The organism is Synechococcus sp. OH30 (genome assembly GCF_047462175.1).
In the GTDB taxonomy this organism is placed as follows: Bacteria; Cyanobacteriota; Cyanobacteriia; order Thermostichales; family Thermostichaceae; genus Thermostichus.
Genome location: NZ_JANSIP010000001.1, coordinates 109,768 through 164,658, shown reverse-complemented (window position 1 = coordinate 164,658; position 54,891 = coordinate 109,768). Strand labels below are relative to the sequence as shown.

The following is a 54,891-nucleotide window of genomic DNA, read 5'->3' as shown; positions in this document are numbered from 1 at the left end:
TCTGAGGGAACTATGGCTATCAAACCTTTGGAGCTGCTGCAAGTCTTAATCTCGCGTACCCAATTTACAGACGAAGACAGAAAGGTTTTGCAGCAAAATGCCGACTGGGGCAGCAGCATTGCCGCAGAAATGTCGGATACCTTTTACAGCTATTTGGATCGCGATGCCGAGATGGCGGCCATCATTGCCAAGCATAACCGGCAGCGGCTGGGTCAGACTTTTGCCGACTGGTTTAAGGAAATGTTCACAGGCATGGACAACTGGGGTCCCCAGTATGCCGATCGCCGCTGGAAAATTGGCCTAGTTCATGTGCGCGTTGGCATTGGCCCTCAACACGTGGTGCCGGCCATGGCGACGGTTGTCCAGGAGGTGAGTCGTCGGCTGGTCAAAGAGGGCAAGCCCGAACAACTGCGGATGAGCCTAAGCAAAGTTTGTATGATCGACCTTTCCTTTATTGAGCAGGCCTATCTTGAGGTGGCCTATAATGCTGTACAGCAAGAAACAGGCATGAGCGAGGCTTTGTTTAAGCGCTTGATCGCTACCGGGGCTAACAGCTTAGCTTCCTCTTGATTAATCTTGATTAATTGGGTTGGGATAGGTGGGCCTGCGCTGGGGGCTTGGAGCTGAGAGCTATGGACAATATTCTCCGCATTGTTGTAACCGGGCCGGTGGGAGCTGGAAAGTCCACTTTTATTCGCACTATTAGCGAGATCGAAGTGGTCGATACGGATCGCAAGGCCACCGATGAGGTGGCAGAACTTAAGAAGAGCACAACGGTCAGCATGGACTTTGGCCGCCTGAGAATTGGCGAAGAGGAAGAAGAGATGTGGCTACATCTCTACGGCACCCCCGGCCAGGCCCGTTTTAGCTTTATGTGGGATATTTTGATTAGGCGTGCCCACGGATATATTCTTTTGGTACCCGCCCACCTGCCCGGCCAGTTTCGCAATGCCCAGGCCATTCAAGCCTTTATGAGAGCTAGGACAAGTGCTCCCTCAGTTATCGGGATCACCCATGTCGATCACCCCAATGCCTGGGATCCGGAAGACATTCTGCTGATCTTGAACAACCAAGATGGCTCGATTCCCCACACGACCTTAAATGCCCAAGAGCCGGCCTCTGTGGCCAATACGCTGCTCCTATTGGTTGAGCAACTGATGCCCCAAGTGGTCGCCTAAGAGAAGGTGGCCGCGATGGCTCGGCCCCTTCCGGCTTCTTGTAGGTACTGCCTCGGAAGCAGAAGATGCTAAGGAATGTTAAGCTAGGGGAGACTTGGATCAAGTAAGCCTCATGGAGTCCCTCTACGTCAGCAGCGAGTTTTCCCGTAGCTTTGTCAACCCCCCTATCTACTCGGCCATTGCCCTGTTTAGCTTCTTTGCTGTTATTTTCGGCCTCATCTTTAAAGACAAGTTGGAGTACCAGGTAGCCCTCTGGCAGCGGAACCGAGAGCGCCAAGGCCAGATTCCCTACCGCACAGCAGGGGTGATCCTTACCTATATCCTCTGCTGTGGGTTTACTTTTGGCTTTGTGGCTGCCTGTTTGCACGTGTTTGGCTTATCCCTGGCTTTGGCTGCCTTGGTCGGCGGGATCCTTGTCTTCAGTACGGCAGGATTGATCTGGTGGCGGCTGGGATCCCTGATGGATCTGTTGGCGACGGGGGGATCCCAAGCCATTGATCTCGACTTTTACGGGGCAGGGGCTGTTTTGGATCCTGAGGCAGCGGCGCCCACGGAAGGAGAATAGCGTACTGATGCAGCATTTTTGGCAGGCTATTGCCCAGCACCTTTCTGAAATTACAGGGGATCCCTTACGTCCCCTCCACTTCCGTCCTGTGGGTGGGGGCAGCATCAACGCCGCCTATCGGTTTTCCTGTGCGCTCCAGACTCCTTCTGCCCAGGCAACAAGGGACTACTTTGTTAAAGTGGCGCGCGGGGGAGGGGGGGCACTGGAGATGTTTGCAGCCGAGGCGGCGGGCCTGCAAGCCTTGGCAGCAGCCAACGCCGTGCGGGTGCCGCAGCCGATTGCCTGGGGATCCCTAGATGGGCAGGCTTACCTGGTGCTGGAATACCTGGAGCTGACCTCGCCCCGCCCTCAAACGGGAAGTCTGCTGGGATCCCAGTTGGCCCAGTTGCACCGCACGCTCTCCCCCAACGGCAGCTACGGCTGGGATCGCGACAACACCATCGGCTCGACGCCGCAGATCAACAGTTGGCGGCAGAACTGGCTGGACTTCTACCGGGAACAGCGACTGCTCTACCAGGTCAAGCTGGCCTGCCAGCGGGGTTACCGCGGCGCGTGGGTAGCCCAAGCCGAGCGGGTCATGGCAGAGCTGGAGACTTTCTTTCGGGACTACCGGCCCGTCCCGTCTCTGCTCCATGGGGATCTCTGGGGCGGCAACTACGGCGCCTTGCCCGATGGCTCACCGGTGATTTTCGACCCGGCCACCTACTACGGGGATCGGGAGACGGATCTGGCGATGACCGAGCTTTTTGGCGGCTTTCCACCGGAGTTCTACCAGGCCTATCAAGAAGCCTATCCGCTGGATGAGGGGTATTCCCGGCGCAAGCCTCTTTACCAGCTCTACCACTGGCTTAACCATCTCAACCTGTTCGGAGAGGGCTACCTGAGCTCGGTGCAGCGGGCCTTGCAGCAATGCTTGCGCTTTCTTGGATAATCCCTCTCCCGCAAAGGGAAGAGCCAGCCGGCAGCTAGCGGCTCTTTTCTGGCGCAGCTTCCCCTGTCATGACTACAGCCCCCATATCTCCCAGCAGGCGGGACTGGTTGCGCAATATCCCCAATAGGTTTAGCCGGTTGGTCCGCAGGCTGGGATTCGGATCCATGACCAAAACCGCCTCGAAAAAGCGATCCACTGCAGGGGCTGCTGCCTGCAGACCCTCCACCAGCGGGGTAAAGTCTCCCTGTAAGGCTGGCTCCACCCCCAGCCGGTAAACCCTTTGACAGGCCTCGTACAGCTCCCGTTCTGCCCCCTCCTGAAACAGGCTGGGATCCACGACAGCCGCCGGATCCAGCACGGCGTAGTCCAAGTCCCCTTGGGCGGCCAGGCGGGCGCAGCGGTTGAGGGTGGGGTAGAGATCCACCAATTCTTCAGTAGCTCGCAGATGTTGCAGGTACTCGGCCCGCAGCAGGGTGAGGGGCAGGTTGCTCAAAGCCCGCAAGGTCAGTTCCGCTTTCTGGGGATCCTCGCTGTGGACAGACTCTGGATCCCCGACCACCGCTCTGACCAAGTCGTAGTCGATTTGCTTTTCCTCCTGCAGAAGGATTTGCAGCCGCTGGGCAAGAAACTCCTGCAAGGCCTTTAAGGTCTTTTCATTTCCCGCCGCATACTCCTGCACCAGCTGGCGCAGGAGCTGATTGACATCCAACCTCCAGCCGGCCTCCCAGGCAATCAACACCAGGCTGTTGGCAGCCCGCCGCAGGGCAAAGCGATCCGAAGAACCCGTGGGGATCTGCCCCAGGTGGAACATGCCCACCAAGGTGTCCAGGCGATCTGCCCAGCCCACCACCCGCCCGGTCAAAGAGGTGGGCAGAGCCTCCCCTGCCCCCAGGGGCCAGTAGTGCTGCTCGATCCCCTCTGCCACGGCTTCCGGCTCGCCGTCATGGCGGGCGTACTCGGCGCCCATGATCCCCTGCAGCTCCGGGAACTCGTACACCATTTGGGTAACCAGATCCGCCTTGCACAGGTAAGCCGTGCGATCTACTAAGGCTTGTTCTTGGGGATCCAGATTTAAGGCAGTGGCAATGAGGCGGCTGATGCGGCGGATGCGCTCCACTTTATTGCGCATGGATCCCAGCCCTTCGGCAAAGGTAACCGCCTGCAGCCGCTCCACCCGCTGGGCCAAGGGGATGCGGCGATCCTCCTCGTAGAAAAAGCGGGCATCGGCTAGGCGCGCCCGCACCACGCGGCTGTTGCCTGCTGCAATCCGCTCCGCTTGCCGGGGGTCGCCGTTGGAGATGGTGATGAAGTAGGGTAGCAATTTCTCGGGATCCCGGCCATCCCGCACCGGGAAGTAGCGCTGGTGGGTGATCATCACCGTCTCGATGACCGCAGGGGGCAATTGCAAAAACTCCGGCTCAAAGCGCCCCAGAACGGCTGTTGGCCACTCCACCAACTGCACCACCTCCTGTAGCAGAACAGGGGGGATCTGGGCTCGCCCGTTCACCTGCTTGGCCAGCTTGGTCACCTCCGCCTGGATCTGCGCCGCTCGTGCCGCCGGGTCGGGGTTGACGCCAGCTGCTTGCATTTGCTGAACATAGCTCTCGGCCCGCTCCAGGACAACCTGCTGGGATCCCAAAACGCGGTGGCCACGGCTAACTCGACCCGCCACCACGCCCGGCAGAGGATTGCCCTCAGGGGTGGGCCAGAGCAAAGGCAGCACTTGATCGTCCCAGAGGGAGACCAGCCAGCGGATGGGGCGGGGAAACTTGAACCCTCCATGGCCCCAGCGCATTAGCCGCTTGCCGCTCAAGGTGGTGATCCAGGTGGGCACCAATTCCTGGAGCACCGCTGCCGTCGGCCGCCCCCGCACCCGCTGCACGGCAAAGACAAAGGATCCCTTGCCCACCTGTCGGATTTCTAGGCTGGCGGGATCCACCCCCTGCTTCTGGGCAAATTTTTCCCCGGCAGGGGTGAGCCGGCCATCTTGGTAGGCCACCTGAGCCGGTGGCCCCTTCACCTCCAGGGTGCGATCCGGCTGCTGGGTGGGCAGGCCCCGCAACAGAACTGCCAAGCGGCGCGGTGTGCCGAAAAGCTGCATCTCCTCGGCCTGCAGATGGGCTTCTGCCAAAGAGGCCGGGATCCCCTTCCTCCACTGCTCTAGGGCCGAATCGACAAAACTGGCCGGCAGCTCTTCACAGCCGACTTCCAGCAAATAGGCAACCATACCCCTCTGCTCTTAGCGACATCCCCCCTGGGAATCCCAGTTTATCAGGGGAGCCGGGGCGGCGTTCACACAAGGTCAGGACCAAGGGGGATCCCCTACTGCCAGAACGCCCTCCTGCGGCCGTGCCAGGGAGGCAGCAGGCAAATGCACCACAAGGATGGGAAGGTTAGGCCGGTTACGGGCGATGATCTCCGGCTCGCGGCCCAGACGGGAGCGGCTGCGGGTTTACCAATGCATCCCCCGGCTGCAGCGCCTTCAACACCTCGGCCACCAGCCCTCCTTGCACCCGTTGGAGCGGCAGATGGGCGTAGCTTGCCGCCACCAGGGCTGGAGAGCGCTCCCGTGGCGGTCGGGTTTGCACCAGGAGAATCTGCAGCGCCGCCTTCAATTCCTCGGCCAGCGTCTGCGCCAGCCCAATCGTCTGCTGCAGGGATCCGGGAGACACTTCCAACTCTGGGGCTGCCAAAAGGATGCGCTGTGTTGTCTCGATGGGGACGGGGAAGCGCGTAATCAGCACCGGGATCCCCACCTGCCGCACCACTGCGTCGATGATGCTGCCAAAGAAATTTTCCGCGTAGGTGGAGTAGCCCTTCCAGCCCAGGATCACCAAGGTTGCCTGCCGTTCCGTTGCCGAGCGAATGATCATCATCCACCCGCCGAATGGCTTCCACTCGAGCAGCGGCGCTGTGGGCCAGTGCCTCTGCAAAGGTCAACAACTGCTCCTGTCGGGCCAGAGCCGCCGGCGAGATCCCAGCGCAGTCAGACAAAACGTGCAGCGGCAGCAGCGTCCCCCCTTCTTTCTTGGCCAGAATCAAAGCCAACCGCAGCAGGTTGCTCTCGGTGTCAGGGTTGGCCACCGGCACCAGGACGCGGGATCCCCAGGCTGGCTGGGGTAGGTTACCAGCTTCTGCCGCCACCTCTGCAGGCTGGAGTCGCTCACCCCAGCGGGCCACGATCCAAGGCGAGGCAATGCAGGTAACCAGGATCATGGCGATGGTGCCGTTCACCGTCAGCTCATCCACCAATTTCACGTTGAAAGCCACCGTGATTGCCGCCAAAGTAGCCGCCGCCTGCGCTACCGACAGGCCGAACATGACCATAGCGCTGGCCAAGCGCCAGCCAAACAGTTGGGCCGGGATCCAAGCCGCCAAAAACTTGCTCACCACCTCCGCGGCAATCGTCACTCCGCCCACCAGCAGCGTGCGTGGCTCGCCCAAGAGAATGCTGGGGTTGATCAGCATCCCCACCGAGATCAAGAAAAACGGTATAAACAACGTGTTGCCGATGAACTGAATCCGGTTCATGAGGGGGCTGAGCTGGGGAATGAGGGGGGTGATGGCCGTCCCAGCCAAAAAGGCGCCCACCACTGGCTCAATGCCAATCAACCCCGCCCCGTAGGCCACCACGAACAAGGTGGCAATCACAAAAGTAAACTCCGCCCCCTCATCGTGGCCAAAGCGCTGGAAAAACCAACCGCCCAGCTGGGGCACCCCCCAGAGGGTGGCAAACGCGTAGAGGGCAATCGAGGGGATGAGCGTCAGCCAGAATTGCAGTGTCAGCTCCCCTTGATGGGCGCGCACCACCACCGCCAGCACCAGCAGCGCCAAGACATTGGTAATCAACGTCGCCCCCAGGGTGGCTGTTACCGCCTGCAGGCGCATCAGGCCCAACTTGGAGACAATCGGCAGGGCAATGAGGGTGTGGGAGGCAAAACACGAGGCCACCAGCACTGCCGCCAGAAAGCCATACCCCAGGGCCAGCATGGCCGCCGTGCCGATCACCATTGGCAACAGAAAGGTGAGCACCCCGAAGACACTGGCCTTGCCGGCGTTGAGCTTCAAATCCTCCAGGCTGGTCTCCAAGCCGGCCATGAACATGAGAAACAACAGCCCCACCGTGCCCAACAAGACGATGGTTCCGTCCCGCTGCAAGATGCCCAAGCCGTAGGGCCCCACCACCAACCCGGCCAGGATCAGGCCGATGATCCCCGGCAGGTGCAGCCGCTCAAACAGCAGCGGGGCCACCAGCATGATCGTCAGGAGGATCAGAAACACCAGCACTGGGTCTTTCACCGGGCCGAGCAGGGCCAGAGGGATCCCTGAAATTGGCAGCCAGTTAGCCATCGTCACTACCCAACAGACAGCAACCCTCCCACTCGGCCAAGCGCCCGCCTGAGTCTATCAGATTCCTCCAGCTTCGAGGTACCTCGAAAACTAGGCCCCATTGTCCAAACAGCAGAGAGAGCTGGAGTCCTAGGAAAAAGACCGAAGGGATCCCCAACAACTAGGGATCCCTCAAATCCGTTTAAAAGAGTCCTACTGGCTTGCTTAGCTGGCCAAGGTGGAGCTAGTCTTCCAGGGGATCCCCTGTCAAGGGATCCCAGAACAGGTAGAGTCAGGCCGCCGCCAGCCGGGCGTTGGCAGCATCCCAGTTCACCAGATGCTCGAGGTAGGCACTGATGTAGTCAGGCCGCCGGTTTTGGTAGTCCAGGTAGTAGGCGTGCTCCCACACATCCAGGGTGAGCAAGGGCACTTGGCCGTGCACCAGGGGATTTTCAGCATTGGGGGTTTTGGTGACCTTGAGAGTGCCGTTGTCCAGCACCAGCCAAGCCCAGCCGCTGCCAAACTGGGTGGCCGCCGCCGTTTTGAAGGCCTCGACAAACTTGTCGTAGCCGCCCAGATCAGCGTTGATCTTGTCGGCAATGGGCCCTGTCGGTGCGCCGCCCCCACCTGGCTTCATGGATTCCCAGAAAAAGGTGTGGTTCCAGACCTGGGCGGCATTGTTGAAGATGCCCACTTTGTCGGGATCCCCAAACGTGGTCTTGATAATTTCTTCTAGGGACTTATTGGCCAGCTCAGTGCCTTCGATCAGCTTGTTTAGGTTGGCCACGTAGGCAGCGTGATGCTTGCCGTGGTGGTAGGAGAAGGTTTCTGCCGACATGTAGGGCTGAAGCGCGTCGGCAGGGTAGGGCAGAGGTGGGAGTTCAAAAGCCATAATCGTCTGTCCTCTGTGTCTTGGGCAAAAAATGCAAGAAAGGACGCCAGGAAGGCCGCGCTACACCCGACAAAGGCGTTACCTTTCTTTGCAGTCTTAGTGTAACTCAGAATCACTACGCTTTGATCCTGCGCCCCAGCGCGGGAGGGGCCCAATAGTCCCTTCCCCCGGCAAGAGCTATGGAACTAACGGGATCCCTGCTGCAGCAGTTCAATCAGCAGGGGGGCGACATCCCGCAGCAGCGGGATTAAAACCGCTGTGATGGCGGCAATGGTAACCACATTGCGGGTGAAGTTGAGGGTGTCACGGCTGAGCTGGAAAAACCGCTCGTCCCAGCGTTTGACCTCAGCTTCCAGACGTTCTTCTGCCCTGGCAATGCGCTCCTCGGCGTTGGCGATGCGCTCCTCAGCTCTGGCAATGCGCTCTTCGGTGCCGGCAATGGTCTGCAGCACCTCTTGGTTTTGCCGAGCCAGCTGGGCAATGGCCTGGGCATTGGCCTCAACGGTGCGCTCGATGCGCGCCAGCCGCTCCTCGCTATTGCTCATGGCTGGGGAGGGGGAAATTGGTCGGGGCTGGGAAAGTCTTCGGGGGGGATCCCTTGCAGGGCCTCGGTCATAAAGCGCTTCCAGGTGGGGGCGACAAAAGCCCCCCCTGCTGTGCCGGGCAGCATGGGAGAGTTGTCATCGTTGCCCATCCAAATGGCAGTGGACAGTTGCGGCACATAGCCAATGAACCAAGCATCGCGGAAATCCGAGGTGGTGCCGGTTTTGCCCGCTACCGGCCTTCCGTCATCCAAGCGAGCTGCTGTCCCAGTGCCCCGGGTCACCACCCCTTTGAGGATCTGGTTGAGAGTGGCCACTGCCCAGGGATCCAACACCCGCTTTGGTTTCGGTCGGGCCTCGAAGAGGATTTGGCCGTTGCGATCCACCACCTGGGCCAAGAGAGTTGGCTCCACCCGGTAGCCGCCATTGGCAAACACCGCATAGCTGGCCGCCATCTCCAGGGGGCTGACGCTGGCCGAGCCCAGGGCCGTGGCCAGGTTGGGGAACATCTCGGCGCTGATGCCCGTGGCCTGGGCCGCTGCAATGACGTTGCGGATCCCAACGTCATCCGCCAGCTTGACGGTGGGCACGTTGCGGGAAAGCTCCAAGGCGCGGGCAAAGGTGAGGGGGCCGTAAAAGGTGTTGTCGTAGTTTTTGGGGCTGTAGGGGGGTGAGCCGGGATAGGTGACGGGAGTGTCGTAGAGGATGCTGTAGGGTGTGTAGCGGCCGGTAGCCAGGGCCGCGTAGTACACGTAGGGCTTGAAGGTGGATCCCGTTTGGCGGAAGGCTTGGGTGGCGCGGTTAAATTGGCCCCGCTGGGCGTTGATGCCGCCCACCAGGGCTTTGACATAGCCGGTACGGGGATCCACCGCCGCTAGGGCCATCTGATTGGCACGGCGAGCGGCGGCAATGCGGGGCCCATCTTCGTTGACAATGCGCTCTGCCAGGCGTTGCAGCCGCAGGTCAATGGTGGCCTGCACCCGCAGTCCTCCCTGGAAAATTGCCTGCTCGCCGTAGCGACGCCGCAGCTCGGCCTCGATGGCGTCGGTGACGGCCGGGGCGTTGCCCTGAAAGGAGGTGATGCGGCCCAAGGTCAGTTTCTGCTCGCGGGCTGCCTGGGCTTCTTCTGGGGTAATCCACTTTAGCTCCACCAGGCGATCCAGCACTAGCCGCTGCCTTCGCTTGGCTCCTTCCAGGTTGCGAAAGGGGCTGAGGATTTCCGGGGCCGGCAGGATCCCGGCCAACATTGCCGCTTCCGCCAAGTTCAGTTCCGCCGCATCTTTGTTGAAGTAGCTGCGGGCTGCCGCCTGGATGCCGTAGAGGTTGTGCCCCCAGTACACCTGGTTGAGGTACATCTCTAGGATCTCGTCTTTGGTGAAGACTTGCTCCAGCCGCACCGCCAGCACAATCTCCGCCACCTTGCGGCTAAGAGTGCGCTCCGGCCTCAAAAACAGGTTCTTCACCAGTTGCATCGTCAGGGTGGACCCGCCCCCGGCAGAACCCAAGCCCCCCTCAACACTGCCCAGAAGGGCCCGACCCAAGCTGACCGGGTTGACGCCGGGGTGGGTGTAGAAGTGGCTATCTTCAATGGCCAGCAGCGCCTTCTTCATCTCCGGCGAGACCTCCTCCAGCGAGATCACCTCCCGGTTGGCTTCCCCGTGCAGGCTGGCTATCGGCTCGCCGTGAATATCAACAATGTGGGTGGTGGCCGCCGGCACGTAGTCCCGCAGTTGGCGCACATCGGGCAAGTTGCGGAAGCTGATGGCCAACCCCACCAAACCGGCAGCTGTTGCCGTAGAGCCCAAAAGCAGGGATCCCAGCAACAGGTTGCCCACCGTGCCGGCGACCTGGGCCATCCAAGAGAGGTGGGTGGGCGGGACCTCGTCAGTGTACTCGTCGTAGTCCAGGCGGGGAAAGCGGCGCCTAGGAAGGTGCCGCGGCGCCCGCAGGGGTCTGCGACTGTAGGTCACGTCAAAAACTCCGTTACTTCAGGGCTGCGGGGAACCCTAAGCCTGACCCATTATAGGGCGGCGCTTCTTGGGCCAGCAGGGGATCCCTTCCACCTCTAGGCAAGGCAGAGCCGACGGGGCGGATGGGATTAAAATGGCTCATGTTGCCTCTCAATCCAGGAATGGAGCCTACTCCTATCTCTTCGGCGCTAGAGGATCCCTGTATTGCCGGGATTGTCCAGCGGGGGGTGGCCGAGATCTTTCCGGGGGGAGCGGCAGCCCTGGCGGAGCGCTTGGCCAAAACGGATCGCCCTTTGCGGGTAAAGCTGGGCATCGATCCCACGCGGCCAGATCTGCACCTGGGCCATGCGGTGGTCTTGCGCAAGTTGCGCCAATTCCAGGATGCCGGCCATGTGGCCATCTTGCTGATTGGGGATTTTACGGCGCTGGTGGGAGATCCCACTGGCCAGTCGGAGACGCGTCCCCGCCTGAGCCCAGAAGAAGTGGAGGAAAATGCCCGCACCTATTTGGAGCAAGCTGCCAAGATTTTGGACTTTGAGACCCCTGGCCGGCTGGAGGTGCGCCGCAACAGCGAGTGGCTGGCCCGCCTCACCCTGAGCGAGCTAATCGAGCTGCAGGCCCAGATGACAGTGGGGCAGATGTTGGCCAAAGAAGACTTTGCCCAGCGCTATCGCTCGGGAACACCCATCTACCTGCACGAATTCCTCTACCCCCTCCTCCAGGGCTATGACTCGGTAGCTCTCAAAGCTGACGTGGAGCTGGGGGGAACCGACCAGCGCTTTAACCTCCTGGTTGGCCGGGAGCTGCAGCTTTGGAAGGGCCAAACACCGCAGCTTTGCCTGACGGTGCCGCTTTTGGAGGGCTTGGATGGCTATCAGAAAATGTCCAAGTCCAAAAACAACTACGTCGGCCTGACCGAGGATCCCCTCACCATGTACTCCAAGCTGGAGAAGGTGCCGGATCACCTGGTGGAGCGGTATTTTGAGTTGCTCACCGCGGTGCCCCTCTCAGAGCTGCCGGCGGATCCCCGCCAGCGCCAGATCCTCTTGGCCAAGACCTTGGTGGCCCAGTTGCACTCTCCTGAAGCGGCAGAAGCGGCGCAGCGCACCGCCCAAGCGCTGGTGTTGCAAGGCAATCTTGTCGAGGCAGGATCCATCCCCACCTTTGCCCTCGAGGGATTGTCCTATCCGGTGAAGCTCAGCTACCTCCTGCGCGAGTCCGGCCTGTGCAAGAGCGCCGCCGAGGCCCGTCGGCAAATTCAAGGAGGCGCCGTGCGGCTGGATGGGCAAAAAGTGGAAGATCCCGACCTGGAGTTTACCAGCGCTTCTGAACTGGCCGGGCGAGTTCTCCAGGTGGGCAAGAAGGCCTTCCGCCGCCTGGTGGTGGGCCCAGAGTAGTCAGCTTCCAACCCCTCTCCCTTGATGGGACCGGGAAGGGGGGATCAACCATTAACGGGTGGGGGTGGGCTTGAAGCCGAGCCCCCCTTTTTTCTGCTTGGTCTTGGCTGGGGGATTGGACGGGGGGAAAGCCAACACAGTTTGCGGGAAAACGGGCTCCGCCTTGGGCCGGATCGATCTCGCCTCCGCCACAACCTCAGCGAGCTTCTGCCGCACCAGCTCTTGGGTCTCCAAGATATTGGGATCCGCCGCCCATTCCGGGGCTTCCCTGACCGGATCGTCTTCGGAAGTAAATTCCAAGTCGTAAACCTCGTTGCGGTAATCGGGGCTGAAGCACTCCCAGGCGCGCAAACTGTAGAAGTAGGGGAATAACCGCACTATGCGCTCGATATCTAGGTGGGCTGCAAAGCAACAAAAGGCCTCTTCTTCAGAGACCGGAAACGGCGCGTAGTGCTCGGAAACAAACCACTGCAAAAACTTGCGCGCCTCCGGAACAACCTGCTCTGGGGCCATGGATCCCAGCACCGCTACGTTGAAGCAGTTGACCAAAAGGTGCTCCAGGAGCACGGCGTTGTACTCGGCAAAGCAGGTTTGCTCGCGGCTTTCTACCGGCTGCCAGGGCATGTTGCCGTTGGCGGCAATAAACAGATGCACCAAGTCATGCGAGGGATTGGTTTGAATGGCGCCGTGCCCCTCCAGCTTGGCCCCGTCACAACTAAAGATTTGGTACTGCGGGCTCCAGTAGAACTTCAGTTGCTTGGCCGCCATGTCCGACCGTCCTCCTCACCCAGAGGGATCCCTCTAGAGCTTACACCCCCAGGCGGGCTACAGGCACCTCTGTAGGGACAATCCTCGTCACCCCTGCCCTGCCCCAAATTTCCTAGCCAAGGTTAAAGGAGAGCAATTAGCTTGCAGAAACGTCGTCGATAGAAGCAATCGACCCGAAAACAAGCTTATAGTGTACTTTCTTGTACACTTGGGTTCCTTTCTCCGCGATGCTCCTGAGTTCTTCTCATGGTAGGTTTACGCTGCTGTCCTCAAGCTTGTCTGTGTTATCGGCTATATTCTTCAGGTTTCAACAATGCAGCTTAGCAGACCCCAAAACCGAGAAACTGGCTGGGCAATTGTCTTGATCCTGCTGGGGATCTCCATAACCGGCTGTGGCTCTTCCAGTAGCACAGGGATCGACCCTGCTTCTTTGGGATCCCAAACGCGCTTGACCTTCAACGGGGCTCTGACGCGCAGTTTCAGCACCACCCAGGGGGAGATGGAGTTCAACATTGCCCTCTTGCAAGCAGGGGATCCGCCTCAGCCGGTCACCCAGCTTTCTCCTGCCCAGGTCAGCTTGCAAGTTAACCGCGTAACCGATCTGCAAGGGATCCCGCAGTCAGCCACAGTAACTCTAAGCCCCACCCGCATCGAGAACCCTCGAGCTGAGCTGGCCCGTCAGCCTTTGCTCATGGCCATCCTCATGGACAGCTCCGGCATGGATCCCCAGTCCCGTCGCTTCTTAGCTGTTTTTGGGCTTTTGGATCAATTTCGCACCACACCCTTGGATCTGTGAGGCCGTCGTTCCCAGGTAGGAGGGGGACGCAGCCGGTCCCTGGCCGTTTGACCTTTGCATTCTTCTTGCAGCAACGCTTGCCGCCAGCAACGGTAGAATGCCAGGCTGAGAGCAAAAGCAGTGTCGGCAACAGGTGAGGATATGGCGCAGCGTGCCCAGCAGGGATCCCCAGTTGGAGGCAAGACCGATCGGTGGGAGTGGGGGAGAAAATCGCTCCGGCTTGTCTTAGCTGCGGTGTTGCTGTGGGTGGTTTGGCTGGGTGGGATCCCGGCCCTGGCGCTGCCGCAAGGGGATGCTATTAGGGATCCGCGTACTCTCTTGCGGCGGGCGCTGCCCATCCAAGACAGCCGGATCTGGGAAATCGATGAGGCCATCACCAAAATTGAGAGCGACTTGAAGTACAACCGCTGGTCGGCGGTGCGGGGAGATGTGCGCCAGGTGGAGCGGCTCCTGGATCGCTATGCGGAGCCGCTACTGGCCAGCTTGCCCCCTGAGCGAGTAAACAGTGCCTCTGAACAACTGGCTGCTCTGCGGCAGGAGTTGCAACTCATTAGCCAGGCCACGGAGCGCAAATCCAAGGGCAAGGAAGAGGCCCGCGCCGCCTACGACCGCCTCACAGACGAGCTGGGATCCCTGGAAAACCACTGGGTGGGGGCTTTTCCCTACGCGATCCCTGCCGAATACGCTGACAAGCCGCAGCTCCTGGGCCGGGCAGAAGTGGAGCTGAACACCACCGCTGGGCGGATGGTGATCACCCTCGATGGCTACAGTGCTCCAATAACTGCCGGCAACTTCGCCGACTTGGTGCAGCGGGGCTTCTACGACGGCCTGACCTTTGACCGGGTGGAGAAATTCTTCCTTGTGCAAGCGGGGGATCCCCCTGGCCCTGCCGACGGCTATGTGGATCCGGCCACTGGCAAAGTTCGCACCATCCCCATGGAGATTCGGGCCAAAGGCGAGGTCATGCCCCGCTACGGTCAAACTTTTGATCAACTGGGCCTGTGGGATGTGGAGCCGGCCCTGCCCTTTTCTGCTGAAGGAACGGTGGCCATGGCCCGCTATCCTGATGATCCCAACAGCGCTTCTTCTCAGTTCTTCATTTTCATGGCCGAGCCAGATCTTACCCCCGCTGGCCTTAACCTCATGGATGGCCGCTACGCCGTGTTTGGGTATGTTACCGAGGGCATCGAAGTGCTGCGCAAAATTAGGCTGGGGGATCGGATCTTAAGCGCCCGCCTCATCTCAGGTCAAGAAAACCTTAAAAATAGTCCTTCCCTAAGTTCTTGATTTGCCAGAAACTGAGACTTTTTCTCCTTGCCAAGAGCTACGACCTTGGAAATAGATAGTAGAGTGTAAATTGTCAGCATCTTAGTTACTCTATCAAAAGTACAGCCTGTTAAGGAATCAAGGGGTACAGTAGCAACACTTAGCAAACCAACTTCGGAAGCAGGATGGATTGATCAGGAGTAAAGAAGTCTGCACTCTCCGATCCATGCTCTACTTCCCAGCTCTGGAAAACTGCCGAATAAAGTGCTTCAACGCCGATCCCATCATCTCAATAGGATTCACTTCCGGTGCATACACAGGCAAGTGTAGGATTCGCTCTCCTGTTCCCCTAATCAGTTCCTCAACTTCCCGACTCCTATGAATAGTGAAGTTGTCCATAATCCCAACCTTCCTAGCGTCTAACTTCGGACATAACTCGCTTCTCAAAAACTCCAAAAAATCCCCTTTCTTCATCCCAACCTTGATGACGCGACAGCCAACTACCCCTCTCACGGAAATAGCTCCAATAACAGGATGCTTCTCCCCCTTGTATCTCTGAGACCGCTTAAACTCCGAGCTACTCCCCGTTCTATTCTCTCCCACTGTCTGGTCAAGAGCAATCAAATCCTCCGCTGGAATATCTCTGACTTCTTGACTATAAGCTAGTCGTTCTCTTTGCCCCTCCTCGCTTTTTCAAGAAGTTGTGTATCGTGAAAGTACTTACATCAATCCCTAAGCGCTCCCGCAAAAGTTCTTGATATTTCCACAGGTAGAAGTCGGGGTGTTCTGCAATGATTGCCATAACTTCCTGTCGATGCCGTTCCAAAATACCCACTCGCTTGGTGCCTACTTTCTTGGGGGTTAAGTCCTGAGTTTGTTGGTACTGTCATACCCAGCGGTGTGCTGTTCTCTTGGTTACCATAAACCGTTCGGCTACCTGGCGGATAGAGGTCTTACCTGCCTGATAAGCTGCTACAACTCTTTGCCGTAGATCCTAAAGAACGGGTTGGCATCTCTTTCTCTCCTTCCTCTTGAAACCTGTACCCCATTTAAATTAACAGGCTGTAGCTGTTTTTCCCCTCCCTCTCCCCCTCTCCCTGAGCAGCGTGCCATTGCCCAGGTGCTGCAGAGGCTGTAGCGGGCGAAGGAGGTGAAGGATGGCGTCATCGCCGCGCTCAAGGAGCTGAAGAAAAGCCTGATGTAGCACCTCTTCACCTATGGCGCCGTCCCCGTTGGAGCGAAAAATTTTTTGCCCCAACGGGAAACTGAAATCGGTCCGATCCCTGCACGCTGGCGGGTGGTGAGGCTGGGGGAGGTGGTGAAGAAGACCAGACAAATTGATCTTCACAAAAAGCCGGATTGGTCATTCAGGTATGTAGATGTTTCAAGCATTGATAACGAATCACTTCGCATTACATCGCATCAAAACTTCACGGGGAAAGAAGCACCGAGCCGAGCGCGCAAACAAATCAGTGCTGGAGATGTGCTATTTGCCACTGTCAGGCCATATCTCAGACGGATTGCTATAGTTCCGTCTGAGTTAGACGGCCATATTTGCTCTACTGCATTTTGTGTACTTCGGTGGCTGAGCATCAAAGAGGGTCAAGTTACCCCGCCGTCACTGACTAGGATGTGCTACGAGAAGTTATCTCCCTTCCCCCACTCGCCGAGCAGCGCGAGATCGCCCGCATCCTGCAGGCTGTGGATGCCAAGATCACCGCTGAGCAGGCGCGCTGGGCGGCGCTGGAGGAGCTGTTCAAGACCTTGCTGCATCAATTGATGACCGGCAAAATCTGCGTCCGTAGGGTCATCCCCACAACCGTTGGTTCCGCTGAATCTGCCGCAACGGAGGATTGACTCATGCCATATGACCCCAACCGCCATCATCGCCGATCCATCCGCCTGAAGGGGTACGATTACACCCAACCCGGTGCGTATTTCATCACCATCGTCACCTATGAACGTATGCCGTTGTTTGGTGACATCGTGAATGGCGAAATGCAGTTGAATGCGATCGGCCGCGTTGCTGAACGATGCTGGCTGGACATTCCCTCCCATTTTCCTCATGTTGCATTGGATGCATTCGTCATCATGCCCAATCACGTTCATGGGATTTTGTGGATTGTCGAATCGCCGCCAGAAACGCCGGAAATGGTAGGGTAGGGGCGAAAAATTTTTTGCCCCTACCCCCACCATCGTCGCCACCATCGTCCACCGAAGGCCCCCGTGGCACATCCAAAACGATAGGGTCCGTCATCCGCGGATTCAAAATCGGCGTCACCAAATGGGTGCGGCAAAACACGGACATCTACATCGTCTGGCAACGCAATTATTACGAACACATCATCCGCCACGAACGCGCCTTGAACGCCATCCGCCAATACATCATCGAAAACCCCCGACGCTGGCAAATGGATCGGGAAAATCAGGCCCGCACCGCTCCTGATCCGCTGGCGCAGGCTATCTGGAACATGCTCAAACAGGAAGAGGCGGATCATCCCCCTGGAGGTGAACGATGACTCTGGCATCCGAACGTCATACCGTACAAAACCCGCTCATCCGCTACGCCAAAGAGGCCGGCTGGATCTATCTACCGCCTGATGAGGCCCTGCGCCTGCGTCACGGGCCTGAGCAGCCGTTCTTGCGGGATGTGCTGATCGCCCAGTTACAGCGCCTCAACCCCGGCGTGGTCACCACCGTGGAACAGGCCAACGAGGTCATTGCCCGCCTGATGCGCCTCCGCCCGGACATCGAGGGCAATCGCGAAGCCTGGGAATACCTCAAAGGGCTGAAGACGGTCTTCGTCCAGGCCGAGCGCCGCGAGCGCAACCTGCGCCTGCTCGATCCCGAGCACCTGGAAGCCAACACCTTTCACGTCACCGATGAGTTTCGCTTCCACAGCGGCCCGCACAAAATCCGCGCCGATGTGGTGTTTCTCGTCAACGGTATTCCGGTCATCCTGGTCGAGACCAAGGCCGCCACCCGCATCGAGGGCATCGCCGAAGCCTTCGATCAGGTGGGCCGCTACCACGCCGAGGCGCCCGACCTGCTGGTGCAAACGCAACTTTTCGCCCTCACCCACCTGGTGAATTTCTTCTATGGCGCGACGTGGAAGTTGGGGCAAAAGATTTTTTGCCCCGACAACTGGACTTTGAAACGCTGGTCAAATCCTTCGTCGCCCTGCGCCGCGTCCTGCGCGTGCTGACCGATTACATCCTCTTTTCCCGAAAGGATGGGGAACTTTCCAAGGTCGTCCTGCGCCCGCATCAGATGCGCGCCGTAGAGCGCTGCCTGTCGCGTGCCCGCGATCCGCTGAAACGCCGCGGCTTGATCTGGCACACACAAGGCTCCGGCAAGACCTACACCATGCTCACCTTGGCTCGCCTGCTGCTAGAAACGCCCGCCTTTCAGAATCCCACCGTGCTGCTGATCATAGACCGCAACGAACTGCAAAGCCAGCTCTTCCAGAACCTGGAAGCAGTAGGCTTTGGCAAGGTACACCTGGCGCTTTCTAAACGGCACCTGCGCGATCTGCTCCAAGCCGACACGCGCGGCCTCATCGTCTCGATGATCCACAAATTCGACGAGATGCCGGCAGACCTGAATACTCGCACCAACATTTTCGTGCTGGTGGATGAGGCTCATCGCACCACCGGCGGGGATCTCGGCAATTACCTGATGGGCGCATTGCCCAATGCCACCTTCATCGGGTTTACCGGCACGCTCATTGACCGTACTGCCCACGGACGTGGCACCTTCAAGACCTTCGGCGCCGATGACCCGCAGGGGTACCTCGATAAATACTCTATCCGGGAATCGATTGAAGATGGCACCACCGTCCCCCTGCACTACCAACTGGCGCCCAGCGACCTGATCGCCGATCGCGAGGCGATGGAAAAGGACTTCTGGGCGGCGGCGGAGCTGGAGGGCGTGGCTGACGTGGAAGAACTCAACCGCGTGCTGGACCGCGCCGTCACCCTGACCAATATGCTCAAGAATCGCGAGCGGGTGGATAAAATCGCCCGCTTCGTCGCCGAGCATTTCCAGAAATACGTCAAACCGATGGGCTACAAGGCCTTCCTCGTGGCGGTGGACCGCGAGGCCTGTTGCTTCTACAAAGAGGCCCTCGACCGCTACCTACCATCCGAAGCCAGCGCCGTGGTCATCAGTGCCGCGCACAACGATCCGCCGCATCTCAAGCGCTACCACCTGAGTGATGAGGAAGAGGCACGCATCCGCAAAGCCTTCCGCAAGCTGGGTGAGAACCCACAGATCCTCATCGTCACCGAAAAACTGCTCACCGGCTACGATGCGCCCATCCTCTACTGCATGTATCTGGATAAGCCGATGCGCGACCACGTGCTGCTGCAGGCGATTGCCCGCGTCAACCGTCCCTACGAGAGCGAGGAGGGGCAACGCAAGACGACCGGCCTGATCGTGGACTTCGTCGGCGTCTTTGAGAACCTGGAGCGGGCGCTGGCCTTCGACTCACAGGATGTCAGCGGCGTGGTCGAGGGGTTGGAGGTCCTACAGGCGCGCTTCGCTCAATTGATGGCGCAGGGTCGAGCCGAGTACCTGCCGCTCACGGCTGAAAAAGCTGAAGACAAGGCTGCCGAGGCTGCGCTGGAGCATTTCCGCGACAAGCAACGCCGTCAAGCCTTCTATTCCTTCTTTCGCGAAGTGCAGGAGATCTACGAAATTCTCTCTCCTGATCCCTTCCTGCGCCCCTTCCTCGAGGATTATGGGCGGTTGGTGGAGATGTACCGCCTGGTGCGCAGCGCCTACGAGCCGCACGTGCCGGTGGACAAATCCTTCCTGCGCAAGACGGCCGAGATCGTCCAGCAACATACGCTGACCTCCCAGATTCGCGAGCCGCAGACCCCCTACGAAATCGGACCGGCGGCGCTGCTGGCCTTGCTCCACGAGGACAAGCCCGATACGGTCAAGGTCTTCAACCTGCTCAAGGAACTCCACCGCATCGTCGCCGAACAGGGGAAGACGGCCCCTCATCTCATCCCCATCGGCGAACGGGCTGAAGGGATCCGCCGCCGCTTCGAGGAGCGCCTGATCTCCGCCCAGGAAGCGCTGCAAGACCTGGACGAGATCGTGCGTCAACTGCAAACTGCCCAAGAGGAGCGTCGCTCTAGCCGGCTTTCACCCCAAGCCTTTGCCGTGGAGTGGTGGCTACGCACTCAGGGTATTGAACCGGAAAGGGCCGCCCAAACCGCCGCCTCGCTGGAAGAAGCCTTTGCCGGTTTCCCGAACTGGGCCATCAGCATAGACGATGAGCGCGAACTGCGCACTCGGCTTTACAAAGCCCTGCTTGCTCTGGACGTCAAAGAGGTCGTTGCCTGGGCGGATCGCATCCTGGACCTGTTGCGGAGGGCTGCCGAATGAAAAAGACAACGACTTCAGACTGGATGCCGCTAGAAGAGTCTGTGCCGGTTGACCTGTTCAAAGCCGAGGTCCAGGCCTGGGCACAACGGTTGGAAGTAACCCCACGCGAAATCCACCTGCGCCCGATGAAGCGCAAATGGGCCAGTTGCTCCTCCCGCGGCCGTCTCACCTTCGACATCGAGCTGCTACGTCAACCGGCTGCCTTCCGTCGGGAGGTCATCGTTCATGAGCTGCTGCACCTCAAGGTTCCTAACCACGGGCCGCTCTTCAAAGCTTTGCTCAAGGCTTATCTCGAATCTCCCAGCGAGCTTTAGCCGCACCTTTCCCGGCCGCAACCCCTGTTTTGTCTGGACTAGCATTGGATCGGGGCTTGATTTGGCAAATCATGAGGTCCTTAGGAATCTACCAGGAGTGGCGGGCAGAAGCTCTGCGGGAGGGGTTGGAAGCAGGGCGCAAAGAAGGCCTGCAACTGGGCTTACAGCAGGGTTTGCAACACGGGGAAGCAACCCTGGTTTTGCAGCTTTTGCGGCGGAAGCTGGGATCCCTTGACCCGGCCTTGGAAAACAAGATTTGGGCCTTGCCGCCGTCGCAGCTGGAGGCGCTGGGGGAAGCTTTGTTGGATTTCCACAGCGTGGAGGACTTGACCGCCTGGCTGGCCCGTCGCTAGGGAAGGAGTAGCGATGCTGCAAGTTGAGGCCTTGGCCGAACAGGCGCAAAGCTGTGCCAAACGTTTGGGGATCCCCCAGTTTGATCTCTACGGAGCCGAAGTGGACGAGACCAGCGTGCAGGTGGAGCAGGGGGAGCCCCGTCAGGTAAAAGCCTCTCACCGCTGCAGTGTGACGGTGCGGGCCTGGAACGACCAGGGCCAGGTGGGGGTGACTTCCACCACTGCTGTGGACGAGGCAGGGCTGGAACTGGCTCTGCAGACGGCCTTGGAAGCCAGCCACTTCGGCGTGCGGGAACACGCACCCCAATTGAGTCCAGAAGCGAAGCTGCCCATTCTCCAGCCCTGTAACGACAAAAGGCCGCTGGCGCTGGCCAGCGAGCTTCTAGAGCAACTGCTGGCCGCCGAGAAGGCTTTACTGGGATCCCATCCCGCCATCCAGGGGGTACCCTACAACGGCCTGGCCCAGCGGCAGATCGACCGCTTTTACCTCAACAGCGACCAAGCCCTGCGGCAGGAGGGCCACACCCTGGCCTCGGTCTTTCTCTACGGCAAGGCAGAACAAGAGGGTCGCAAACCCCGCAGCGCCGGCGCTGTGCGGGTGGCCCGCAGTCTAGAGGAGTTGGATATCCAGGGCTGCGTCAAGGAAGCGGCCGAGAAACTCATCAGCCACCTGGAGTACGAGCGGATCCCTTCGGGGAAATACACAGTGGTTTTTTCTGGGGAAGCTTTTTTAAGCCTCTTGGGCGCTTTCTCCAATCTCTTCAACGCCCAGAACATCCTGGACAACCAAAGCCTGTCCACTCCTGACTCACTGGGCAAGCAGATTGCCTCGCCGCTGCTCTCGGTGTGTGATGACGCCTTGCACCCTACCAACGTGAGCGCAATTAGCTTTGACGGCGAAGGCACCCCCACCCGCCGCGTTCCCCTCATCACCAATGGAGTTCTGACCCACTTTTTGCACAGCGCTGGCACCGCCAAACGCCTGGGGGCTCAGCCCACGGGACATGCCAATATCGGCGCCAAGGTGACGGTGGCGGCCCACTACTACCACGTCTTTGCCGGGGCTCCGCCAGAGAGCACCTACGACCTGGCCACGGCTGAGAATGTGGTCTGGATTGACGAGCTGCAGGCTCTCCATGCCGGAGTCAAGCCTCTGCAGGGATCCTTTTCCCTGCCCTTTCAGGGCTGGTGGGTGCGCCAGGGAGAGCGCATCAGTATTGAGGCGGCAACGGTAGCGGGGGATTTTCTAGAACTCTTGCAGTCGATTTTCTACGTCGAGCCGGAGCCCCAAATCACCCCTGCTGGTCTGTGTCCCCGCATTTGGGTAGCCGATCTCTCCATCACCGGGCAGTAGCACCATGAAACTCACCCGCATCGACCTCAACAGTTGGCTAATCCATACCCAGACCCAGACTTTTCTGCTGGATCCGTGGCTGGTGGATCCCTTGGTGTTCTTTGGCCTGCCCTGGTTCATCCGCCTGGAGCACCGCCAGGTGCCGCCCTTCACACCGGAAACCCTGCCCAAACTCGACGCCATCCTCCTCAGCCAGGGCCAGCCGGATCACTGCCACCCCCCCACCCTGCAGCGGCTGAACCGGCAGATCCCGGTTTTCGCTTCTCCAACAGCCGCCGGCGTGGCAAGGAGCCTTGGCTTTAAGAGGGTGCAGGCCCTAGATCCCTGGCAGTCAGTGCAGTGGGGAGATCTGCGCATCACAGCGGTTCCGGGAGCACCCCTAGGGCCGGTGCGGGAGCTGGGCTTTTTGCTGGAAGAGCTGCCGACCCAGACGCGGCTTTACTACGAGCCCCACCTCTCCCAAGCGGATATCCGCCCGCGGCTGCAGCAGGAGTTTGCCCCCATCCACACCCTGCTGATCCCGGTGGTGGGGCAGATCTTTCCCCTCTTGGGCGAGGTGATCATGGGGCCGGAGCGGGCCCTGCAGGTGGTGGCCGCCCTGCGCCCACAGCAGGTGATTCCCACCGCTATGGGAGAGGTAGATTACCACGGCTGGTTTGCCGCCCAGATCCGCCCTCTGGGGAGCCTAGAGGAGTTCCGGGAAAAGCTGGGATCCCTGAACGCCGCCACCGGCCAATCCATCCGGCTGTGCTGTCCTGCCCCGGGGGAAACGGTATCCCTTCCTGCTGAGGTCAGAGCATGAGCCACCCTTCTCAGTCCAGCCTTGACCTGGTGGCCATCCTGCGGGCCGATTACGCCCGCTTTCCTCGGGATCAAACCTACTCCCTCTACGATCCCCAGGTCTATTTCCGGGATCCCCTCAACGAGTTTCGCGGCCTGGATCGCTACCGGGCCATGATTGCTAGCCTAGAGCGCTGGCTGCAGGATATCCATCTTGAGCTGCACGACATTCAACAGGTCGGCAGCCACATCCGCAGCGAGTGGACGCTGAGGGGATCCCTGTCCTTTTTGCCCTGGCGCCCCCGCCTGTGCATCCCCGGCTGGACAGAGATGCGGCTTAACCCCGCAGGTCTTATCGAATCCCACATTGACTACTGGCGCTGCTCCCGCTGGCAGGTGCTGCTGCAGGCTTTGGGAGTAGCCTAGCTCTTTCCTTTGCTAGAATTAAAAAGCTCGCTTTTCGGCGCTGCTGAAAAGTGGCTGCGTAGGTGCGCTGGAGAGATGGCCGAGTGGTCGAAGGCGCAGCACTGGAAATGCTGTGTGGGGCAACTCACCGTGGGTTCGAATCCCACTCTCTCCGTCCTAGAACCTTTCGCCAGCTGCTGAAGTTTGCGGAAGCTCTGGTTCTATGACTTTGCAGCTTGCTAGCTCCGCTTTTGCCCCCTCAGAACCCATCCCCTCCCGCTACACGTGTGAAGGAGAAGACCTTTCTCCCCCCTTGACTTGGTCGGGGGCACCTGTAGGAACCCAAAGCTTTGCCCTAATCATGGATGATCCTGACGCGCCCAGAGGCACCTTTGTCCACTGGGTGGTCTACAACTTGCCCGCCAGTGTCACGAGTCTGCCAGAAGGGATCCGCTCCGACAGCGACCTGCCCCAGGGGGCCGTCCACGGGCAAAACAGTTGGGGACGCAATAGCTATGGCGGCCCTTGCCCTCCCAGCGGTACCCACCGCTACTTCTTCACCCTCTACGCCCTGGACAGTCAACTGGCCTTAGCACCAGGGGCCACCAAAGAGGCCCTGCTACAGGCCATGGAAGGCCACATCCTCGCCCAGGCGCAACTGATGGGCACCTATCAGAAAAAGGGAAGCTCTCCTGCGCAGGTTAAGTAGGTAGCCTCCCCAGCCTAAGGCCAGGTTCTACAGCGAGGAGATCCCACAGCTCTTCCCTCCACACCCCAGGGCCAGCCACTGCTTTCCTACCCAAGACGGGGATCCCCAGCTGGGCCTGCAACTGCCAGACCAAGGGGGGTTCTTCTAGGGAGGAGCCGGATGCGGATTCCAGCAACACCCATCCCAGACAGTGAGTCTTGGCTTGGTGAAGCAAGGCCGCAAAAGCAGCTCCCTGGCTAAGGGCCGCTTCCTCAGGCAGCGTCAGAAGTACCTTGAACCCCCAGGCAGCAGCTAGGTCGGCCCAGGTTTGGCTGGGCCCTATCGGATCGGCTAGGGTGCCAGGTACTACCAGCAGGGGATCCCTTTCCCCTTCCCAGGCAGCAATCTGTTGCCAGAGGGCCTTGAGCTGTGCTTCAGAAGGGCTGGGATCCACGCGGAGCAGCCCCCAGGGACGGGGGACCGCCTCTTGCCAGGCTTCTGCCACTGCCGCTGCTGCTGGGATTCCAGGCCAGGTGTCGGCTACCATCACTCTCATGGTTCTCCGGTCTCGGCTTCCCAGAGGTTCAGAAACTCGGGTTGCACCTCGAAGCCAAACACTAAGGCCATGTCCCGCAGCATCGAGACAGATCCCAGTTTCTGCTGCTTAAACCAGCGCATTAGCACGAAAATCTTCTGATAGACGAAGATCTCCAGTGCTTCGGGGTTATAGACGATCCCTTCGCGGGGGTTGAATTGGTGGGGTACCAGCATGGCAGCGTAGCGAGCCAGCTCACCGCTGCGCCAGTCAAGAAAGTAGGGCATCCAGGGGTAAACCGTATCCCAGCGGATAAACCACAGGCGCACTTCCGGGATCTCCGAGAGCTCGCGCGGATCGTCGGGGCTGCGCGGCCAATCAATGGAACATTGCACCTGCTGAGCGGAGCGAACGGGATCCGCCATCAAGGTTTTCACCAACTCATGGCCCGGCGTTAAATCCAGGGTTTGAATGGCTTTGGCGGGCAGGTAGAAGGTAATCGGCACGACGACAAGCAATCGCTTTAACCCAGTCTCGATCTAGGCGAGGGCTTCCGCAAGGGAGAAACCCTATCCGCGGATACCATCAACCCATTGCAGCTTATCTCAGCTCTGGGCTATTCACCCCTGCCAGCGGGATCCCCAGCTGGGTGAGATCAAGAACAAAGCCAGCCGTAACCAAAAGCACTTGCTCCGCCAGCGGGGCCAGCTTCTGGGTGAGCTCCCCCATCCGATCCCGAAACCGCCGCCCCAGCGGATAGGCAGGCACCACCCCCCAGCCCACTTCTTCGGAGACCAAGATGACCTTCCCCGCACAGGTCTGCAAGGCAGTTAGGAACGCTTGCACCAAGGGATCCCACTCCTCAGGGGAACACTCCAGGCCCTGCGCCACCCAGCCCCCCAGCGAATCCACCAGGGCACAACAGGGCTGGGGCAGCTTCTGCAGTTCGGAGCCCAGGTCTGGCTTGGTTTCCCAGGTTTGCCAGGTGGGAGGACGCCGTTGCCGGTGCTGCTGAACCCGCTCCGCCCACTCCGGGTCGGCCTCAGGGTCGGGCTTGGGCCCGGTGGCCAGGTAGATGACCGGCAGGGCAGAAGCCGCGGCTAGGTTCTCCGCCAGCCGACTCTTGCCACAGCGGGCAGGACCACAGATAAGTACAATCGACATTAGGCATTGGGATGGAAGTCAATCGTTAGATTAGCTCAGTATTGGGTAGCCTCTACTGCCTCCAGCTTCGTTCAAAGTGTAAGACTTGAAGACTCCTGCGCGGAGTTGGGGCACACTCTACTTAGGCTTACGTTTGACCTTAGCAAGCCCCGATCCAGGGAACTGAGGTTCTATGCCTATCCGCATTCAACACAGCCCACAACTAGAGGAGAAAACATACTTTGCCTATAGAGGCTTAGAGCCGTTTCCCTTGGTTAATATTGGCTCTCTCAGCTATGGATGTGAGTTCTTCGTTCATTGGATTAGGAGAACCTTCGCAGGTAAAGATTGGCCGCTGTAGCTCAATTGCACAAGGGGTACATTTTTTGCAGGCTACGAGCACCACACTGACTGGGCTACTACCTATCCTTTCACTCACCTACCCGAGTGCTGGAGTGAGCTGCGCGTCTTGGAAGGTCACCCTTTGACTCGCGGAGATATTCTGGTTGGACACGATGTTTGGATCGGCCATGGCGCCATAATTCGCTCAGGAGTGACGATTGGAAACGGAGCGGTTGTTGGAATGGCTGCAGTGGTGACAAGGGATCTCCCGCCCTAGGCAATTGTTGCCGGTGTGCCCGCCAAAGTAGTTCGCTACCGCTTCTCACCCGAGGTAATCGAACAGCTCAGCCAGCTTGCCTGGTGGGATTGGCCTCTTGCAGCAATACGTCAAGCAGCACCTCTTCTTTGTCGCCCCCTGGATCAAGAAACTCTGGCGGCACTAACTGAGTTTAAGCAAAAGCTTCTAGATCCGTAAGTTTGGAGTTAGGATGAGGTTCAATTCAATTAGGGGTAGGTTTACAAGTCCCGATTCAGAACGCAGACATGATGGATCTTAAACCGGCATCTTCCCCTGCCCAAAATACTTCCTCAGCCGCCTCGCAAACCTTTCCTCCCCTTTGGCTAAGCCTGGCGCTGGGGATCTCCACTGCTCCTGTTTTGTTGGGATTGGTCTTGGCAGATCGCGCCGCCAAGTGGCTGGGATCCCTGAGCTGGGAGGATCCAAGCTGGTGGTTAGGAGAACGGCTGCCCAACCTTGATAGCACCGCTCTCCGCGGCCAGCTGCAGGAGCACCCAGATTCTGGGCCAGGGGCGTAGCTTGCCGATGGCTTGCGTACCATAGTAGAACAAGTCCCTAGCAGGAGCGAGCATTCTTTGCGCAGGTTGCTCAGGCGGGTGCGAGAGTTCACCTCCAGCTTCTTGGGAGAGGTGGGGTGGGTGGGGGCCCTTTTCTTTACGGCAGTGGTGAGCGGCTGCTTGGGTTATCTCTTCGGCCAACGCGCTCTCTCGGGGGTCTCCTCTCCTGTTACCAAAACCAGCCAGGTTTCCTCCGCCGGGATCGTTCGCGATCCCCGTACCGTGCCCCTTCTCAGTGAGGCCGAGGTAATTGCGGCAGCGAAAGCCTTTCTTCAGCCACCCCCCACTCCCACTCCGCTTTCCACACCCCCACCCGCAGTCGTTGTCTTTCCCACCCCCACTCCTCTCCGTCCCCTGTCTCCCGAATTGGCATTGGCCCCCTCTCCCTCCCCTACCCTGCAGCCTGCCTCCCCCTCTCCGCCACCAGCGCGCCCCTCGCCACCCCCTAGGTCTACACCCTCTCCCCCACCCCCACAGGTGGCCCCTAGTGGGCAGGTTGCCATGCAGGTGCTCTCTGTGCGACGCGAGGGAGGGCAGGTGGTTTTGAACGTTGCCGTGCAAAACAATTCGCCGGAAGCAGTGCGCTTTCTCTACAGCTTCCTGAACGTTACTGACGACAACGGCCGGTCGATCAACGCTCTCACCCAGGGCTTGCCCGGGGAGCTGCCTCCCAACAGCCCCGTTTTCCAGGGAACCATCCGCATCCCCGCCTCCAGCTTAGCCGGCTCCCGCTCCTTGTCCCTAAGCCTGGCGGATTATCCCAGCCGCCGTTACCAAGTTGGGGTTAGCGGAATCCCGGTGCCGCCGTAGCCCTGCCTAGAGATTGTTGCCACAACAACGCCAAGCGGAGTTGACAAGCAGTGCCTAGCCCAGCCTTTGAGCGCCCTGAGCAGATTCGCGAGCTCTTCGACCGCATTGCCCCCCACTACGATGCCCTCAACCAAACCCTGAGCCTGGGCCTCCATCGGGTTTGGAAGCGCATGGCCGTGCGCTGGTCGGGCGCCGGTCCGGGCGGGCACGTGTTGGATCTCTGCTGTGGCACTGGCGATCTGGCCCTGCAACTGGCCCGGAGGGTGGGACGAAGCGGACAAGTAGTGGGACTGGATTTCTCCCCCGCCATGCTGGCCATTGCCCAGCGCCGTGCCCAGCAATTGCTCCCCGGCTACTCCCTAGAGTGGGTCTTGGGCAATGCGCTGGCCTTGCCTTTTGCCAACCACCGCTTTGATGCCATTACGATGGGCTATGGCCTGCGCAACGTAACCGATATCCCTCAGGCTCTGCGGGAGATTTACCGGGTGCTCAAACCTGGCTGTCGCGCCGCCATTTTGGATTTCCATCGCCCCGCTGGGATTCCTTTCCTTGAGAGCTTTCAGCGCTGGTACCTCACCACCCACGTTGTTGCCCAGGCCAAAGCCTTTGGATTGGCATCCGAATATGCCTATATCGCTCCCAGCTTGGATCGCTTTCCCGGCGGAGAACAACAGCGGCAAATGGCCTTGCAGCTGGGCTTTTCTGCTGCCAAGTTCTACCCCCTAGCCGGTGGCATGATGGGAGTGCTCCTGGTTGTTCGCTAGGGACTCACCTTTCTCCCAACACCCTAGCGCTAAGGAGAACCTTGCCGCCAAGGTCTGGGGGGACGGCGGCAGCCGTAATCAGCACTTCTTGGACAGGAGCATCCTTGGAAGGCGTTTGTAGCGGGCGCAACGCAACAATGGCGGTGCCCTGGCCATCTACCTGAAAGCTGCCGCCATAGAGCATCTCCTCGGTGTCCAGCTTGAGCCAAAGGTGGTAGCGCTCCCCTGCAGGCAAGGGAGGCAGATCCCTTGCCGCCAAAACCACCTCCTGCCACTCCCCCGGGCGAAACAGCAAGTTAGCCGACCCTGCCTCCCCCTGCAAGGTAATCAGGCGGGATCCCGGCTGTTGGAACAACTGGGCCAGCGCCTGCACCGCTTCTAGGGGAGCTGGCTGCAGGGTCTGCCGCAGCCGCCAGTTATCGAAAACCAGCAACAACAAAGTTACCGCCGCTAAGCCCCTCAGCCACCGCCCCTCAAGCTGGAGGCGACCAAGGCCCAGAGAGGGCAAGGCTGGGGGTGGGGGGATGGGTGGGGTGCCTGTCTCTGCCATGACCTGGCTGCGCAAACTGGCTGAAGGGATCACCCCCGGCAGCCCATAGGGCAACAAATGCAGAGCTTCCTGGAGGGCTTGTAATTCTGCCAATAGCTGCGGCTCTTGAGCTAAGCGCACCTCCAGGGCACTTGCCTGCTCAGGGGGCAAGAGCCCCAGCAGGTAATCGGCCAGGACTGCCTCTTCCAGCTCAGCGGGAAGAGGAAAAAGGGGGGAGGAGGCAGAAGACATGGCTATCCCAACAACCCTGCGGCAGGGCTCAAAACTTTACTGGCCAAGCAGGGGGCGCAGGGATCGTCGCAACTTGCAAAGGGCTTGGCGAGAGCGAGCTTGGACTGTGGCCAGCGGGATCCCCAGCTCTTGAGCGATATCCTCTGCGCTTAACCCTCGATAGTAGAGTAACTCCAGTAGCTGGCGCTGGCTTTCCGAAAGCTGACTGAGAGCCTCCTGAACTGGCTGCCGCCGCTCCTCCACAGAAAGCTGCTCAAAGGGGGCTGGAGATCTGCTGCTGGCAATGAGCAGGGGCTGCCAGGGCTTCCAGGGGCGCCGCTGGCTGCCTTGAGAGCGCAGCCGCTCAAGAGCCTGCGCTCGGGTCAACCTACACAAAAGACTGTTGATGGATCCCTGCTTGGGATCGTGGCTGGGCTTTCGCCAGAGGGTGGCGAACACTTCTTGCGTCAGATCCTCGGCCTCAGTTACACAGCCTAGGATCTGGAGGGCCAAACCATAGACCAAGCTGGCATAGCGATCATAGAGGGCGGCCAGAGCAGCAGGCTGCCCTGCTTTGAGGGCTTCCATCAGCTCCAAATCAGTGCAGGCTGGCCAATTCCTCACCTGCTTGCACCAAGGGGATAGGGCTCTCCGCTGCTTAACCATGCTGGACCCTACCCAGAACGCCAGAGGAGACAGATCCATAGTAGCTGCCCCACCGTCCCCCTCCCCCGCAAGAGCGCCAGCCTGCCGCCGAAGTCCAGCGGAACGTTACCTCCTCTCCCCCCTCTTGGTTGTAGCAACCAGCTGGCTTGAACAGCAGTTGCTTAGCTGCGCTTTGGCGTCGGGAAAGAGCCGGTGACCGCCTGGATCTTTTGCCGCCGCCCCCCTCGCTCAATCTCCAGCTCTAGCTTGCTGCCCACCTCAGTGCGCTCCACCTCTTGCTGCACTTGGTCGGCAGTGGTTACAGGGCGGCCATTGACGGAGAGGATGATATCTCCAGCCCGCAGGCCCGCCCGCTCTGCTGGGGATCCCTGAATGACCTCGCCGATGAGCACCCCCTGATCCACGGTTACGAAAATGCGACTGTTGGGATCCTGGTTAAGGCGCTCCTTCAGCTCAGGAGTAAGGGTGAGCATGCGGATACCCAAATAGGGGTGATCCACCCTGCCCCGGGTAATCAACTGGTTGGCCACCCGCTGCGCTGTCTCAATGGGAATGGCAAAGCCCAACCCCTGCGCTCCCTGGATGATGGCGGTATTGACCCCAATCACTTCCCCTTGGGCATTCAGCAGCGGACCGCCGGAGTTGCCGGGATTAATGGCCGCATCCGTCTGGATGAAAGACACCCGCTTGTCGGGCACGCGGATCTCGCTGCTGGAACGGCCCAAGGCACTGATGATCCCGGCAGTTACCGTGTTGTCTAGCCCCAGGGGGTTGCCAATGGCAATGGCCCACTGACCCGGCTCCAGAAGCTCGGAGCGGCCCAGCTTCACCGTTGGCAAGTTCTGGGCGTCAATCTTGACCACTGCAATGTCCGTAACTGGGTCCGTGCCAATAACCTTGCCCTCAAAGCTACGGCCATCTTTCAGCGTCACCGTCACCTTGTCAGATCCCTCCACCACATGGGCGTTGGTGATGATCTGGCCATCCGGGCTAATGATAAAGCCGGAGCCCGTCCCTTGCTGTCGTCGCTGCCGCGGCAGGGGAGGGATCACCTGGCCAAAGAACTCGCGGAAAAACGGATCGCTAAAGAACTCCTCTGGGAAAGCCCCAGGAACGTTGACTGTCCGCTCTGAGTCGATGCGCACCACTGCCGGCCCCACCTTCTGGGCCACCTCGGCAATAAAATTTAGGTTTGGCTGGGGTGGAGTTGCCGTCGTCTGAGCAGATACCCCCCTGCCTCCCCCTAGCGCTGCTCCCAGACCAATGCCCAAGAGCACCAGCAGCACTGACGCAAAAAGAGACCTGAGGGCGGAGACTGCCAAAAGCTGCAAAAAGGGAAGGACTCTATTCCCTTGAGGCGACTGGTCAGGCTGAGCAGAAGGGCCTGAACTGGGAGAGGGTTGGTTTGGCATAGATGGGCTGGACTTCATAGCCACAGGGAAAGAGTTGGGATTGCGGAAAAAGCCCCACGGGGAGGAAAAAACCTAGGCCCAATCTAGCACGGGCAGCAGGTATTCCAGAACTATGGCGCTTTTCCGCACTGCTATCCAGTCAAAAGAGCAGCAGAATCTACTGCTCTGGGAAGCTGACTTCCCTCTAGGAGTGGGTTTGATGGAGGGGGAAGCCAAAGAAGCCTTTGCACTTGGTTTTTGCCGCTAACCTAGAAGTGTAGCTCAGGGATAAGACCATGACCAACCGAGCCCGTTGCCTGTTGGCTCCGCTGCTGGGGGGGTTGCTCTGGCTACCACCAGCTGCGCCGGTTTTGGCGCAAAGGGATCCCTTGCCACCCCCACCCCCTGGCGAGGGATGGCGTCCTGTAAATCCGGCGGCAGGGGGAAACGGCTCTGGCCAGCCCTTTCAACTGCGAACCACGCTGCTATTGCGCTCTGGAGATTTAATCCAAGCGGTGCATCGCTCTGCCGAGCCCCTCCTGCTTGCCCCTGGTGAAACCCGCGCCGTCAGCCTCAGTCTGGAAACTCCCCTGCGGGATATCTACGGCAACACGGTCGTCCCGGCGGGAGCCATCCTAGAAGGTCAATTCCAGCCAGTAAGCGGCGGCACCCAGTTTGTCTCGCGAGCTTTGGTTTTTAACGGCCAATCCTACCCCCTCTACGCCCAAAGCCAGGTGATCCCGCTGCGCAAGGATCCCCGCCATACCTCTGCGGAAGCCATTGTCCAAGATGCCCTGATTGGAGCAGCTGCAGGGGCCATCCTAGGGGGCCTCCTGGGTGACCGGGTGATCTCAACAGAGAAAGTGCTGGGCGGAGCAGCTGCAGGGGCTGTGATTGGCAACGTGACAGCGCCAGAAGTGGCGGTGATTGATGCCAACGCCAGCCTGACCTTGAGGGTTACCCAAGACTTTCAACCCTATCTGCCCTAGACGAGGGCTAGCCGCTGCAGCCGTTGCCAGGGAGGGGAGCTCCTTGCCTGGGAGGGACTTTAAGAAGTGTGAAGATCTGAGATGGCAGACGGCAGGCATATCGGAGAATAACATGGGGGTATGCCTGTCATACTCTTTTAAAAAAACGACTTGAGGATGGCTATCCATGAGCGTTATCACGAAGTCGATTGTGAATGCGGATGCGGAAGCCCGCTACCTCAGCCCGGGAGAACTGGATCGCATTAAGTCCTTCGTCACCTCGGGGGAGAAGCGGCTGCGCATTGCTCAAGTCTTGACTGAGTCGCGTGAGCGCATCGTTAAGCAAGCAGCCGATCAGCTCTTCCAAAAGCGTCCCGACATTGTCTCTCCAGGTGGCAACGCTTACGGAGAGGAGATGACGGCAACTTGCCTGCGGGATATGGACTACTACCTGCGCCTAATTACCTATGGGATCGTTGCCGGCGATGTTACGCCGATTGAGGAAATCGGCTTGGTAGGTGTGCGGGAGATGTATAACTCCTTGGGCACGCCCCTGCCGGCAGTGGCGGAGAGCATTCGCCTCATGAAGCAGGTAGCCATGGGTCTGTTGTCTCCCGAGGACGCGGCTGAAGCGGCCTACTACTTTGACTTTGTCGCGGGAGCCATGAGTTAGTCTTTTTGTTTAACTGCCTTCTGTTTAAGGTTCACGGATTGGATTTAGGAAGCTCATCATGCAAGACGCAATTACTGCTGTAATCAACAGCTACGATGTCCAAGGCAAGTACCTCGACAGCTCGGCCATGGACAAGCTGAGGGCTTTCTTCGCCTCGGGCGAGCTGCGGGTGCGGGCGGCTGCCACCATTGCAGCCAACGCTTCCAACATCATTAAGGATGCTGCTGCCAAGGCTTTGCTCTACTCGGATCTCACCCGCCCTGGTGGCAACATGTACACCACCCGTCGCTATGCTGCTTGCATTCGCGACATGGACTACTACCTGCGCTATGCCACCTACGCCATGTTGGCAGGGGATCCCTCCATCCTCGACGAGCGGGTGCTCAACGGCCTCAAAGAAACCTACAACTCGCTGGGAGTGCCAATTGGGGCAACGATTCAGGCCATCCAAGCCATGAAGGAGGTAACTGCGGCTTTGGTGGGTCCTGAAGCCGGCAAAGAAATGGGTGTGTACTTTGACTACATTTGCTCCGGCCTAAGCTAACTGCCAACATTGTGGCCTTGGCCTGAGGTTTAGCCTCTAACAAGCACGACAGGCGACTTGCCCCAGGGATCTGGTGTGCTAACTAGGGTACGCGAGCTTTCTGAGGTGGGTCGCCTGCCTTGCTGGTTGAGTCAGCCATTTGTCAGGGGGATCCTTGCACCATGCGGATGTTTAAGATTACAGCTTGCGTGCCTAGCCAAACCCGAATTCGTACCCAACGGGAGCTGCAGAATACCTACTTCACCAAGTTGGTACCCTACGACAACTGGTTTCGCGAGCAGCAGCGCATTCAGAAGTCGGGTGGCCGCATCCTGAAGGTAGAGCTGGTTGCCGGCAAGCCAGGAATCGACGTGGGGTTGCTGTAGTTCCCTTGCCCATCTGCTGTTGCCTCCTGGCCAGATCTGGTAGGCCCAGCTTTGGGGAGCTTAGCCTTGGGGCTGGGGAAGTCAGTCTGGCTATTTTGTGGGGGTGAGAGTTTGGAGCCAATTATTGCTGTTGACAACCTGAGCAAGGTCTACCCAGTGGCCATCAAGGAGCCGGGGGTAGTGGGCACATTGCGTCACTTTTTTCGCCGCACCTATCGCTACATCCCGGCAGTGCAGTCTTTGAGCTTTCAGATTCAGGCGGGGGAGGTGGTAGGTTTTCTGGGGCCAAACGGCGCTGGCAAGACCACCACCCTAAAGATGCTAACAGGTCTCATCTACCCCTCCAGTGGTACGGTCCAGGTGGTCGGCCATCTGCCCTACCGACGCGAGCCAGCTTTTTTGCGGCAGATTACCCTTGTGATGGGACAAAAGCAGCAGCTCCTCTGGGATCTCCCGGCGATGGACTCCTTGCGCATTAATGCCGCTGTTTACGAGCTCCCGGAAAAGGTGTTTCAGGATCGGGTGGAGGAGTTGGCGGAGTTACTCAACCTGCAAGGCAAGCTAAATCAACCGGTGCGCAAGCTTTCCCTAGGGGAGCGGATGAAGGCAGAGCTCCTGGCGGCCCTGCTCCACCGCCCGCAGGTTTTGTTTTTGGACGAGCCCACCTTGGGGTTGGATGTGAATGCCCAGGCTGCTGTGCGGCAGTTTCTGCGGGACTACAACCGCCGCTACGGGGCAACAGTGCTCCTGACCAGCCACTACATGGCTGATATTACAGCCCTCTGTGAGCGGGTGCTGGTGATTAGCGGCGGGCAACTGATCTACGATGGCAACCTAGAAGAGCTGCGGCAGCGCTTTGCTCCCTATCGCGAGGTGAAGCTGGAATTGGCCCGCCCTTGCTCCTTGGCGCAACTGCAATCCTATGGTGAGCTGCGCAGCGAAGGGGATCCTGGCAGCAGCTGCGAGGTGCGGCTGTGGGTGCGGCGGGAACAGCTCACCCAGACAGTGGCCAGGCTGCTGGCAGAGCTGGAGGTGTTGGACTTGACAGTAACCGATCCGCCAATTGAAGAGGTTATCGGCCGAGTGTTTGCCGGGGGGATCCTCCCCTAGGGTTAGATTCCCCCGGACTGCCCCCCGGCAGGAGAGGGAGCCCAGGAGCCTGGCTTTGGAAGCAAGGAGAGGGCTTGTTGTGCTCGTGGTCAAACTTGTTGCGTAGCAGCCTCCCTCTGGGCAGCCGTCGAGCGAGCTGCATGCAGAGCGGCATAGAGCTTGTTGAGGGCGTTCACATAGGCTTGCGCGGAGGCAACAACGATGTCCGTATTGGCAGCATGGCCGGAGAAGATGCGATCTTCATGGCGCAGGCGGATAGTAACTTCCCCCATGGCGTCAATGCCGGCGGTAACCGACTGGACAGAGAATTCAATGAGCTGGTTAGGAATGTTGACAATGCGGCTGATAGCTTTATAAACCGCATCCACCGGTCCCGTGCCCACCGCTGCATCCACCTTTTCCTCCCCCTCAGGGGTAATTAGGCGCACAGTAGCTGTAGGCGTCTCGTGATTGCCACACACCACCTGCACGTGCTCCAGCCGGTAGAGGTCCGGCACTGGCCGGGTTTCATCGTTGACGATGGCCTCTAGGTCGAGATCGGTGATCTCTTTCTTTTTGTCGGCCAGCTCTTTGAAGCGCAAGAAAGCCTTGTTTAGCTCTTGCTCTGACAACTCGAAGCCCAGCTCCTTGAGGCGGGTACGGAAGGCGTGGCGGCCCGAGTGTTTGCCCAACACCAAGGTGCTCGATTGCAGACCGATGGTTTGGGCGTCCATGATTTCGTAGGTCTGACGGTTTTTGAGCATCCCGTCTTGATGGATGCCGGATTCGTGGGCAAAGGCATTGGCACCAACAATTGCCTTGTTGGGCTGCACCAACATGCCGGTGAGGTTGGAGACTAGGCGGGAGGTGCGGTAGATCTCCTGGGTTTTGATGTGAGTCAGCGGTTTTTCGGAGTCCACCGGCAGCCCAAAGTAGGGGTTAAAGTAGCTGCGGCGCACATGCAGGGCCATCACCACTTCTTCCAGCGCTGTGTTACCGGCCCGCTCGCCAATGCCGTTAACGGTTACTTCCACCTGTCGCGCTCCCTGCTTGATGGCCTCCAGGAAGTTGGCTACTGAGACTCCCAGGTCGTCGTGGCCGTGGACAGAGATGATAGCCTGCTTAATACTGGGCACGTTCTCGCGAATGCTTTTAATCAGTTGGCCGAATTCCTCGGGCATGCTGTAGCCAACGGTATCAGGGATATTGATGGTTTTGGCCCCGGCCCGAATGGCTGCTTCGAGGACCTCGTAGAGGAATTCGGGATCAGAGCGGGTGGCATCCATGGCGGAGAACTCCACATCGTCCACAAAGGACTTGGCGTAGGCCACCATCTCTTCAGCAATTTGCAGCACCTCTGCGCGGGTTTTGCGCAACTGGTACTTGAGGTGGATGTCAGAGGTGGAAATGAAGGTATGGATGCGGGGCTTGGCAGCGGGTTTGAGGGCTTCAGCTGCCGCTTCGATATCAGCCTTGCGGGCACGAGCCAGGCTGCAGATGACGGGGCCATCGGGGGTGCCCACGTGCTCAGCTATCTTCTGCACCGCCTCAAAGTCGCCAGGGCTGGCGTAGGCAAACCCCGCCTCGATGATATCAACCCCTAGCCGAGCCAGTTGCCGGGCAATGGCCAGTTTCTCCTCAGTGTTGAGGGTTGCGCCGGGACACTGCTCTCCGTCGCGCAAAGTGGTGTCGAAAATAAGCACATGATCCAAGGCTTGGCCATCAAATGAGGAAGAGGTAGAAGCTGCGGCAGCGTTCATAACTTTTCGATTGAAGAGGTAGACAGTGCTTTTTATTTTGGCATTACTAGAAGCGCCGTAAAGCCCCTAGCTTATTGCTCTATAGAAGCAAGCTATAACCGCCGGGAGGACTTCAGCGGCTGCTGAAGGCCCCAGATCCTTGGCGCCTGGAGAGGTACTGCCAACCGCCTTCTGCAGTCTCTTGGCCAACCCAGAAATCGGGTGAGGCTGAGCTAGCCCCTGCAAAAGAAGTGGCCGGAGGCCTAGTGGCTCGGCAGGGGTTGCCTACTTCAACGGGCCAAAATGCTACGATAGCGGCAAGGAAAAGAGGAAGGCGAAGCGTTACATGGCAGAATATACTCGGTCGATTTCCTTCTACGGGCGGGAAATTGACATCAATATTGGCTTGATGGCCCCCCAGGCAGGCTGTGGAGTCTGGCTGACCTGTGGGGAAACTTCGGTCTTGGTTACGGCCACGCGCCAGGCCAATCGTGAGGGGGCTGACTTTTTGCCGTTGCTGGTGGACTATGAGGAGCGCCTCTATGCTGCTGGCCGGATCCCAGGGAGCTACCTGCGGCGCGAGGGTCGCCCCCCAGAGCGGGCTACTTTGATCTCGCGTCTCATAGACCGACCCCTGCGGCCGCTGTTTCCAGAGTGGCTACGGGACGACGTACAAATTGTAGCCACCACCCTCTCTGTGGACGACAAGGTGCCCCCCGATGTGCTGTGCATTTTAGGAGCCTCCCTGGCCGTTCACGGTGCCCGCATTCCCTTCAACGGCCCGGTGGCAGCGGTGCGAGTTGGCCTACTCCAGGATGAGTTTATCATCAACCCTACCTATGCGGAAATCGAGGCTGGCGACCTGGATCTGGTGGTAGCTGGCTGTGCCGACGGCGTGATCATGGTCGAGGCGGGCGCCAAGCAGGTGCCGGAAAAGGACGTGGTTGAGGCTATCGAGTTTGGATTCGAGGCTGTTCAGGAGCTGCTCAAAGCTCAACAGCAAGTCTTTGCCGACCTCAACATCACTCCTGTGGAACTGCCCCCGCCCCCCGTCAATGAGGAGCTGGTTACCTTTGTAGCAGAACAGGCGCAGGAGGAGATTTGCTCTGTCCTTAGACAGTTTTTGGACAAGACCAGCCGCGAGCAGCAATTGGAGGCCATCAAGGCCAAGCTGGCGGCCCAAATCCAGGAACGGCCAGAGGGGGATCCCCTAAGGCTTTACCTGCTGGAAAACCCCAAGGAGTTGGACAACCAGTTCAAGGCCCTCCTCAAGAAGCTGATGCGCCGGCAGATCCTGGAAGAGGGGGTGCGGGTAGATGGGCGCAGGCTGGACGAGGTGCGGCCGGTCTCCTGCCGGGTGGGCTTGATCCCGCGAGTCCACGGCAGTGCTCTGTTCAATCGTGGCCTCACCCAAGTCCTTTCCATTACTACCCTAGGCACCCCTGGCGATGCCCAGGAGTTGGACGACCTGCACCCAGTGGACGAAAAGCGCTACATGCACCACTACAACTTCCCTGGTTTTTCTGTGGGAGAAGTGCGGCCCTCGCGCTCGCCGGGGCGGCGGGAGATTGGCCATGGGGCGCTGGCGGAGCGGGCCCTAGTGCCAGTGCTGCCCAAGGAGGAGGAGTTCCCCTACGTGGTGCGGGTAGTCTCGGAGGTGCTCTCCTCCAATGGCTCCACCTCGATGGCTTCAGTCTGTGGCTCTACCCTGTCTTTGATGGATGCCGGGGTGCCGATTAAGGCGCCAGTTAGCGGCGTAGCCATGGGCCTAATCAAAGAAGGGGACGAGGTGCGTATCCTCACTGACATCCAAGGGATCGAGGACTTTTTGGGGGACATGGATTTTAAGGTGGCCGGCACGCGGGCGGGGATCACCGCTTTGCAGATGGACATGAAAATTACCGGCATCACCGTTGACATCCTCGAGAAGGCCCTCCTGCAAGCCAAGGCTGGGCGGGACTACATCCTCGACAAAATGCTGGAGGTCATTCCCGCCCCTCGGCCTCAGTTGGCCAAAACGGCTCCCCGTTTGCTTACCTTCAAGGTGGATCCAGAAGACATCGGCAAGATCATCGGCCCCGGCGGAAAGATGGTGCGCAGCATTACTGAAGCAACGGGGGCCAAGGTGGACATTAGCGACGATGGCACAATCACGGTCTCTTCCTCGGTTAGCGGCCAGGCTGAAGCGGCGCGGGCCATGATTGAAAACCTAGTGCGGCGAGTGGAGGAAGGGCAAGTTTACCTAGGCAGGGTGACCCGCATCCTCCCTATTGGCGCCTTTGTGGAGTTCTTGCCTGGCAAGGAGGGCATGATCCACATCTCGCAACTGGCGGAGTACCGCGTCACCCGCGTCGAAGATGAAGTTGCCGTGGAAGACGAAGTGGTGGTCAAGGTGCGCAGCATCGATCACAAGGGCCGTGTCAACCTCACCCGGCTTGGCATTAGCCCTGAGGAAGCGGCGCGAGTGCGCAGCCACCGCCGTTGAGGCTGCGGTTTCTTCCCCACCCCCCAGTGACCAAGGTCCTGGAGTGCCAGCTCGACGGGCCGCCTCCCCAGGGGAATGGGGCTGGGCTTTGGCTTGGGGGCTGGGGTGGGCTACTTTGCTCAACCTTTCCGCTCAGCACCCCTTGCCCCTGCGGCTGGAGAGCGATGCCCAAGCCTGGCTCTATGCCCTGCGCCGCCCCCAACAGCCTTCCCCAGAGGTGGCAATTGTCGGCATCGATGGCCGTCTTGAAGGCCAGGGGGAAAGGGCGGAGGGCAAGCCTCATGTTGACTTTCTTCTGGAGCGCTCCAACTACGCCGGCCTAACTCTGCGCTTGCTGGAAGAAGCGGGGGCTAGGGTGGTGGTGCTGAATCTGCCCAGTAGCTTTGTGGTGCCGCAGAATCTGGGTAACGAGGACCTGGATGCTCCCCTGCGTCAGGTTATCCAGCGCTACCCAGATCGTGTGGTCTTGGCTACCCGCAGCAGTGAGAGCTTTGGCCGCTCTGAGATCAACATCTACAACCACTTTTTGCCCTTTTCCTCGCTGCGGCTGGAGTACTTGGTGGCACCGGAACATGTCCAGGGAGTGGTGCAACACCGCCTGGACGGGGCTGGAATCCTGCGCCAGGCCCAGTTGCGGGGGCTCTACCTACGCCGCGACAGCCAGGAGGAGCAGATGTTTGCTGCGGTGGAGGCCTTGGCTTTTGCCAAGTACGACCCGGAGCGGGCCAGCCGCTGGTTGCGCGAACGGGGTTTGCAGCCAGTTCAATTCAACCCCCTCGGAGCCCAGCACGGCATCCCCATCATTCCCATCGAGGAGGTCTGTCCGCCGGTGATTCCCCGGACGGGACCCGGCTCCCCGACGATCAACCCCGGGCAAGCCTGCCGCCGCCAGGAAGGGATCCCCCCCCTCGATCCGAAAGTTGCCGAGCAACTGCGGAACAAGATCGTCCTGGTGGGCTTTGTGGGCGGCTACCCCGAGACCTTTCCAGTACGGACAGCAGATGGATCCCAGATTGCAGCCGTAGAACTGCAGGCGCAAGTCTTGTCCAGCCTGCTTACCGGAGAGGTGTATCGATCCCTGCCGGCAGCGCTGGCGGCAGGGGTTGTCTTTCTGCTGAGTGGGGGAACGGGCCTGATCTTGGTGCTTCATCGCCCTTCTCCGCGCAAGAGCCGCTGGGACTGGAAACAGCGGTGCCCTCTCCTCTGGCCGCTGCTGGGGCTGGCTGCTTACGAAGGCTGGGCTGTGGCCCAATTTTTGCTATGGCGTTGGATTTGGCCGCTGAGCTTGCCAGCTTTGGCGGTTGGCCTGACAGAGGTAAGCCTGCTGCTAACGTTGGTGATTTTGGAAAACCAGCAGAGGCTTTTGGCCCAACAACAGGAATTGGAGCGCCTGCGCCGGGCTGAGCAGGAGGCGGCCATCGACCAAGCCCGCAAGCTGCTCTACCGGGTAGCCACCGACATTCATGATCGCGAGCTGCAAGAGCTGAAGGTGGTGATGGACGAGCTGGAGAGCTTGCAATGGCAACAGCAACAGGGCAGGGATCCCGATCCTGCCATTTACGATCGTCTCCTGGAGCAGCTGGAGCGGATTGGACGGGGCATTCGCGCCCAGCTCAATGACGTGCGCACGCTGGCCACCAAGTTGCACATTTCCCCCAGCCTGCGGGAGGGCTTGCACCGGGGCATCGACACCTATCTGGACGAGCTCATCCAAACGGGCAGCCTGACCTTGGCTGTAGAGCGCCACCTGCAACCTTTGGCGGAGCCCAATACTAGTGAGTGGTTCGACCAGCGGGAGGACATCCTGCGCTTTCTGCGAGAGGCCATTGGCAATGTCATTGCCCATGTCCAGCCTCCCAAGGGCAACGCCTCCTTTGTCAAGGTGTCTCTAGTCCAAAGGGATCGCCACTGCTACCTGTCGATCCTCAACGACGGCATAGAGTACGCTCCGGCCCCCTGCGGCGGTTACGGCAGCAAGGTCATGAATACCATCGCCCGCTACCTGCCCAAGGGATCCTGGCACCGCACCCAAACCCCAGAAGGCTACACCCATGTAGAGCTGCACTGGGAGATGCCGGATCCCTAGCTACAGCCAAGGGAAGCTCCTTGGCAAGTGCTAGCCCACGGCTGGGGGCTCGAAGGAGGGCGTCCCGCTGGCAAAACTTAGCCCCGCAGGCAGCGGGCCAAGGCCCCCTAAGCCCCAGGGGGTACCTTGGGCCAACACTACTCTGCCTTGGCAGGTGGCTGCCGCTAGCAAAAGGGCCGCCTAAGCTGGCAGGGGACTGCAGGCTTTCACCTAGGTCTAGGCAGTTTGCAGTTGTTGCAGCTCCTTGGAGGTTAGCTTGGCGCTGAGAGCACCCTGCTCCCAGCTGGAGTTAACCCTCTCTGGTGCAACCTGGCTGTTGGTGTAGAGGCCTACAAGGGGCTTTCCTAGGGGCCGGCGCTATTGCAGACTAGGTCAGGAGTTGTTGCAGGGTAGTCAAAGAGCGGCGCTTCTTTTCCATGACTTCCGCGCCGCGTTGCTCAGTGGGCCCCAGCTTGTCTTCTTCTACCGACCCAAGGACTGCAGCCAGCCAATGAGGGTGGTACCGGACAATGCTTCAAACGCAATCAAGGCCACAAAGCCAATCATTGCCAAGCGCCCGTTCAAGCGCTCAGCGTACTCGGTAAAGCCCACCCGCGGAACGGGATCCACATACATTTCTGGCTCAATGGCGTAGTTGTTGAGGCGACCACCGTCTTCAACAACAACGGAGCGATATCTGCTCATAGGGTTCTCCTTATTCTTTCTTGACCAGTGTAGCCTACTCTGGGGAGGATTGTAAAGTTTTGTTGAGCAAAGGGAGAGTTGGGGCTTTCGTCCCCGTTGCGGGAGTTGAGCCAAACCAGGTTGTGCAGACGGCGGGAGAGCCAGGCCACTTTCCCGGGCCAGGTCGTCAACGGGGGCTAGGCCATCCCTTCTCAAACTAGGAGGGCTTGGGGATAATAGCAGCGGCAAGGAGAGAAAAAGCAATGTCGGCACAGGAAAAGTTGCGGGCGCTGCTGGAGACCCAGCCAGTAGCCAGCTTGGCGGTGCTGGAGGAGGGGTCGCCAGCAGTGTCGCTAGTGCCTTTTGTGGTGCAATGGGATCCCTTGCGCTTGGCCATTGTCATCAGCGACCTTTCTGCCCACACCCTAGCTTTGCGGGCAGATCCCCGGGCCGCGTTGCTCATCCACGAGCCGCCGACGCCGGGGGATCCGCGCAGCAACCACGCCTTGCCGCGGCTAATGCTAAAGGGGACAGCCCAGTTCCTCAGCCGCGAAGAGGCCCAAGCCCAGGGGTTTGAGGCCCGTTATCGCGCCAAGTACGAGATTGCCGAGATGATCCTGGGCCTGGCGGACTTCCACTTCTGTCAGATCAACCCCACCAGCGGCAGCTTCATTCAGGGGTTTGGCCAGGCCTTCCGGCTGAGCGGCCCCAACTTGGATCAACTAGAGCACCTCACTCCCTCTTAGGCGGGGGACGGGACTTCCCTCCTCTGGGAGAGGCGCTGCTAGGGGATCCCGAGCTCAGGTTTTCGGGTGGGATCCCGGAGCCAGGCTAGCAGCAGCGGGTTGACCAGCTCTGGGGCTTCGTCGTGGGGACAGTGGCCCACCCCGGGCAAAGGAATAAACCCCACCACGCAGGGGAACTCGGCCAAGGCCCGCCCTAAGGCAATGGGCTCCCAGGGATCTGCCTCCCCCCAGAGGATGAGGACAGGGCAGGTGACCTGAGGTAGGAGATCTTCGGCCAAGGGGCCTTGAGAGTAGCGGACAAAGGCCAAGAAAACCTCTGCCGCCCCTGGATCAAGAGCCGGTCGCAGCACCAGCTGCACCAGATCTTCCGTAACCGCTTCTTTGCGCCCATAGGCCTGGAGGAGGATGTTGCGAATAGCCTTGGGTCGGGCTAGCTGGGCAAAGAAAAACCGCCCAAAGGGGGGCCACCCCAGCAGAGATTGCAGCAACGGAGCAGTCCAGCGGCGCAGCCATGAGAGCTGGTGTCGCTTGCGCTCGTGCAGCAGCCGCAGCGAGGGATCCAACATCGCCACCCCCAAAACCTGGCCTGGCTGCAAAACAGCTGCCTGCAAGGCCACAATGCAACCAATGGAGTTGCCCACTAGATAAGCTGGCTCCCCCACCACCTCCCGCGTGAAATCGGCCACCTGGGCGCCCCAGGTCTCGAAGGTGTAGGGCAAAGGGGATCCCGGCAAGGGCTTGGCGGATCCCCCAAACCCGAGCAGATCCAGGGCGTACGCGCGGCAGTGCCGCCCCAGCGCCGGCAAATTTTTCCGCCAGTGGTCGCTGCTGGCCCCAAAGCCGTGGATGAGCACTACTGCTGGGCTAGCGGATCCCGCCTGCTGGTAGCGAATAGACTGGCCCCGCCAGAGCCAGTGCCCTTCAGAGGGAGTTAAGACGCTTGGAGAAGGCTGTTCGGAGAGCATGGGGATCCTAGCAGCTGGCCCTCTTTTTTGCTGGCACAATTTGGATGGGGAAGCAAGTCCTCTCCCTAGGTTCGTGGCGATGGCGTTGGTAGCCTACCCCCTTTTGGGCGTCAACCTGCACCTTACCCTGCCGGAAGCCCAGCTGCAGAGCTACGCCGCCTGGATTGCAGCCCGCCTCAGCCAGGGCCTGGGCGCCCAGGTGGTCACCTGCAACCCGGAGATGATCATGCAGGCGCAGCGGGATCCTGCCTTTGCCCAAGTGCTGCGGGAGGCTGAGCTGGTGATCCCAGACGGCATTGGGGTGGTTTGGGCCTTACAGCGGCAAGGGATCCGCGTCCAGCGGGTGCCAGGGATCGAGCTAGCCGAAGCCTTAATCCAATTGGCGGCAGAACAGGGGTGGCGCTTGGCCTTGGTGGGGGGCAAGCCGGAGGTAAACCAGGCGGCGATTCAGCACTGGCAGGCCCGCTTTCCCTCTCTGGCCGTTTGGGGCCACCACGGCTACTTCTCTCCTGCCGAGGAAGAAAACCTGCTGCAAACTCTCCAGGCCTTCCAGCCGCAACTGGTGTGGGTGGGGCTGGGATCCCCGCGCCAAGAGCTATGGATTTATCGCTGGCGAGCTCTTTTGCCCCAAGCCATCTGGATGGGAGTGGGCGGTAGCTTCGACATTTGGGCTGGGCAAAAACGACGGGCCCCCCGCTGGTGGCGTGACCATCACCTGGAATGGTTGTATCGTCTCTATCAGGAACCTTGGCGCTGGCGACGCATGTTGGCTTTGCCCAGGTTTGCCTGGCAAGTGCTGTGGGCTCCCTCTCCCTCCCAAGCAGGTGGCGAGACCTCCTCTCCCTCTTTGTAGGTGCTTTGCCATGATGGTTAGTCAGCCCGTTGGCGATGTTCCTCGCTTTTACCGTTGCGCCCATCCCAGCTCCAGCGTCTCTCTTCCCGCCTTACCCGCCTTAGCTGACCTAGACGTTGACCGGTCCCGCTCGCGATCCCTGCCCAGCAGCTCTGAGAACATGGTGTTGCTGCGGGGTGTGAGCAAAGTCTTTCCCAACGGCGAGTGGCTCTTGCGGGATGTCAATTTGGAGGTGCGCCGCGGCGAGTTTGTCTTCATAACTGGAGCCTCAGGGGCGGGCAAGTCCACTCTCCTGAGGCTGCTCTATGGGGCTGAAGAGGCCACCAAGGGTACGGTGATGGTGGATGGGGTGTGCCTGTTTTCTTCGGAAGGTCGGCGGCGGCCCTACCGGATTCCCCCCCGTCCTCTAGCGATGCTGCGGCGGCGCTTGGGAGTGGTCTTTCAAGACTATCGCCTCTTGGCCAATCGCACCCTAGCGGAAAATGTAGCCTTTGTCCTGCGGGCCCAGGGGCTCTCCCCGGCAGAAATTCGCCGCCGCCTTGGGCCAACCCTGAAGATGGTGGGGCTGGCCGATAAGGAGAATCGCTTTCCCCATGAGCTTTCGGGGGGAGAACAGCAGCGCCTCAGCCTGGCCCGCGCCATTGTCAACAGGCCGGTGCTACTGCTGGCAGACGAGCCGACAGGGAACCTGGATCCGGAAAACTCGCTGTTGGTTCTCCAGATTTTGGAGCGCCTTAATTCTTTTGGGGTGACGATCATCATGACCAGCCACGACCCCTATCTCGTGGAGCGAGCCGGCCACCGGGTGGTGCGCATGGAAGGAGGACGCCTGTATGATATGGGCTGAGGAGCTGCCGGGATCTGCAGGCCAAGCCCCCTTTCAATGCTCCCTAGGGCGAGAATCCCTTCGCTAGGCGCTAAGCAGCATGCAGTTTCTCTACAAGATTCGCTATCTCTTGCAAGAGACTTTTCTGGGGTTGCGGCGGGGAGGCTGGCTAAACTGGGCTGCTGTTAGCACCCTGCTGGTGTTGCTGTTTTTGGTCGGGATCGGCGTGGAGCTGTCTTGGGGAGTGGAGGCGACGGTGCGCTCCCTGGGAGGGCAACTGGAGATCTCTGTCTATCTGGAGCCGGAACGCCAAGGGGTGGAGTTGCAGCCGCAAGTTGCCCGACTGCCCCATGTGGAAGCGGTGAGAGTGATCACCAAAGAGCAAGCCTGGCGCGACCTGCTGCTGGAGATGGGGATCCAAGATGAGGCGGCCCTGGAAATCCAGCTGGGAGAGAACCCCCTTGTGGATACCCTGCGCGTCAAGGCAGATTCCGCCGAAACCCTGGGCCAGGTGGCTGAGCAAATTCGCACCCTGGAAGGGGTGGACGAGGTGTACTACGGCAGCCGTATTGTGGAAGAACTGACCCAGCTCCAGGAGCTGCTGCGGCTGGGATCCCTGGGCATCCTTGGGGTGCTGACTCTAACTGCAGTGGCTGTCATCACCACCACCATTCGCCTCGTCGTCATAGCGCGGCGGCGGGAGATTGAGGTAATGCAGCTGGTGGGGGCAACGGCAGCCTGGATTTACTTGCCCTTTGTTTTGCAGGGCTGCCTGTTTGGGTTGATCAGTGCCCTGGGGGCTTGGGGCTTGGTTTTGGGATCGCGGCAGTTGCTGCAGGAGGCGTTAGAGCGGCTAATTCCCCTGCCTTTGGTCAAGGTGCTCCAGGCCGATCCCGATCCCCTGGCGTCCTGGTTCCTGCCGCTTTTGCTTTTGGGGATGGGAATTTCCCTGGGCACCAGCAGCAGCCTCATTGCGGTGCGCAAGTCAGCAGGTCGCGGGCTCTGAGCTAAGGGCTTCCATTGCGCTACAATCAAGCTTTGCCTAGGAACACCAAGACTCCAACTATGGCGTCCCGCAATCCTGATTTGGGCATTGACAATGACGAGCTAATGCGTCGGGTAGAAGCATTGATTAACGCTGCCAAAAATCGCTATCGCATTACGGTACAGGTGGCCAATCGGGCCAAGCGTCGCCTCTATGAGGATCCCAACGAGGCGGAAGAAGGACGGATGAAGCCCATTCGCCGCGCCATTATCGAGATGTCGGATGAGCTGATGGAGCCGGAAATTATTGGCGACGAGTAGGGGTTGGGCCGGGAAGGGCGGCAATCTTCCCCGGAGGAGGAAGCCCGCGTTGCCCGTCAGCCAGCAGGCGCAGGTAGGGGGAGTTAGTGCAAGAAGAAAAATGCCACCCCGAGAATGACATAGGTGGCTAGGAGCAAAAGCCCCTCCAGCCAGTTGGAGCGTCCGTCGCTCGTAACGGAGTTAACCAGCAGCACTGAGACGGCAATTGCCACCAATTCCACCGGCCCGAAGTTAAAGTTCATTGGTTGGCCCAGCAGGCTACCGGCCAGCACCAAGAGAGGTGCCACAAACAGAGCAATCTGCATCGTCGAGCCCAGGGCCACTGAAAAGGAGAGATCCATCTTGTTTTTCAAGGCCACTGTGATTGCCGTTGCGTGTTCGGCCGCATTGCCAATGAGGGGCAGCAGGATCACCCCCATAAACAGGGGTGTAACCTGTAGCTGCTCAAGGGCAGTTTCCAGGGTGTCTACAAGCAACTCCGACTCAAGGGCCACCAGCACGGTTAGCCCCAAAAGGGCTAGTACCCAGGGCCACAGCTGACTTTGCTCCGAGGAGGCGGTCAAGACCTGGGGGATGGATCCCTCTGCCTGCAGGACGGGATTGTGGGCAAGAGGGGTGGCGGCTTCGGCTTCGTGAATGCTGTAGAGGTAACTGTGGGTTTTGAGGGAAAAAAGCAAGGTGAGACCATAGACTGCCAGCAACACCAGAGCCACTGCTGTCGAGAGTTCCTGAAGGGAGATCTCCCCTAAGCTGGCATCGGCATAGGTAACCACACTGGGCAGGATCAGCGCTACCACCGCCAGGTTCATCACTGAGGCGTTCATGCGCGCTACCTCAGGCCGAAAGCTCTGCTCGCGAAATTTGATCCCACCCAAAAGCATGGCCAAGCCGGCCACCAGGAGCAGGTTGCTGATGATGGCGCCGGTGATGGAGGCTTTGACCACCTCCACCAGGCCAGCCCGCAGCGCCACCAGGCCAAGGATCAGCTCGGTGGCATTGCCAAAGGTGGCGTTGATTAGCCCCCCAATCGTTGGGCCCGTCAAGGCGGCAATTTCCTCTGTGGCCTGACCGGTAAACTTGGCCAAAGCCACCACTGCCAAAGCGGCGCAGAGAAAGATGAGATTGGGATCCCAGCCCTGAAGGTGGCCTATCCAGGACAGGGGAACCCCCGCTAGCAGCAGGAACAGCAAGCCGTTCAGCGCTTTCTGCCAAGCTGCTGCAGTCGTCGAGGAAAGCGGAGAATTTGCATCGGCCAGGGTCATGGTTCCTAAGGAAAAGCCGGGTAGCTACTTCCTGCCACCGCTGTTGGGGCTTGGCGCAAAACAAGGGCCACCGCCTAGACAACGCAGGTGGTCTTCTAGAGCAGTCTAGCCGTTGCTGGGGAAGCTTGAATAGAGGTGCTGCTTGGCTGGCGCTGCCATCGCCGACTACTCTCTGCTGCAGAGAGCCCCAACCCCCCTTACCCAGCTAATGATTGCCAGGGGATCCTCTCCTCTGCCTGTCAGGGCGGGTTACCCTCCAGCTTCAGCTTGGCTCCAGTTGCAGGGCCAGATCCAGCAGCCGATGGGCCAGGGTGGCCTTGGGAGCCAGGGGGAGCTGCTGGGGGTCTCCCTGACGAGGGATCCAATAGCCTTGGTTGTGGCTGCTGCCAAAGCCGCTATCCGGTTGGTCGATGGGGTTGGCTACAATGGCGTCTAGCCCTTTTTGCTGGAGCTTCCGGCGGGCTGGCGGGAGGGGATCCCCGCTCTGGGCGGCAAAGCCAATGAGGCGCTGGCCAGGACGCCGTTGGCCAGCCAAGGCTGCCACAAGATCAGGAACAGGTTCTAAAGGTAGCAGCGGCGGCAAATCGGTCTTAGCCAGCTTGCCGGCATAGGTCTGCGCAGGTCGCACATCGCCCACGGCTGCTGCCATCCAGAGGAGATCGGCCTGGGGAAACTCAGCCTGCAAAACCTGCTCCAGTTGGGCTGCCGTCTCCACCGGGATGGCCCGTATGCCGAAGGGCTCCGGCTCGAAGGGGATCCCCAGGGGCCCATGCACCAGCGTAACTTTGGCCCCCCGACAGGCCGCTGCCACTGCCAGCGCCACTCCCATCCGCCCGCTGGCCGGGTTGCCGAGAAAACGCACTGCATCAATGGGCTCCCGGGTACCCCCCGCCGTCACCAGCACCCGCTTGCCCTGCCAATCCTTTTTCCCCCCCGTCCAAAGCAAAGCTCGTACGTACTCCTGCAGCACCTCCGGCTCCAGCATCCGCCCTTCCCCCACTGCATCGCAGGCCAGGCGGCCACTGGCAGTAGGCAGGGTCCAAAAACGGGGATCCCGCTGCAGCCGCTGCCAATTCTCGGCCACTGCTGCGGCCTTCCACATGGACGTGTTCATGGCCGGGGCCAGAGCTATCGGGCAGTGGCAAGCCAGCACCACATTGGTGAGCAAATTGTCTGCCAGCCCCTGGGCCAGCTTGCTTAAGGTGTTAGCTGAAAGAGGCGCAATGAGAAAAACCTCTGCCCATTCGCCCAACTCAATGTGCAGGGGTCGCCCCCGCGTGGCCTGCCAAAACTCGGCATCGGTAAAAGCTGGCTGGCGAGACAGGGTGGCAAAGGTTAGCGGGGAGATAAACTGTTCTGCAGCTTTTGTCAAAACCACCCTCACCTCTGCTCCCTGCTGGGCCAGAGCAGATACCAAAGCCGCCGTTTTGTAGGCAGCAATTCCCCCACTCACCCCAACCAGCAGACGCCGTCCCGACCAAAAGGGATCCATACCAGAGAACACTCAAACAGCCTTGTTTCCAGTTTCCCTGTTTTTGCCCCCTGCCAGCGGCACAACAGGAATCCCTTGGGCTCAGACCGCAGACGCCGGTGAGAACAGCACTTGCGAGCCTAGGGCTTGCCTGGGGAGAACCTTTCTTTGCGAAAGTCCGACCTCGCCTCTACAGGTTCTGTTCCGCAGAGGGAATTCGCTACCGCTGTTTTGCGCACTCGTCTCTTCAGATCCCATTCCGGTTGCCGAACTTATCCCCTCTAATAAGAAAGAGTTGAAGGCAACTCTATTGCAATCGCTATTTGTTTTTGGCTACACTAACTGTTGTCCTTGAACCAGCTTGATATGACTGCAACCGGAAAACCAAAACCACTCACTGGCCAAGAGCTCCTCGACAAGGTAACCTCCATGGGAAATGCCGATCCCAAGGAGAAAGCTCGCGCCTGCGGTTACGTCACCTACACCAAGAACGGGCGGGAGCGAGTAAATCTGATGCAGTTCAACAATGCCTTGCTGAAGGCAGTCGGTGTGAATCTCGATGCTAGTGATGGGAACGGTTCCCGGGGTCGGGCTCCGAGTTACCGGGTTTCAGTTCACAAGAATGGCAACCTCCTCATTGGAGCTGCCTACACCAAGAAGATGGGCCTCAAACCTGGGGATCAGTTCGAGATCAAGTTGGGCCACCACAACATCAAGCTAGAGCGCATCGACTGATTTCCTGTCGCCTACCTTGTCGAGGTTCTCTCTCCTGATACCCTCCATCATCCCCTGTTTCTATTTCATTAGGTAGACAAGGGATCCTCGCGTTTGCTGAGGATCCCTAGCTGTTTGCGTCAATCAATTGGTGGCTGACGCCCAGAAGGTTTCGCTATTCTGACAAAAGTTCCTGAAGGGGGCAGCAGCAATGTCCACTCCATCTGCAGAGAACCTGGCTCGCCGCTGGCGACGCTGGCGAACCTGGGTGGGGCTGGTGGTGTTGGCAGCGGGGTTCTGGCTCGTTCAGCCTCATCCGCAGGTTGAGCCGCAGCCGAGTCCGCCGCTGCAGTGGGTCTCCTCCCAGCCAGCCCCTGAGCAGCAGGATGTTTTTGTGGACGGGATCCTACGGCTGCAGTTCAATCGGCCGCTGGATCCCAATCTACAACGGCTGGTGGTTCAGTTGGAGCCGCCGGCAGCGGTCGTTTTCGACGTGCAGGGCAACGAGCTACTCCTCAAACCGCGGGAGCCTCTGCGCTTTAGCACCAACTACACCCTCACGCTTGCCCCCCAGGAGGGGCTGCCTCTGGAGCAGACCATTCAACTGCGCTTTCGCACCGAGCCGCAGTACACCTACGAGCGGGACATCAAACCGCTGCTGGAGGCCAGTTGTGTTGGCTGCCATCAGCCGGCAGGACGCCAGCGCACCCAGTTGCTCGATAGCTATGAGGCAGTTCTGGCCTATGTCAAGCCGGGAGATCCCAACAGTGAGTTGATCGCTCCCCGCTGGACACGCCGCCACGCCACCATTCTCAACGCCAACAACCCCAACCGCCCTCAAGCCCGCGGCGGATCCCCCGAGATTGCCTACATCCAAGCCCGCGGGCTGCCCCTCTCCCGTCTGGGCTTTTGGACGCCGGAGGAGGTGGAGATCGTCCGCACCTGGATTGTGCAGGATGGTGCTCCCCGCACCAGTGCCCGTGCCCAGGCGGGCCCTTAGGCTCCTGGAACTTCTCTCCCACCGCCATGACCTCTCCCCAACCTTTGGCCACGGTGATTCAGGGATCCCTGAGTCGGGGCTTGGAAGCTCGCCTCAACCCTGGCGTTTCGGTAGAAGACCTGCGGGTGGGCAAGTTTGTGGTCATTCAAGGGGAGCGCCACCGCTTCTTTGGCCTGCTCACCGACGTTACGTTAGCAGCCAGCAACCCCCAGATCTTGGTCAATCCCCCTCGTCCCGAAGAAACCCTGTTGCGAGAGGTCTTGGCTGGCAGCGGCACCTACGGGGTTATTGCCCTCACGCCAATGCTCATGTTGGTGCCGCGGCAGACGGAAGGGGAAAGGCTGTACCCCCTCATTGATCCCAACCGGCCAGAAGATGGCGGCCCCGCCTTTCCTGGTGCCGAGGCAATGGAGCTGTTGCCGGTGAAAACGGTGCCGGCCCACTTTTCCCAAGTGTACGAGGCGCGGGAGCTGGACTTTCGCACCGTCTTCGGCTGGGAAGACGACCCCACTCGGCGCAACTTTGCCATTGGTCAGCCCCTGGACATGGCGGTGCCCATTTGTCTGGATTTGGATCGCTGGGTGGAGCGCAGCAACGGGATTTTCGGCAAGTCCGGCACTGGTAAGTCCTTCTTGGCCCGCCTGATCCTGGCGGGCATCATCCGCAAGCGGGCGGCAGTGAACCTGGTTTTCGATATGCACTCTGAATACGGCTGGGAGGCAGTCAGCGAGGATAGGCAGGCCACTACTGTCAAGGGGCTGCGGCAGCTCTTCCCCGGCCAGGTGCAAATTTATACCTTGGATCCTGATTCCACCCAGCGGCGAGGGGTGCGGGATGCCCGTGAACTCTTCATTGCCTACAACCAGATCGAGGTGGAAGATCTGGCCCTGTTGGCGGAGGAGCTCAACCTCTCCGAGGCCAGCCTAGAAAACGCCATTATCCTGCGCAACGAGTTTGGCCGCGACTGGATTAGCCGGCTCTTGAGCCTCTCCAACGCCGAGATCCAAGAGTTTTGCGAACAGAGGATGGGCAACAAGGCCTCCATCCTAGCCCTGCAGCGCAAGCTGACCCGCCTCGACGATCTCAGGTACATCCGCAACAGTCTGCCCCGCAACTACATCGGCGAGATCCTGGAGGCCCTTAGCCGCGGCATTCACGTGGTGATCGAGTTTGGAGCCCAGTCCAACCTGCTTTCCTACATGCTGGCAGCCAACGTGATCACCCGCCGCATCCACCAGGCCTATGTGCAGCAGACGGAGCGGTACCTGCAGTCCAAAAATCCCCTCGACCGGCCGCGGCAACTGTGCATCACCATCGAGGAAGCGCACCGCTTTCTCAATCCGCGGGCAGCCAAGCAGACCATCTTCGGCACCATTGCCCGCGAGATGCGCAAGTACTTCGTGACGCTGCTGGTGGTGGATCAGCGCCCTTCCAGGATCGACAGCGAGGTGATGTCGCAGTTGGGCACCCGTATCACGGCCCTCCTCAACGACGAGGAGGATATCGACGCCGTCTTTACAGGGGTAGCGGGCAGCCAGAACTTAAAGACGGTGCTGGCCAAGTTGGATTCCAAACAGCAGGCTCTGGTTCTCGGCCATGCCGTACCTATGCCGGTGGTGGTGCAAACCCGACCCTACGACGAAAAGTTCTACGCCCAGATCGCCGATCCCGACTGGTCACAGGCCGAGGATGCGGAGGTGTTTCGAGCGGCTCAGAAGGCCAAGGAGGAGCTGGGGCTGTAGGGAGAGCTTCCCCAGAGGCCAGTCATCAAGCGCAGCAAAAAGCGCCGCAGCGGCGGGAAGAGGATCATTCCTTGCAAAACCAAGCGCCGCAAGACCACTAGGGGCCAGTAGGAGTTGGAGAAGGTGCGGGTAAGTAAATCTGTGAAGAGTAGCACCAGCCAGTTTTCCCAGCGGCGCCGGCGGCCGTAGCGCCGTAGGACTTTGACATCCCCCAAATCCTCGTGCCGTCTATAGGCCTCCAGCAGCACCTGGGCCAAGGCAGCGGCATCGCGGATACCGAGGTTTAGCCCTTGGCCCGCCACTGGATGGCAGTGGTGAGCTGCATCCCCCACCAATGCCAGGCGGTGCTGATAGTAGCGGCGGCTCTGCCGCAGGCGAGCCGGGAAGAGCTGGGGGGAGTTCAACAAAGTAAGGCCGCCGCCCTGAGGGCCATAGTAGCGCTGCATCTTGGCCAAGAAGTCGGCCTGGGGGAGCGCCAGGGTAGCCTTGGCCTGCTCATGGGGCAGGATCCAGACCACCTGGCAGCGATTGCCGGGCAGGGGCAGGATGGCAAAGGGCCCAGCAGGCCAGAAGCGTTCGTAGGCGATGTTTTGGTGATCTTGGGCAGGGGCCACCAGGGCGGTGATGCAGGACTGCCAGTAGTCCCAGCCGTCGCTAGGGATCCCTGCCCCCTGGCGCACCTGGGAGCGCAGGCCGTCAGCAGCCACCACCAGGGAGGCGGCCAGCCGGCGTCGGCCTTGGGTCGTTTCCAGCTCCACCTCAGCCGTGGCCTTTCCATAGGTGACCCTCTCCACCCTGGCTTCGTAGTAGCAGGTGATCTGGGGATCCGCAGCCACCCGCTCCTGGAGCACCTGCTGCAGCCAGCCATGTTCGCCGCAGTAGAAAACTGCCGTTTCCCCCACATCCTCCGGCCTAAACGTCACCCGCTGGGGAGCGTTGGCGTCGGTCAGAATCACCTGGGCAAAGGGGGTGATGTGGGGAGCCAGCGCCTCCCACACCCCGATGGCCCGAAAGATGCGGATCGAGAGCGGCGAAAGGGCATAGGCCAAGGGGCGCTGCCTAACTGCCTCAGCCGACTGGGCCTCAATGAGGGCCAAGCGCAGGCCGGATCCCTGCAGGGCACAAGCTAGAGTCAGGCCCGCAATGCCGCCGCCAACGATGATCACGTCGTAGAGGGCGCCTAGGGTCTCCGGAGGGGGAGCAAGGAGCGTCATTGTCTCTCATTGGGTGCTGTAGCCAACTACTTCTGGGGAGGCGGAGTTCGCCGGCGCGGCAACCCGCACCGCCCGGAACATGCCAAAGCGGCAGAGGCCAGTGCCGAAGGCCAGGCGCATGAGCAAGAAGGTGGGCACCTCCCGCAGCGACTTAATCAAGCCTACCAAGCCAAACTTCAGCAACCCTTCGGGACGGACAACCCCCTGCCAGATGGAATCCAGCCAAGAAGGAAGGGTCTCCTGGGTCCAGTCGGCAGTCTCCACCCGTCCCTCTACCAGCCCCGTGGCTTCTAGTGCTTCCACAAAGCCTTCAATGCTAGAAAAAGCGGGGTGCGACCACTGATCCAACAACTGCCGCATCACCAGCCGCTCCCAGAAGTTGAGGGGCTTTTGGCGGTCGTCGCGCTGGTTCCAGTCCGCCACCACCAGGATGCCGCCTGGCTTGAGCACCCGCAGCATCTCGCTGGCGTAGCGGGCCTTGTCCGGCATGTGGGGCCCCGCCTCAATGGACCAGACCACGTCAAAGCTGGCGTCAGGAAAGGGCAGGTTGAGGGCATCCGCTACCTGAAACCGGACGGGGAGATCAGGGGGGGTGAGCTCTTGGGCCCGCTTCACCTGCTGGGGGCTAATGGTAATGCCGGTTACGACAAAGCCATAGTCGCGGGCCAAGATGCGACAACTGCCGCCAATGCCACAGCCCACATCTAGCACCGTCGTCCCCGGCGGCAGCCGATCCAGCCCGCCCCAGCGCACCATCTCGTGGACAAAGTCGTGTTTGGCCTGGATGAAGTTTTTCCGCCGCGGCGGGGATCCGTAGTGGCCAAGGTGAATATGTTCGCCCCAGTAGAACTCCAGGATTCCATCCCGCGTCCACTCGTCGTAGGCACGGGCTACGGATTCCGGGGAGCGATACTTACGGGCAGTCAGCACATAGGCTACCAGTCCTCCCCCTAGGAGCAGAGCTGGGGCCAGAATCCAAAGCATTAGGTG

56 protein-coding genes, 1 tRNA gene and 2 pseudogenes (1 of these 59 only partly in view) are annotated in these 54,891 nt (G+C 59.9%); 38 read left to right on the top strand and 21 right to left on the bottom strand.

Translation table 11 applies throughout. The features are described 5' to 3' along the window. The first annotated feature begins 12 nt into the window (after positions 1-12). The 4 genes from NW830_RS00885 to NW830_RS00870 all read left to right on the top strand — a co-directional run bounded on the left by NW830_RS00885 (position 13) and on the right by NW830_RS00870 (position 2,674). The gene (locus tag NW830_RS00885) at positions 13-570 is read left to right on the top strand and encodes a protoglobin domain-containing protein (protein ID WP_414359766.1); all 558 of its coding nucleotides are present in this window, start codon (positions 13-15) and stop codon (positions 568-570) included. A 62-nt stretch (positions 571-632) separates the two neighbouring features. Further along, positions 633-1,178 (top strand): GTP-binding protein, encoded by a 546-nt coding sequence (locus tag NW830_RS00880; RefSeq protein WP_414359769.1) that lies wholly within the window; start codon positions 633-635, stop codon positions 1,176-1,178. A 94-nt stretch (positions 1,179-1,272) separates the two neighbouring features. After that, on the top strand, positions 1,273-1,743 hold the full coding sequence (locus tag NW830_RS00875) for a hypothetical protein (protein WP_414359770.1): 471 nt from the start codon (positions 1,273-1,275) through the stop codon (positions 1,741-1,743). A gap of 7 nt (positions 1,744-1,750) precedes the next feature. After that, a complete protein-coding gene (locus tag NW830_RS00870) occupies positions 1,751-2,674 on the top strand; it encodes a fructosamine kinase family protein (protein ID WP_414359772.1) in 924 nt (307 codons plus the stop codon). Positions 2,675-2,708: 34 nt separating this feature from the next. On the opposite strand, the gene glyS is transcribed toward NW830_RS00870, so the two are convergent. The 6 genes and pseudogenes from glyS to NW830_RS00840 form a co-directional block, all read right to left on the bottom strand. Next, positions 2,709-4,901 carry a glycine--tRNA ligase subunit beta gene (gene glyS, locus NW830_RS00865; protein ID WP_414359775.1) on the bottom strand — a complete coding sequence of 731 codons (2,193 nt, stop codon included), beginning with the start codon at positions 4,899-4,901 and terminating at the stop codon, positions 2,709-2,711. 175 nt (positions 4,902-5,076) lie between these two features. Then, a complete protein-coding gene (locus NW830_RS00860) occupies positions 5,077-5,547 on the bottom strand; it encodes a universal stress protein (protein ID WP_414404550.1) in 471 nt (156 codons plus the stop codon). A 370-nt stretch (positions 5,548-5,917) separates the two neighbouring features. Further along, positions 5,918-6,931, bottom strand: a pseudogene (locus tag NW830_RS00855) (cation:proton antiporter); the annotation flags it as partial. 364 nt (positions 6,932-7,295) lie between these two features. Beyond that, the gene (locus NW830_RS00850; RefSeq protein WP_414359777.1) at positions 7,296-7,895 is read right to left on the bottom strand and encodes a superoxide dismutase; all 600 of its coding nucleotides are present in this window, start codon (positions 7,893-7,895) and stop codon (positions 7,296-7,298) included. 185 nt (positions 7,896-8,080) lie between these two features. Beyond that, positions 8,081-8,440, bottom strand: coding sequence for a hypothetical protein (locus NW830_RS00845; RefSeq protein ID WP_414359780.1), 360 nt, complete (start codon positions 8,438-8,440; stop codon positions 8,081-8,083). After that, a complete protein-coding gene (locus NW830_RS00840) occupies positions 8,437-10,407 on the bottom strand; it encodes a transglycosylase domain-containing protein (RefSeq protein WP_414359782.1) in 1,971 nt (656 codons plus the stop codon). The genes NW830_RS00845 and NW830_RS00840 overlap by 4 nt, the downstream gene beginning before the upstream one ends. A gap of 161 nt (positions 10,408-10,568) precedes the next feature. Here NW830_RS00840 and tyrS point away from each other — a divergent pair, with 161 nt between their 5' ends. After that, positions 10,569-11,804, top strand: coding sequence for a tyrosine--tRNA ligase (gene tyrS, locus NW830_RS00835; protein ID WP_414360075.1), 1,236 nt, complete (start codon positions 10,569-10,571; stop codon positions 11,802-11,804). Positions 11,805-11,855: 51 nt separating this feature from the next. On the opposite strand, the gene NW830_RS00830 is transcribed toward tyrS, so the two are convergent. Continuing rightward, a complete protein-coding gene (locus NW830_RS00830; protein ID WP_414359784.1) occupies positions 11,856-12,572 on the bottom strand; it encodes a hypothetical protein in 717 nt (238 codons plus the stop codon). 313 nt (positions 12,573-12,885) lie between these two features. On the opposite strand from NW830_RS00830, the gene NW830_RS00825 reads away from it, so the two are divergent. Both NW830_RS00825 and NW830_RS00820 read left to right on the top strand, forming a co-directional pair. Next, a complete protein-coding gene (locus NW830_RS00825) occupies positions 12,886-13,368 on the top strand; it encodes a hypothetical protein (protein WP_414359785.1) in 483 nt (160 codons plus the stop codon). A gap of 141 nt (positions 13,369-13,509) precedes the next feature. Next, positions 13,510-14,655, top strand: a complete 1,146-nt coding sequence (locus NW830_RS00820; RefSeq protein ID WP_414359787.1) for a peptidylprolyl isomerase — start codon at positions 13,510-13,512, stop codon at positions 14,653-14,655. Between the two features lie 117 nt (positions 14,656-14,772). Here the strand turns inward: NW830_RS00820 and NW830_RS00815 are convergent. Further along, positions 14,773-15,647: pseudogene (locus tag NW830_RS00815) on the bottom strand (transposase). Positions 15,648-16,266: 619 nt separating this feature from the next. Here NW830_RS00815 and NW830_RS00810 point away from each other — a divergent pair. The 12 genes from NW830_RS00810 to NW830_RS00755 all read left to right on the top strand — a co-directional run bounded on the left by NW830_RS00810 (position 16,267) and on the right by NW830_RS00755 (position 23,946). Beyond that, the gene (locus NW830_RS00810) at positions 16,267-16,491 is read left to right on the top strand and encodes a restriction endonuclease subunit S (protein ID WP_414359788.1); all 225 of its coding nucleotides are present in this window, start codon (positions 16,267-16,269) and stop codon (positions 16,489-16,491) included. 3 nt (positions 16,492-16,494) lie between these two features. Then, positions 16,495-16,797 carry a transposase gene (locus tag NW830_RS00805; protein ID WP_414359790.1) on the top strand — a complete coding sequence of 101 codons (303 nt, stop codon included), beginning with the start codon at positions 16,495-16,497 and terminating at the stop codon, positions 16,795-16,797. Positions 16,798-16,922: 125 nt separating this feature from the next. Further along, positions 16,923-17,153 (top strand): hypothetical protein, encoded by a 231-nt coding sequence (locus NW830_RS00800; protein ID WP_414359793.1) that lies wholly within the window; start codon positions 16,923-16,925, stop codon positions 17,151-17,153. Beyond that, positions 17,150-17,839, top strand: a complete 690-nt coding sequence (locus NW830_RS00795; protein ID WP_414359794.1) for a type I restriction endonuclease — start codon at positions 17,150-17,152, stop codon at positions 17,837-17,839. Before NW830_RS00800 ends, NW830_RS00795 begins: the two co-directional genes overlap by 4 nt. Beyond that, positions 17,767-20,031, top strand: coding sequence for a type I restriction endonuclease subunit R (locus NW830_RS00790; RefSeq protein WP_414359795.1), 2,265 nt, complete (start codon positions 17,767-17,769; stop codon positions 20,029-20,031). Before NW830_RS00795 ends, NW830_RS00790 begins: the two co-directional genes overlap by 73 nt. Beyond that, complete coding sequence (locus NW830_RS00785; protein WP_414359797.1) at positions 20,028-20,345, top strand: M48 family metallopeptidase; 318 nt, start codon at positions 20,028-20,030, stop codon at positions 20,343-20,345. The genes NW830_RS00790 and NW830_RS00785 overlap by 4 nt, the downstream gene beginning before the upstream one ends. A gap of 71 nt (positions 20,346-20,416) precedes the next feature. Beyond that, positions 20,417-20,698, top strand: a complete 282-nt coding sequence (locus tag NW830_RS00780; RefSeq protein WP_414359799.1) for a DUF4351 domain-containing protein — start codon at positions 20,417-20,419, stop codon at positions 20,696-20,698. A gap of 13 nt (positions 20,699-20,711) precedes the next feature. After that, complete coding sequence (locus NW830_RS00775) at positions 20,712-22,052, top strand: TldD/PmbA family protein (RefSeq protein ID WP_414359802.1); 1,341 nt, start codon at positions 20,712-20,714, stop codon at positions 22,050-22,052. A 4-nt stretch (positions 22,053-22,056) separates the two neighbouring features. Further along, positions 22,057-22,854: an MBL fold metallo-hydrolase gene (locus tag NW830_RS00770; protein ID WP_414359805.1), complete on the top strand. Its 798-nt coding sequence runs from the start codon at positions 22,057-22,059 to the stop codon at positions 22,852-22,854. Beyond that, positions 22,851-23,258, top strand: coding sequence for a DUF2358 domain-containing protein (locus NW830_RS00765; RefSeq protein ID WP_414359808.1), 408 nt, complete (start codon positions 22,851-22,853; stop codon positions 23,256-23,258). Before NW830_RS00770 ends, NW830_RS00765 begins: the two co-directional genes overlap by 4 nt. A 69-nt stretch (positions 23,259-23,327) precedes the next feature. Beyond that, positions 23,328-23,412, top strand: a tRNA-Ser gene (locus NW830_RS00760). 48 nt (positions 23,413-23,460) lie between these two features. Continuing rightward, positions 23,461-23,946 carry a YbhB/YbcL family Raf kinase inhibitor-like protein gene (locus NW830_RS00755; RefSeq protein WP_414359810.1) on the top strand — a complete coding sequence of 162 codons (486 nt, stop codon included), beginning with the start codon at positions 23,461-23,463 and terminating at the stop codon, positions 23,944-23,946. Here the strand turns inward: NW830_RS00755 and NW830_RS00750 are convergent. The 3 genes from NW830_RS00750 to cobU form a co-directional block, all read right to left on the bottom strand. Next, positions 23,939-24,481: a hypothetical protein gene (locus tag NW830_RS00750; protein ID WP_414359812.1), complete on the bottom strand. Its 543-nt coding sequence runs from the start codon at positions 24,479-24,481 to the stop codon at positions 23,939-23,941. The genes NW830_RS00755 and NW830_RS00750 overlap by 8 nt on opposite strands. Beyond that, complete coding sequence (locus tag NW830_RS00745) at positions 24,478-24,978, bottom strand: CRR6 family NdhI maturation factor (RefSeq protein WP_414359814.1); 501 nt, start codon at positions 24,976-24,978, stop codon at positions 24,478-24,480. Before NW830_RS00745 ends, NW830_RS00750 begins: the two co-directional genes overlap by 4 nt. Positions 24,979-25,060: 82 nt before the next feature. Next, positions 25,061-25,624, bottom strand: a complete 564-nt coding sequence (gene cobU, locus NW830_RS00740) for a bifunctional adenosylcobinamide kinase/adenosylcobinamide-phosphate guanylyltransferase (protein ID WP_414359817.1) — start codon at positions 25,622-25,624, stop codon at positions 25,061-25,063. A gap of 448 nt (positions 25,625-26,072) precedes the next feature. On the opposite strand from cobU, the gene NW830_RS00735 reads away from it, so the two are divergent. The 4 genes from NW830_RS00735 to ubiE all read left to right on the top strand — a co-directional run bounded on the left by NW830_RS00735 (position 26,073) and on the right by ubiE (position 28,374). Further along, positions 26,073-26,222, top strand: a complete 150-nt coding sequence (locus NW830_RS00735; RefSeq protein WP_414404514.1) for a hypothetical protein — start codon at positions 26,073-26,075, stop codon at positions 26,220-26,222. A 266-nt stretch (positions 26,223-26,488) separates the two neighbouring features. Next, positions 26,489-26,761 (top strand): hypothetical protein, encoded by a 273-nt coding sequence (locus tag NW830_RS00730; RefSeq protein ID WP_414359823.1) that lies wholly within the window; start codon positions 26,489-26,491, stop codon positions 26,759-26,761. Between the two features lie 57 nt (positions 26,762-26,818). After that, a complete protein-coding gene (locus NW830_RS00725; RefSeq protein ID WP_414359824.1) occupies positions 26,819-27,610 on the top strand; it encodes a hypothetical protein in 792 nt (263 codons plus the stop codon). Between the two features lie 50 nt (positions 27,611-27,660). Next, positions 27,661-28,374 (top strand): bifunctional demethylmenaquinone methyltransferase/2-methoxy-6-polyprenyl-1,4-benzoquinol methylase UbiE, encoded by a 714-nt coding sequence (gene ubiE, locus NW830_RS00720; protein WP_414359826.1) that lies wholly within the window; start codon positions 27,661-27,663, stop codon positions 28,372-28,374. A gap of 4 nt (positions 28,375-28,378) precedes the next feature. Here the strand turns inward: ubiE and NW830_RS00715 are convergent, their stop codons facing one another. From NW830_RS00715 to NW830_RS00705, 3 genes are all read right to left on the bottom strand, one after another. After that, positions 28,379-29,155 (bottom strand): anti-sigma factor domain-containing protein, encoded by a 777-nt coding sequence (locus tag NW830_RS00715; protein ID WP_414359828.1) that lies wholly within the window; start codon positions 29,153-29,155, stop codon positions 28,379-28,381. A 36-nt stretch (positions 29,156-29,191) separates the two neighbouring features. Further along, a complete protein-coding gene (locus NW830_RS00710; protein WP_414360078.1) occupies positions 29,192-29,800 on the bottom strand; it encodes a sigma-70 family RNA polymerase sigma factor in 609 nt (202 codons plus the stop codon). A 161-nt stretch (positions 29,801-29,961) separates the two neighbouring features. Beyond that, entirely contained in the window at positions 29,962-31,122 is a 1,161-nt protein-coding gene (locus NW830_RS00705) for an HhoA/HhoB/HtrA family serine endopeptidase (protein ID WP_414359830.1), read from the bottom strand. A 365-nt stretch (positions 31,123-31,487) separates the two neighbouring features. Here NW830_RS00705 and NW830_RS00700 point away from each other — a divergent pair, with 365 nt between their 5' ends. The 5 genes from NW830_RS00700 to NW830_RS00680 all read left to right on the top strand — a co-directional run bounded on the left by NW830_RS00700 (position 31,488) and on the right by NW830_RS00680 (position 34,851). After that, positions 31,488-32,180: a hypothetical protein gene (locus NW830_RS00700; RefSeq protein WP_414359832.1), complete on the top strand. Its 693-nt coding sequence runs from the start codon at positions 31,488-31,490 to the stop codon at positions 32,178-32,180. A gap of 166 nt (positions 32,181-32,346) precedes the next feature. Beyond that, a complete protein-coding gene (locus tag NW830_RS00695) occupies positions 32,347-32,832 on the top strand; it encodes an allophycocyanin (RefSeq protein WP_414359834.1) in 486 nt (161 codons plus the stop codon). Between the two features lie 58 nt (positions 32,833-32,890). Continuing rightward, positions 32,891-33,376 (top strand): allophycocyanin subunit beta, encoded by a 486-nt coding sequence (gene apcB / locus NW830_RS00690; protein WP_414359836.1) that lies wholly within the window; start codon positions 32,891-32,893, stop codon positions 33,374-33,376. 161 nt (positions 33,377-33,537) lie between these two features. Continuing rightward, positions 33,538-33,741, top strand: coding sequence for a phycobilisome linker polypeptide (locus NW830_RS00685; RefSeq protein ID WP_011431036.1), 204 nt, complete (start codon positions 33,538-33,540; stop codon positions 33,739-33,741). A gap of 111 nt (positions 33,742-33,852) precedes the next feature. After that, a complete protein-coding gene (locus NW830_RS00680) occupies positions 33,853-34,851 on the top strand; it encodes an ABC transporter ATP-binding protein (protein ID WP_414359838.1) in 999 nt (332 codons plus the stop codon). 89 nt (positions 34,852-34,940) lie between these two features. Here the strand turns inward: NW830_RS00680 and NW830_RS00675 are convergent, their stop codons facing one another. Continuing rightward, positions 34,941-36,590: a 2-isopropylmalate synthase gene (locus tag NW830_RS00675; RefSeq protein WP_414359839.1), complete on the bottom strand. Its 1,650-nt coding sequence runs from the start codon at positions 36,588-36,590 to the stop codon at positions 34,941-34,943. Positions 36,591-36,915: 325 nt separating this feature from the next. On the opposite strand from NW830_RS00675, the gene NW830_RS00670 reads away from it, so the two are divergent. Both NW830_RS00670 and NW830_RS00665 read left to right on the top strand, forming a co-directional pair. After that, the gene (locus NW830_RS00670) at positions 36,916-39,054 is read left to right on the top strand and encodes a polyribonucleotide nucleotidyltransferase (RefSeq protein ID WP_414359841.1); all 2,139 of its coding nucleotides are present in this window, start codon (positions 36,916-36,918) and stop codon (positions 39,052-39,054) included. A 43-nt stretch (positions 39,055-39,097) separates the two neighbouring features. Beyond that, positions 39,098-41,140, top strand: a complete 2,043-nt coding sequence (locus NW830_RS00665) for a CHASE2 domain-containing protein (protein ID WP_414359844.1) — start codon at positions 39,098-39,100, stop codon at positions 41,138-41,140. Between the two features lie 462 nt (positions 41,141-41,602). On the opposite strand, the gene NW830_RS00660 is transcribed toward NW830_RS00665, so the two are convergent. Further along, positions 41,603-41,824, bottom strand: a complete 222-nt coding sequence (locus tag NW830_RS00660) for a high light inducible protein (protein WP_414359847.1) — start codon at positions 41,822-41,824, stop codon at positions 41,603-41,605. A gap of 242 nt (positions 41,825-42,066) precedes the next feature. On the opposite strand from NW830_RS00660, the gene NW830_RS00655 reads away from it, so the two are divergent. Further along, positions 42,067-42,549: a pyridoxamine 5'-phosphate oxidase family protein gene (locus NW830_RS00655; protein ID WP_414404047.1), complete on the top strand. Its 483-nt coding sequence runs from the start codon at positions 42,067-42,069 to the stop codon at positions 42,547-42,549. Positions 42,550-42,587: 38 nt separating this feature from the next. Here the strand turns inward: NW830_RS00655 and NW830_RS00650 are convergent, their stop codons facing one another. Continuing rightward, the gene (locus tag NW830_RS00650; RefSeq protein ID WP_414359852.1) at positions 42,588-43,514 is read right to left on the bottom strand and encodes an alpha/beta fold hydrolase; all 927 of its coding nucleotides are present in this window, start codon (positions 43,512-43,514) and stop codon (positions 42,588-42,590) included. A 79-nt stretch (positions 43,515-43,593) separates the two neighbouring features. On the opposite strand from NW830_RS00650, the gene NW830_RS00645 reads away from it, so the two are divergent. The 4 genes from NW830_RS00645 (at position 43,594) to NW830_RS00630 (ending at position 46,498) form a co-directional block, all read left to right on the top strand. After that, complete coding sequence (locus NW830_RS00645; protein WP_414359855.1) at positions 43,594-44,367, top strand: WecB/TagA/CpsF family glycosyltransferase; 774 nt, start codon at positions 43,594-43,596, stop codon at positions 44,365-44,367. A gap of 160 nt (positions 44,368-44,527) precedes the next feature. Then, positions 44,528-45,214, top strand: a complete 687-nt coding sequence (locus tag NW830_RS00640) for a cell division ATP-binding protein FtsE (protein WP_414404549.1) — start codon at positions 44,528-44,530, stop codon at positions 45,212-45,214. Between the two features lie 79 nt (positions 45,215-45,293). Beyond that, complete coding sequence (locus NW830_RS00635; protein ID WP_414359856.1) at positions 45,294-46,199, top strand: cell division protein FtsX; 906 nt, start codon at positions 45,294-45,296, stop codon at positions 46,197-46,199. Between the two features lie 59 nt (positions 46,200-46,258). Then, complete coding sequence (locus tag NW830_RS00630) at positions 46,259-46,498, top strand: DNA-directed RNA polymerase subunit omega (protein ID WP_414359857.1); 240 nt, start codon at positions 46,259-46,261, stop codon at positions 46,496-46,498. An 83-nt stretch (positions 46,499-46,581) separates the two neighbouring features. On the opposite strand, the gene cax is transcribed toward NW830_RS00630, so the two are convergent. Together cax and coaBC are read right to left on the bottom strand one after the other, a co-directional pair. Further along, the gene (cax, locus tag NW830_RS00625) at positions 46,582-47,685 is read right to left on the bottom strand and encodes a calcium/proton exchanger (protein ID WP_414360083.1); all 1,104 of its coding nucleotides are present in this window, start codon (positions 47,683-47,685) and stop codon (positions 46,582-46,584) included. Positions 47,686-48,022: 337 nt separating this feature from the next. Beyond that, positions 48,023-49,252: a bifunctional phosphopantothenoylcysteine decarboxylase/phosphopantothenate--cysteine ligase CoaBC gene (gene coaBC, locus NW830_RS00620; protein WP_414359860.1), complete on the bottom strand. Its 1,230-nt coding sequence runs from the start codon at positions 49,250-49,252 to the stop codon at positions 48,023-48,025. 345 nt (positions 49,253-49,597) lie between these two features. Here coaBC and NW830_RS00615 point away from each other — a divergent pair, with 345 nt between their 5' ends. The 3 genes from NW830_RS00615 to NW830_RS00605 all read left to right on the top strand — a co-directional run bounded on the left by NW830_RS00615 (position 49,598) and on the right by NW830_RS00605 (position 52,687). After that, positions 49,598-49,966 carry an AbrB family transcriptional regulator gene (locus tag NW830_RS00615; RefSeq protein WP_414359861.1) on the top strand — a complete coding sequence of 123 codons (369 nt, stop codon included), beginning with the start codon at positions 49,598-49,600 and terminating at the stop codon, positions 49,964-49,966. Between the two features lie 190 nt (positions 49,967-50,156). Further along, positions 50,157-50,945, top strand: coding sequence for an Ig-like domain-containing protein (locus NW830_RS00610; RefSeq protein ID WP_414359863.1), 789 nt, complete (start codon positions 50,157-50,159; stop codon positions 50,943-50,945). Between the two features lie 26 nt (positions 50,946-50,971). Beyond that, entirely contained in the window at positions 50,972-52,687 is a 1,716-nt protein-coding gene (locus tag NW830_RS00605) for a helicase HerA domain-containing protein (protein ID WP_414359865.1), read from the top strand. Here the strand turns inward: NW830_RS00605 and NW830_RS00600 are convergent. Together NW830_RS00600 and NW830_RS00595 are read right to left on the bottom strand one after the other, a co-directional pair. Next, positions 52,657-53,901 carry an FAD-dependent hydroxylase gene (locus NW830_RS00600; protein WP_414359867.1) on the bottom strand — a complete coding sequence of 415 codons (1,245 nt, stop codon included), beginning with the start codon at positions 53,899-53,901 and terminating at the stop codon, positions 52,657-52,659. The genes NW830_RS00605 and NW830_RS00600 overlap by 31 nt on opposite strands. 6 nt (positions 53,902-53,907) lie before the next feature. Next, positions 53,908-54,891, bottom strand: the 3' portion of a protein-coding gene (locus tag NW830_RS00595) for a methyltransferase domain-containing protein (RefSeq protein ID WP_414359869.1). Its footprint extends 3 nt past the window's final position; the window shows 984 of its 987 coding nt (coding positions 4-987); its start codon lies beyond the right edge, outside the window; it ends in the stop codon at positions 53,908-53,910.

Excerpts from the sequence above, each read along its gene's own strand:
- NW830_RS00885 (WP_414359766.1), top strand. The coding sequence starts at position 13 with ATGGCTATCAAACCTTTGGAGCTGCTGCAAGTCTTAATCTCGCGTACC.
- NW830_RS00880 (WP_414359769.1), top strand. The coding sequence starts at position 633 with ATGGACAATATTCTCCGCATTGTTGTAACCGGGCCGGTGGGAGCTGGA.
- NW830_RS00870 (WP_414359772.1), top strand. The coding sequence starts at position 1,751 with ATGCAGCATTTTTGGCAGGCTATTGCCCAGCACCTTTCTGAAATTACA.
- glyS (WP_414359775.1), bottom strand. The coding sequence starts at position 4,901 with ATGGTTGCCTATTTGCTGGAAGTCGGCTGTGAAGAGCTGCCGGCCAGT.
- NW830_RS00860 (WP_414404550.1), bottom strand. The coding sequence starts at position 5,547 with ATGATCATTCGCTCGGCAACGGAACGGCAGGCAACCTTGGTGATCCTG.
- NW830_RS00850 (WP_414359777.1), bottom strand. The coding sequence starts at position 7,895 with ATGGCTTTTGAACTCCCACCTCTGCCCTACCCTGCCGACGCGCTTCAG.
- NW830_RS00845 (WP_414359780.1), bottom strand. The coding sequence starts at position 8,440 with ATGAGCAATAGCGAGGAGCGGCTGGCGCGCATCGAGCGCACCGTTGAG.
- tyrS (WP_414360075.1), top strand. The coding sequence starts at position 10,569 with ATGGAGCCTACTCCTATCTCTTCGGCGCTAGAGGATCCCTGTATTGCC.
- NW830_RS00830 (WP_414359784.1), bottom strand. The coding sequence starts at position 12,572 with ATGGCGGCCAAGCAACTGAAGTTCTACTGGAGCCCGCAGTACCAAATC.
- NW830_RS00825 (WP_414359785.1), top strand. The coding sequence starts at position 12,886 with ATGCAGCTTAGCAGACCCCAAAACCGAGAAACTGGCTGGGCAATTGTC.
- NW830_RS00820 (WP_414359787.1), top strand. The coding sequence starts at position 13,510 with ATGGCGCAGCGTGCCCAGCAGGGATCCCCAGTTGGAGGCAAGACCGAT.
- NW830_RS00805 (WP_414359790.1), top strand. The coding sequence starts at position 16,495 with ATGCCATATGACCCCAACCGCCATCATCGCCGATCCATCCGCCTGAAG.
- NW830_RS00795 (WP_414359794.1), top strand. The coding sequence starts at position 17,150 with ATGACTCTGGCATCCGAACGTCATACCGTACAAAACCCGCTCATCCGC.
- NW830_RS00785 (WP_414359797.1), top strand. The coding sequence starts at position 20,028 with ATGAAAAAGACAACGACTTCAGACTGGATGCCGCTAGAAGAGTCTGTG.
- NW830_RS00780 (WP_414359799.1), top strand. The coding sequence starts at position 20,417 with ATGAGGTCCTTAGGAATCTACCAGGAGTGGCGGGCAGAAGCTCTGCGG.
- NW830_RS00775 (WP_414359802.1), top strand. The coding sequence starts at position 20,712 with ATGCTGCAAGTTGAGGCCTTGGCCGAACAGGCGCAAAGCTGTGCCAAA.
- NW830_RS00770 (WP_414359805.1), top strand. The coding sequence starts at position 22,057 with ATGAAACTCACCCGCATCGACCTCAACAGTTGGCTAATCCATACCCAG.
- NW830_RS00765 (WP_414359808.1), top strand. The coding sequence starts at position 22,851 with ATGAGCCACCCTTCTCAGTCCAGCCTTGACCTGGTGGCCATCCTGCGG.
- NW830_RS00755 (WP_414359810.1), top strand. The coding sequence starts at position 23,461 with ATGACTTTGCAGCTTGCTAGCTCCGCTTTTGCCCCCTCAGAACCCATC.
- NW830_RS00750 (WP_414359812.1), bottom strand. The coding sequence starts at position 24,481 with ATGAGAGTGATGGTAGCCGACACCTGGCCTGGAATCCCAGCAGCAGCG.
- cobU (WP_414359817.1), bottom strand. The coding sequence starts at position 25,624 with ATGTCGATTGTACTTATCTGTGGTCCTGCCCGCTGTGGCAAGAGTCGG.
- NW830_RS00730 (WP_414359823.1), top strand. The coding sequence starts at position 26,489 with ATGATGGATCTTAAACCGGCATCTTCCCCTGCCCAAAATACTTCCTCA.
- NW830_RS00715 (WP_414359828.1), bottom strand. The coding sequence starts at position 29,155 with ATGTCTTCTGCCTCCTCCCCCCTTTTTCCTCTTCCCGCTGAGCTGGAA.
- NW830_RS00710 (WP_414360078.1), bottom strand. The coding sequence starts at position 29,800 with ATGGTTAAGCAGCGGAGAGCCCTATCCCCTTGGTGCAAGCAGGTGAGG.
- NW830_RS00700 (WP_414359832.1), top strand. The coding sequence starts at position 31,488 with ATGACCAACCGAGCCCGTTGCCTGTTGGCTCCGCTGCTGGGGGGGTTG.
- NW830_RS00695 (WP_414359834.1), top strand. The coding sequence starts at position 32,347 with ATGAGCGTTATCACGAAGTCGATTGTGAATGCGGATGCGGAAGCCCGC.
- apcB (WP_414359836.1), top strand. The coding sequence starts at position 32,891 with ATGCAAGACGCAATTACTGCTGTAATCAACAGCTACGATGTCCAAGGC.
- NW830_RS00685 (WP_011431036.1), top strand. The coding sequence starts at position 33,538 with ATGCGGATGTTTAAGATTACAGCTTGCGTGCCTAGCCAAACCCGAATT.
- NW830_RS00675 (WP_414359839.1), bottom strand. The coding sequence starts at position 36,590 with ATGAACGCTGCCGCAGCTTCTACCTCTTCCTCATTTGATGGCCAAGCC.
- NW830_RS00670 (WP_414359841.1), top strand. The coding sequence starts at position 36,916 with ATGGCAGAATATACTCGGTCGATTTCCTTCTACGGGCGGGAAATTGAC.
- NW830_RS00660 (WP_414359847.1), bottom strand. The coding sequence starts at position 41,824 with ATGAGCAGATATCGCTCCGTTGTTGTTGAAGACGGTGGTCGCCTCAAC.
- NW830_RS00655 (WP_414404047.1), top strand. The coding sequence starts at position 42,067 with ATGTCGGCACAGGAAAAGTTGCGGGCGCTGCTGGAGACCCAGCCAGTA.
- NW830_RS00650 (WP_414359852.1), bottom strand. The coding sequence starts at position 43,514 with ATGCTCTCCGAACAGCCTTCTCCAAGCGTCTTAACTCCCTCTGAAGGG.
- NW830_RS00645 (WP_414359855.1), top strand. The coding sequence starts at position 43,594 with ATGGCGTTGGTAGCCTACCCCCTTTTGGGCGTCAACCTGCACCTTACC.
- NW830_RS00640 (WP_414404549.1), top strand. The coding sequence starts at position 44,528 with ATGGTGTTGCTGCGGGGTGTGAGCAAAGTCTTTCCCAACGGCGAGTGG.
- NW830_RS00635 (WP_414359856.1), top strand. The coding sequence starts at position 45,294 with ATGCAGTTTCTCTACAAGATTCGCTATCTCTTGCAAGAGACTTTTCTG.
- NW830_RS00630 (WP_414359857.1), top strand. The coding sequence starts at position 46,259 with ATGGCGTCCCGCAATCCTGATTTGGGCATTGACAATGACGAGCTAATG.
- coaBC (WP_414359860.1), bottom strand. The coding sequence starts at position 49,252 with ATGGATCCCTTTTGGTCGGGACGGCGTCTGCTGGTTGGGGTGAGTGGG.
- NW830_RS00615 (WP_414359861.1), top strand. The coding sequence starts at position 49,598 with ATGACTGCAACCGGAAAACCAAAACCACTCACTGGCCAAGAGCTCCTC.
- NW830_RS00610 (WP_414359863.1), top strand. The coding sequence starts at position 50,157 with ATGTCCACTCCATCTGCAGAGAACCTGGCTCGCCGCTGGCGACGCTGG.
- NW830_RS00605 (WP_414359865.1), top strand. The coding sequence starts at position 50,972 with ATGACCTCTCCCCAACCTTTGGCCACGGTGATTCAGGGATCCCTGAGT.
- NW830_RS00600 (WP_414359867.1), bottom strand. The coding sequence starts at position 53,901 with ATGACGCTCCTTGCTCCCCCTCCGGAGACCCTAGGCGCCCTCTACGAC.